We start from the raw sequence: 52,944 nt of genomic DNA on the forward strand, positions 1-52,944 counted from the left end.
TAGGACGCCGCCAAGCTTTTTTATTTTATCTACCATGTTTTTGTTTATGAAGCTTATAATATTCCGCAGTAGCTCAGTGGTAGAGCTATCGGCTGTTAACCGATCGGTCGTAGGTTCGAGTCCTACCTGCGGAGCCATTGCTTCCATAGCTCAGCAGGTAGAGCACTTCCATGGTAAGGAAGAGGTCAGCGGTTCGAGCCCGCTTGGAAGCTTATCTAAAATACGTTGATCTGAAACAGTTTCCGCATGTTATGGAACTGTTATTTTTTTTGTCTAAAAATGATTTGGGTGGCAGAGAGGTGGCAAATTAGCAATTACCTTTAAGATGTTCTTAATAATTTGTTGATTGCGTCTGCCACTAGCGTATCCGATTCTTGGCCGGCATGAGTATAGACATTCAATGTAGTCTGTACATTTGCGTGACCCAGACGTTGAGAAATTGCTTTGATGTTTAATCCCGGCACTTTTCCAATTTGATTTATCAGCATGGTCGCATGGGAATGACGCATGTCATGTAGCCGGCCAGGCTTAATTTTATGTCTTTGAACAAACCTTTGCCAATAGGTATTAGGTGATGTTGGGTATTGGGGTTTCCCTAAGTCTCCCCCAAACAATAAAAGTTTTTCTGTCCCTTGCCAGAGTTCCCCTAACATCAACCGATTTCTCTTTATTTCCCGTAATAAAATCGCTGCTTCTTTCATTACATCTGCAGGCATTGTGATTTTACGGAATGAGTTACTTTTGGGTTCTTTAAATCTGTATCCATTCTTTTTCGTATATTGTAATGACTCATCAATTCTAACTTCGTTTGTGTCAAAGAACAAATCCGATTCATCAATGGCTAACAGTTCACCTTTCCGAAAACCACCGGTAAAGGCGAACTTAATCATAACCCTGTTTCTCAGCGGTGCATGCTCATCGAGTAAATGGAAGATCTCCTTGATTTCTTCTTCAGTATAAATGTCATACTCTTTATATTTCTGTTTTGGACGTTTAACACTTTGAGCTGGATTCTCATCTATGATATGCCATTCTGCAGCTCTTCCTAATATATCTCTTATGATCCGATATCTAGCGTGAACACTTGATGTTGAAACGTTATTTTCTTCTTGGTATTCATCTAAGAAATTTAGAATATGAATTGGTTTAATCTCATCTAAGTACATATCACCAAAGTATGGCAAAATTTCTTTTCCCATAATATATTCATAAGTTTCAATCGTCTGATCATCTAAATGTTGAAGGGCATATTTTTTCTCCCAGTCTTTTATAAACATCCTAAAAGTTCTTTTTCCAGGTGTTATATATGCGCCGGCTTCAATTTCTGTTTTGAATTTATACCATTCGCTCTCAAGATATTGGCGAAGCTTCTTTTTAGTTTTCAATAAGGCTGGATCATCTATTTTTATAGTTTTTACTTTCCGTTTACGTTTGCTCTTAGTGCCAATATCAACGACTAAACGGAAAGATTTATCATTTCTTTTTTCAATAGTTGGCATATAAGATCTCCTCCTCCGTATATTTTTGAGTTAGGAAAGCATGATATTTAAAACTAAATAGCTTGCGGAGATACATATCTAGGCGTATCTCTGCGAATGGATACGTAACTTGAAATAAGTTGGATATGTAGGCTATTGCCTCTCGTTTGGAAGCCGGTAAAACGAGATTCCTCAACATAAAAGTGGGAACAGCGAAGTGATACATAAAAGCATTTGCCTGATTCTCCTGCAGCTCCCTAAATAGGGATGGGATCTTGTATTGAACACCGACATGATTAATGTGATGGCAGAGTTCATGGCAAAAATCTTCCCATTGCTTCTTTTTAGACATACGTGAATCAAGGATAATACAAGCCATCCCCAGTAATTTCACAGCTACACTCTTTTCATTTTTGTAGTAAATTAATATCTTTAATCGTTCTGCGATTTTTTCTAAGTCTCCAGTTCCTGGCTCAGTAATTCCTATACCGGAATAAATAGATCTAATTCTTTCTTCAAGTAATGATAGTTGAAACAAAATAAATCCTCCTGCAGTAACTACAAACCTATGTTCGGTTTTTTGTTTAAAAGAAAAGCCTGAAAAAGCAGGCTCATTTTAATGATCTAAGTTAATCTTTATATCTATTTTATCCCCTAGTGCTGTAGCATTCTCATCGCTTGGGGATGCAACCCTTAGACGAATTGAATCTAAATTTTCTATATCATCTTCATTTTGAAAGATATAAAAAACAGATCCACTGTCTTTCACTTTCCCAATATACTCTCCTAGAAGGTCGTCGCTTTCATCAAGAGAAGGTTCCTCAACTTGTACTCCGGTGCTTGTAGCAAGTTTTATACTATCTGGAGTGAAATTCACTACTCCATCAGATGTATTCTTCGCTTCCAGTTCAAGTTCAATAAAAGGCGTTTTCTCATTAGCCACCGCTGCAATTACTCTTTTCACAGTAAGTTGCATAGGGCCGGATTTAGCTGTGGTTTCTTTATTGCTTATGGCCGTTACTTTTGCTGTTCCACCATCAATTTCATATACATCTCCAACTTCATTGGGCCCGTTTTCGGAAATATCCTGACTCTCCGACGAGCTATTATCAGGAACACTGCTTTTGTTCCCGGAAGATGAAGAAGAAGACTCTTCACTATTTTTGCAGGCTGTGAGTAACACGAGCGAAGCAATCAATAGCAAAGTCCCCAACCTCTTAAACAATTTTTGTCCCCCTTTTGATTTTCTTTATATCTCAATCAATTTACTTATTCGTGAACAGTTTATTTTACAGTACACGCTTACCGCAAAGCCTTGGTAATTATATGTTTTCATGGGGCTGAAAATTTTTAATTTAACAGTTAATTTTCTTTTTGTTAAACAAATGCTAAACAAATGTTTTACCAAAAGAAGAATTAAGAAGTTAAGAATTAAGAAGTGGAGAATGATTGTCTGCTATTCATCGAACCCTTTTTTGAGAAGATACTCTAAAAGCTCTTTCGCTTGTTCCTTGGTGATTTTTCCGTCACGGCCAGCAATTAAAGTTTCAGGGTCATTTAAGAGTTCATCTATTTTTGAGTCATGGGAGTCACCTTTTAGAAGGTAGTCTGTAGAGACATCCAATACTTTAGATAAACTAATAATTTCTGAATCAGTAATAGGGCGAGTACCTTTTTCTATACGGTTCATAACAGCATAATTTAGGTTTACACGGCGAGCCAACTCCCTTTGGGACCAGCCTTTTCTTTCTCTTAATAAAACGATCCGATCACCTATATTCAATGTTTTCACCACTTTCCAAGTAAGACAAATGATATCACGTTTCCGATATGGAAACAAAAAAAGTTTCTAAATTGTAAACAAAAATCGTTGACATTTCTGTTTTAGAAATGTATTATGTGATTACAGTGTTTCTGAAACAGAAACGAAAGGAGTGAAGAAATGCAGCAGCTTAATTTAATTTTCATCAAGAATAGACGTAAAGAATTAAAAATCTCTCTGCAATATATGGCGACAAAATTAGGTTTCAAAACTGGCTCAAGTTATTTGAAATATGAGCAAGGCCTATACGCTTTTAAAGCTGAACAATTGCCGATCTTAGCACACCATTTACAATGCAAAATAACAGATTTTTTTGCAGAAAACGTTTCTGATTTAGAAACAAGTAGTGCTTAAGGGATTTCGTAATGAGAAATAAACCGTTAATCCCTAAAAATAATGATTAATGGTGAGGTGTGAAATTTTGCAACGAACAGCATTAAGCCCTCAAGAAACAGCTGCTTTTTTGGGGGTTCATAAAGAAACCATTTATAGCATGGTAAGAAACAACCAAATCCCTCATTTTAGGGTGGGGAGGAAGATTTTCTTTAGGGTTGATTCACTCAATGCATGGATAAAAGAACAGGAAGAAAACAGCGTGCTTACTATTGAAATGTAGATTTCTTCCACCTAAGAGTACAACATGCTCCGACACAAATCTGTTCTGTTTCAGAACATGTTCCATTTTGGAACATTGAGGGGGGGTGAACAAGTTGAAATTAGGGGCACTACTTCGAAGCACACGGGAGCGGGCGGGTCTTTCTCAAGAACATCTAGCTGAATTACTACACCGATCCCGCAGCTGTATATCAAAATTTGAAAACGACAAAAAATCTTTAGATGTTCCTACATACGTACGATGGATGGAAGCGACAAATGCAAAGGAGGCTATGATTGCAACGTTATGCGGCATTGATCCGAGTGCAGTCGCTCAAAGCATCCAAAACATCATGACTCTATTTGGAGGTTGAAATGAAAAACGAAATGGAAAAGCCAGTCTATACGGGCATTCATCATAGTGGAATAACACTGGAAATGATCTGTATTGAAACATTGCACACAAGAATCATGGAAGCGTTAAAAACGGGAGACACAGCTAAAGCGTTTGAGGCTCATAAAGATGTGTTGCGTTCGTTGATCCAGATCAAACGATATCAGACTGCCGAACGAGTGGAAAAGTTGAAGGCATCATCAAAAATAGTATCTGTCCAGTATCCGGAATCATTAAAAAAATTGAGAGGAATGGTTTGAAATGAAATTTGTCTTGTCTGTCAGCAAAGTCATGAAGGGGCGCCAAGTTAGAGAAAAGATTGAGGAGTCACGTGAAAATCCTGCGAAATTATACTTAGCAGACGCTGAAGCGAGAAAAGAATGTCAAATCAGAATGGAACAAATAAAAAAGCAGCAAGCCGGCACGCTCACTGCATAAAACAAATGTTCGTATCTATTATACCGCTCTTTTGAGAGCACGGCAAGTTTGTTCTTGTCGTCAGGCCAGGGGGAGAGGCGCTATCCCACAACCCCCTTGACTTTGTCTCTTTCTCTGGTCTGACGATGCGTGCAAGCATCAGAAAGGAGTGTGAGTAAATTGGGTAATACGTTTGACGCTGTGGAGGACTTAGTCGCGGCAACAAAAATTATCGGCGAGCTCCGTGCAGATATGTCGATTGTGAAGACAATGGCATCCTTATTGGCAGAGAGTAAAGATATTAACGTTCTGCAGAATACATTGAACAAAATATCTGATGACATTTCAGCATCACTGGCAAAACACAAATTTTAAGCATTAAAAAAGCTCACTGTGCAGAGTGAGCTTCGGAAGGTGTTGCAATCTTTGGTACTACCAAGTTTACTTTATCACCTTCCAAAAATCAAATATTGGAGGTCTTTGACAAATGAACGAAGTTTTTTACACTGAGCCATTTAGCGAGAATTATCGCGATCAGGTCAATCTGGCATCTGCCGGGGGATCTATCTCTTTTGATATTCAAGGGAATGCGGCTTTTCGTTTTCCTACTGCCGCCGCTCGTGAGGAATATCGCGCTCTTAAACAAAGAGCTGAAGGAGGCGGCAACAAATGAAAAAGGAAATGAAGCTATTGAAGTTGGAACTGCTGAATTTCAAGGGTGTTAAGCAATTCACCCTTGATACTCAAGGTGAGAATGCCAAGGTGTACGGAGATAATGCCACTGGTAAAACAACCCTATTTGATGCCTTCATCTGGCTGCTGTTTGACAAAGACAGTCAAAACAAAAAGGATTTTCAAATTAAGACACTGACAAAAGAAAATGAACCGGTATCCGGATTGAATCATGAGGTAACAGGAGTTTTCGTTGTTGACGGTAGTCATCTCACTCTTAAAAAAGTTTATTCCGAGAAATGGACGAGAAAGCGCGGCAGCAGTCAGGCTGTATTTTCTGGCCATACCACAGATTATTTTATTGATGGTGTGCCGGCAAAGAAAAAAGAGTTCAATGATCGTGTAAATGGGATCATTTCGGAAGATATTTTCCGCCTTGTCACTTCTCCATCATTTTTCAATGAACAAATGAAATGGCAGGACAGACGAAAGATTCTCCTTGAAATTTGCGGTGACATTACGCAAGAAGAAGTTTTTAAAGCGAATCCATCCGTAAAGGCTTTAGAGAGCATCTTAAACAAACGATCAATTGAGGATCACAGAAAAGTAATCTCGGCCAAACAAGCGAAGATAAATAAAGAGTTGAAGGCGATTCCTGTCAGGATTGATGAAGCGCTCCGGTCGGTCGAGGATATATCTGACCTAAATGAACAGGAATTAAACGACGAAATCAATTGTCTCCAAAATGATATCGATTTGTTGGATGATCAGCTGCAATCCGCTCGAAATGGAGAGGCGGTATCGGAAAAAAGAAATGCCATCCTGCATATAGAGAACGAGCTTCAGGAAATGAAAAATGCTCATCAGGAGAAAGAATACAGCAATATCAGGGCACTGAAAGAAAAACTGTTCTCAGTAAAAAATAAGCTGGAGGAAATTTCTCTGGAGATTAAATCGAATACCCGTCAGCTGTCGCTTGAAAAAGACAACCAGGAAAGATTAACTGCGGAAATCCAGTCGCTGCGCCAGAATTGGCTCGATAAGAATGAGGAAACGTTTGATCAGCATCAAACTGAATGCCCTACATGCGGCCAGGCATTACCGCCGGAACAGGTTGAACAAGCGAAAGAGAATTTCAATTCTCACAAAAGCAGTGAATTAGAAAAAATTAATGAGCGGGGTAAATCGCGTAGCGAAGAGCTGAAGAGATCAGAAGACATAATTGCAGAAATAGAGTCATCCGCTCAAAAACTGCAGAAGGATTATGAGAGCAAAAGTGAGGAATGGTCACAACTTGATACTGAAATCAAGGCGGCCGAGAGCAACATGTCAGATATCACCACGGATGATGCTTACAAAAACAAACAATCAGAAATTGATAGCATCCGTAAACAGATTGAGCAATTGGAGTCATCAAAGAACGAAGCAATTCAATTGATCAAAGATGATATTAACGGCAAAAAACAGGAGATGCTGCTGCTTCAAAAAGATTTGGCGAAAATTTCGCATTCTAAAAAAGTGAACAAGCGGATCATGCAGCTTGAAGAGGAACAGAAGGGCTTAGCCGAGGAGTATGAAGGGCTTCAGCATCAACTCTATTTGACTGAGGAATTTGTTCGTACAAAGGTAGATCTCCTGGAAGAAAAAATAAACAACAAATTCAAATTTGCCCGCTTTAAGCTCTTTAAGAGTCAGATCAATGGAGGTCTTGAAGAGACGTGCGAAACGCTATATGAAGGCATTCCGTACTCTTCCGGCTTGAACAACGCCGCCCGAATAAATGTTGGACTGGACATCATTAATACCCTTAATGAGCATTACGGCATTTCTGCTCCAATCTTCGTAGATAACTCTGAAGCGGTGACTAAATTGATCGATACAAATTCACAGATTCTCAGTCTGATTGTCTCTGAAAAAGACAAGCAGCTGCGGATTGAATTAGAAGATAGTACGCTCATTCCAGTGGATTGTGAGGTAAGTGCATGAGTGAAATTGTCACAGTAACAGTAGTTACGGGGAAAGGTTGGGAAGATCAACGCCGTGAAACCTTGCGTATAAATTCGGAAGAGATTATGCATGTGGGTCCGCTTTCTGAATGTCCAGAAGATGCGATTTTAGAAAGAGATTTAGTCGGACCCTCCGACTTTGCTGAACTGCTTAAAAATTTTCTAATTGAGCATAAGGGAAAACAGGTGAAATTTGTGTACGAGGATGAGGAGGATTCAAATGAGTAATCAACAAGTAGCAAATACAACGAAGAAGAGCACTGTGGTCGATCAAGTAGCTGCAAAAGTTCAGACGTTTCAGGAAAATGGGGAGATTCATTTCCCCCCTTCATATTCACCGGATAACGCCTTGAAATCGGCATATCTCATGCTACAGAACACGAAAACCGGTAAACAAGATGGGAACCGACCTGTACTCGATGTTTGTACAAAGGAGAGCGTTGCTAATGCACTGCTAGACATGGTTGTGCAGGGTCTTAACCCGATGAAGAAGCAAGGATACTTTATCGCTTATGGGAATACACTGACTTTTCAACGTTCGTATATGGGAACAATGGCTGTAACAAAAAGAGTGGCTAAGGTTAAAGAGATAAATGCTCAAGTCATCTATGAAGGTGATGACGTTGAGTATGAGATCGAAAAAGCGAAAATTACAAATTTCAAACATAAAACCAAATTTGGAAATATCAATAAAGATAAGATCATGGGTGCTTATTGTGTACTTGAATTTGAAAATGATACTGACTATATAGAACTCATGACAATTGATGAAATCAGAAAAGCATGGAGTAAAGCGCAATTTTGGGGAAAAGATCAAACCGCAGAGAAGAAAGGATCGACACATGATGACTATAAGCAGGAGATGGCAAAGAAGACCGTAATAAATCGGGCCTGCAAACGGTTTTTAAATAGCTCAGACGATGAAAGCCTTCTGATGAATACTATTCAAAAATCAGATGATACAGCAATTGAGGAAGCCACAAAGGCCGAGATTGAGGAGAACGCAAATTCTGAGGTTTTGGACATGCAATATGAAGAAGTTTCAGAGACTCAATCCGGGGACGAGCTTAGGGAAGAACCGGCGGTAGAAGCAAAGACTGAAGCTCCAGAGAACAAACCCTCTGCTTTTGAGAACGGACCAGACTTTTGATTGAAATTACAGCCCTGTCATCAAGCAGTAAGGGGAATTGCTATCGGGTTACCGATGGTAAGACCCCGCTTCTTTTGGAATGCGGCATCAGCTTTAAACAGATGCAAAAAGGCTTTCAGTTTAGAATGTCTCAATTCGCTGGCTGCCTTGTCTCTCATGAACATGGGGACCACTGCAAAGCTATTAAGGATGTTCTGAACGCCGGCATTGATTGTTATATGTCTCCTGGGACGGCCGGAGCAATTGGCCTCACTCATAACAGAATTAAGCCTGTGCCCGTAAAACAGCCGTTTAAGGTTGGTTCCTGGTCTATTATGCCCTTTGACGTGCAGCACGATGTAGCGGAGCCGTATGGCTTCCTATTGGCGAATGACGCCGGGGATAAACTGCTTTTCGCCACTGATACCTATTACATACGCTATAGGTTCCCTGGTCTCACTCATATCATGGTGGAATGCAATTACTCAGAGGAGATATTGAATGAAAATATTGAGAGCGGCATTACCGCTCCCGCCATGAAAAAGCGCCTTTTACAATCTCATTTTAGTTTAGAAAACGTCAAGAAATTTTTAATGGCCAATGATTTAAGCAAAGTACAGGAGATATGGCTGCTTCATCTTTCAGAATCAAACAGCGACGAAAAGATCTTTAAAGAAGACATCATGAAATTGACAGGAAAGGTTGTCTATATCCCGTGAGTGAACTGATTAAAACTACGTATCCTTATTGCTATGTGTTTTTGGCACAGACTTCTGCTCCGCATATGAGAAAAGCTGTGCTTGAGAATTATATTAAGACATTCATGAGCAAGTATGAGCCGAGCCTTGAATATGTGGCTATTAAAGGCACTTACGCTCTTTGTCGAAGAAAATAAACTCTTTGGAGAGGAGGAAGGCTCTTGTCAGGCTGGGTGAAATTATACAAGTCAGTCGTCGATCATGAGATCTTTACAGATAATGTGGGCTTTAGGCTATTTACCTTCTTAATGGCTAAAGCAGCTTATCAGGACGGTATGAAAATAAATGATTATGAATTGAAGAAAGGACAATATATCCGCTCGTATTCAAAACTATGTGATGATTTAGCAGTAAAAAAGGGACGAGGGTTAACCAGATTTACGAGAGCGGCAATTAAGGCTGCAGCTGAAAGGCTTCAAGCAAAAGGCATGATTGCTGCAGAGGAAACGGAATACGGAATGCTCTGGACCATTGTGAACTATTCGAAATTTCAAGGCTCTGAAAGAATCGTAAATGAAGAGAGCTTTTCAGAAAGGCGGCAAATATCCCAACCAATTGATGAGAAACTGTCTCCTTTCCAAAAAATCGAGGAAAAGTACCTGTCCCGAAAGGGCGGCATGTTTACAACCCCATATGATGTGGCTGCCATAAACAGAATCCTTGATCAACAAATTCCAATTGGGGACGTCCTGACTTGGATAGATGAAATATTTGATCGTTACGTTCCTAAGCATCGAGCGGATGGTATCAAATCCTTTACTTACTGTGAGCAAGGTATTTTAGACAGGTGGCACGCTAAACAGAATCCACCTCCAAAAACAAACGTTTCGGAGTTCCGGCCGCGCGGATCAAAACAAGAGGAGAGTTTTGCCGCACTTGAAGCATATGCCAAAGAAAACGGCATTTCGATGGGGTGATCATATTGAAAAAAGAAGAAGCAATGAAAATTCTAAGGCGGCTCTCCGCCGCGTATACCCGCTTTGATTTAACAGGGGATGTGGGTATGGAGCGGATTGGATTATGGATGGAGCATCTGACTGAAATGCCGTTCAAACCTGTTTATGACAAAGTCAATGAGCATATTTCTAATAAACCATTTCCTCCGACTATCTCAGAAATTAAAGTCAAACAACCAGAGAAAAATGAGTTTTTAGAGCAACAGAAAGAGTGGGAACGGAATGCAAAACATGCTAAAAAACCTTGAAGCAGAAGAGAGCCTGTTGGGCTGTATCCTTGTTGAAAATGAATTGATTAAGGAAACCACCTTGGAGCCGAAACACTTCGCAGATGAGCGGCATAAACGGATTTTTAAGGCTATGCGAGATGTAGATTCCTCTGGCCAGCCTGTTGAAATCGTGACGGTGGTTACAGAGTTAGGAGAAACTGTCGAAGCGATCGGCGGCACCGGCTATCTTGTCGATTTAGCCAGTGCTGTTCCATCTGTTATTAACTTCGAGACCTATCAGACATTAATCTACGAAGCTTTTAAACTGCGTGATATGCAAAAGGCCGCTCTTGATTTTGCAAATAATCCAAGCGATGAGGGAATTTTGCAGGTTTATCAGAAGACCGTGGAGCTGCAGGAGATCGGTGTTACAAATAAACGAACTAAGATGGATGTTTTAACCGAGATTTACGAAGACATGTATCAAGAAAAAGGAGAAATAACAGGTGTGGAATCCGGTTTGGCCGATTTAGATGCTATGACTGGCGGCTGGCAGGACAGTGATTTAATTATCGTAGCTGCCCGGCCTTCTATGGGAAAGACTGCTTTCGCTCTAAGTTTGGCGCAGAATGCAGCGCTAAAAGGTGGGGTTGTCGATGTTTTTTCTTTGGAGATGTCCGACCGTCAACTCGTTAACCGGATGCTCAGCAATTTAGGTTCAATCGAGGGTACAAAATGGAGAAACCCGCACAAGTATTTCAGTGAAAAAGACTATGAAAATGCAAATCGGGCCATTGGTGAATATGAAAAATTAGACATCTATATTCATGATAAACCGTCACAGTCAGTGGCTGATATTCGTTCTGCCATTCGGAAGACCAAAAAGGACCACCCGGACAAAAAACATTTGGTTGTGATTGATTATCTTCAATTAATCCGACCTATCGGCAAATTTGAAACGAAAAACTTAGAGGTCGCAAGCATAACGGGCGAATTGAAGAACATAGCCCGGACCTTCAATGTGCCAATCATTCTTCTTTCTCAACTTTCTCGCGGCGTTGAGCAGCGGCAAGATAAGCGGCCGATGATGTCTGACCTTCGAGATTCAGGCAGCATTGAGCAGGATGCCGATATCGTTAGTTTTCTCTACAGGGATGACTATTACGATAAACAAAGCGATCTGAAAAACGTAGTGGAAATCATTTTTGCAAAACAAAGAAACGGATCCGTCGGCACTGTCATGGCTGCCTTTATTAAAGAGTACGGACGATTCTTAAACCTTGATAGACAAATGGAAGCCCTTGTGGGTTAAAAAGGAGCGGTTTTATGCCAAATAATGAAGTGGAGAAGCGGAGAGAATTTCTAATCAATGAATTGATTCGGTATGGCTATTCCATTGAAAAAGGAGCGGACTTGAGCCATTTGACGCTATTCGATCTGGAGAACCTCACAATTCAAGTAAAATGCCAGTTTGGCCGCAAGCTATCCGAAGAGGAGGAATCCTGCTGATGTACACCGTCCTGGCACTCATTTACGTGGTAAAGGAAGGCGAACAGCAGGAAATGATCATACAGCAGTGGATTCAGGATGACGGGAGGTAACAGCATGATCCAATTTACTATTTATGGGGAGCCAGTTGCACAGGGGCGCCCCAGGGCAGCCACAAGAAACGGCATGACCAGGTTATATGATCCAAAGAAATCAAGGGATTTTAAGCAATACGTTAAACTTGCCGCCTCAGATCATCGGCCAAGTTCCTTGCTGACGGGCCCGCTTGAGTTAAGAGTCAAGGTCTATAAATCTACCTTGAAGAGTTTCAGTAAGAAAAAAGCGGCTGAAGCTGAACAAGGATTACTAAGACCCAGCAAAAAGCCTGATGTGGACAATTATATAAAGGGCATTAAAGACGGCTTAAATAAAGTCCTCTGGCATGATGACAGTCAAATTGTAGACCTCCATGTCAGTAAGTATTACAGCCAAAACCCAAGAATCGAAATTCTAGTAAAACCACTATCACAAGAGGAGGAACAATTATGTCTTTCGTTGACTTCAAAGGAATCGTAAAAAAGGTGAACCACAAACCCAAAGGAATTACCGAGGTCGTTCTGGAGGTCCCAACTAAAGAGGTAGGAAGCGGCATTCAAAATTTAGCCGAGATGATTGATAAGGACGTTCAGGCGCAACTGGAGAGCGAGGTTGTACAGTTTAATGTACAAGTCAACGCGCTCACCGATCGCCCGATTATTAATTACACAGTTGGCTCTGATGGAATTGTAAAGGTAGCAGATCCGGAACCAGAACAACTTGAGGCAAACCTCGGGCTTCCTAAAGAGAAGCCAAAAATCGAAGAAGTAACAGAGGAAATCGAGAGAAAGGTTGTTGACTCCTTCATTACTGAAGATATGGCCCCGATCCTTGATGGATTCCCTGTATACATTACTGAAATGGCTAAGCGGCGCATAGAGGGTGAATCATACCGGAAGATTGCGAATGATTATGTAATGTCTGCAGAGGGCCTTATAGACCTTATCAACGAGTACAGAAAAGAAGTTGCTCCGTATGCTCAAGCTTGGTGGGACTGGAAGCAGGATCAGGAAGCGGAGGCAGAGCCGATGGAAAAGCAGGCGCCGCGTGTTCCTCTTGATGAAGCTGATAAACCCGAGCCGTCAACCGAGGATGAAAAAGAGGATGAGAATAAGGACGAGGACGAACACGGAGCGGCATAAATGGGGAGAAGGAAAAAGCAGCCGCGTTGGTATCTGCTGTTTCGCATAGAGGATGGACAAGCTGTCCACCTCTATGAACCTTTAAAGAAATACGAGCTGGTGAGCCGGATCCGGAATGGATGGAGGGTAAGAAGATGACAGAGAAGAGAAAAAAGCTCTTAGAAAAATTGAGTGATTTCCGCATGGTTCCTGGCCATGGTCCTGATCTTTCCGCGATGACAGATGAGCAATTAGAAAAACAACTATGGTTTTTAGAAACTGCTTTCAAGACGGCTTGGGAAGAAGCAGATAATGAGGACGGTGATGATATATGAGCGTAAGACATCATCTGAAAATCTTACCGGAATATTTTAAAGCGCTGAAGGATGGCCGAAAAACTTTTGAAATAAGGCACGATGATAGAGGATTTAAGGAAGGGGATACCCTCTCTCTAAATGAATGGCAGGACGGATACACTGGCCGCTCAATTGAAGTAGAAGTGACATACGTTACAGATTTTGAACAGAAGTCAGGCAATGTCGTTCTCGGCATTAAAAAGAAAGTAGGAGAAGGCGATGATTGAGATATTTGAAGGTGATTGGGTAAGAGCAAAGGGGAACGGGATCGTCGTAACGGGATATGTAGAGGAAATCAGAAGGAACTCAGTTGTTATCCGCCTTGTAGATGGAGAAATAATAAATGCTTCAAGCCGGGTAGTGAAGAAGATGGATGACACGCTGCATGCCGAAGACCTTGATACAATGATTGATTTTTCCTTATTTATGGGGGATGAAGAATGGTTTCGGGAATTGTCTGAACTGAAATACAAACGCGGTGCCCGTATAACATAAAAAAACCGCAGCACAAGGCCCCGGTTTTAGTTAATCTCGACAATTAATTATAACACGGGGAGTGCTGCAATATGAACAGACCTGAAAAAATTGAAAATTTACATCAACTTTCCGTTAAGGACTTAATGGAAGATCAAAAAACGAAGCTGATCATCTTGGATGGCTCAAGCGGGTCAGCCTATCTTGTAGATACACCGGAATATGGAAAGACCATTGTACAGACAGCCAATAGCAAGCACACAAAGCTGAATTACGATTATGGCTTCTTGCCGTAACGCGGAGGGGAACTCCCCTCTTTTTTTGGAGGAATGTTTATGGCCATGAAGGGAGAATGTCTCAGCGCAGACATTACACCGCTTGAAAAAGGAAAAGAGTATTTCCTCTTTCCTTTAGGAGAAAGTCATTTCTACGTATCAAAATTTAACAATGTAAACGCCCATTGCGGAGCCTATCAAAAGAAACTATTCCGGATAACTGATGCCAGTCAGAGTGAAGTGCCTGAACCGAATGAATGGCATCAAATGAGTTTGTTTTGATTCCAAATCAAATAGCAGGGACATTCCCTGCGGGGAGGAAACGGAAATGAGTGAGAGAGTTGAACGGTTAAAACAGCTTACTTACATCCCACAAAAGGAAATAGGATGGCTTCTTGAACAAGCTGAACTGGCTGACAAACAGCGGGCTATCATTGAGGAACACCAGCGCCAGCAGGACATTGCGGTCAATCAATTTCGGCAGGCTCAAAAGGACATTCAGCATCTAAGCGGGGAAAGGAGCAGATACAAGAAGGCTTTACAGCAAACTATTAAGAATATGCAATTCACTATAACGGTTGCCCAAAATGAATTGGAGGGGGAAGCAAAATGAATGAATTGGGAGTGAGAAGACATGGACGGAAGATATAAGCGGTTTATCGTATTCGGCTATGATTTGTTTTACCCGAGCGGCGCCCTGTCTGATAGCATATTTGACTTTGATTCAATCGACGAACTGACAGAACAAACACGAAACACACCTGAAAGATTTTTATACGACACTTTGGAGATATTCGACTTGCAAGAACGAAAAATCATCTGGGAAGGCGGTTCGAGTATCTCTTACCGAGATTTAAAAAAGATTGAAGAGATGATGAAGGAGGATGCACAATCATGAAAAAACGATTCAAATCAATCATGCTATCAGCAGTATTACTTACGGGAGCCGCGGCCGTTGCGCCGTCTGCTTCCGCCGCATGGTCCGGTTGGCAAAATGAATCCGGGTACAGCGGCCGGGTGTTTACGGATGCCACGACTTACACGGCCGGCGCCTCAACGGTGGACTGGAAAGCCGAGAAGAAAGGCTCAAGGGCACTTTATTACACGGCTGGCGTGTACAAGAAGCGTAGCGGCGGCGGGCTGACTGATACAAATTTGGTTCAGCGGGGCAGCTTCAAAACGGCAACGCCTCTGAAATCATTCAATGTGAAATCGATCCGGAATAAGACCGGGAAAGGAACCTATGTCATTCAGCTGGACTGCTATTCTGATTCCGGCAAACGGAACTATATCGGAACATTTGAATCAGCGAAATTTTACGTCAAGTGATTCAATTTCGTTACCAAATAAAATGAGCAATTGCGGACATCAGACATTCGGCATAAGGCTGGGTGTTTGACGCCCGCTCTATTACTTTAAGGAGGGAACAGAGTGCAAGCAGTCAAACAATTGTCATTCATTCCAGAAGTAAATGAAAAAGAAGTACGTAACATCGTCATTAAAGAGCTCAAAACGTATAGATCATTAAAAACCCAAGCGGAAAATAGACAAGAGCAAAAGGAAAAGGGAATCATCGGGCTGTTTCCGCAGTTACGAAAAAACACTGATTATAATGAGCTGAAGGTCAAGCAGATGGATAGGGCGCTAGAGAACTGCCTTGACCAAGATGAGCGCAGTATTCTTGAAAAGAAATATTTGTCTCCAAGAAAAATAAAGGATTTAGAAATTATGACTGAGCTCGGCCTCAAAAGAGATAAGTTTTATCAGGTGAAAAGACAGGCCATCTACAATATCGCGACAGCGCTCGGAATAATCTGAGGGCTGTCTTTTTGTCCGTTAAATTAAATTCATCTTTAGAGTCTCAGCCAAGCGAGAAGGCTTTATAGTCAAGGCTTTTTTCACTGGTGCACTTATTGGTTGCACGATAAAATTGCAATAACTGAAAGGAGGGGTGCAAGTGATAAAAAGAAAAAGGACTCAGAGGAGTTTAGATAATGGATGATAAAAAGAAAGAGGTTCAAAGAAAATATAGAGAAGAGATTAAGAGAAAGAAACAGCAAAAAGAAGATGATAAAAACTTCACAAGAGAAGCCTTTATTGTTGTGACGATAATCGTGCTGTTTATTTTTTTGAATTTCATGTTCAAAAGTTTTTAACAAAAAATCCCTTATCCCCACTTGTACTTATTACCTATTAAGTTTATTATTGGAATAGGTAGAATATTACCAATAAGAAAAGAGGGAGAGATGATGAAAGACTTAAAAGTGTGGAAAATACTCTTACTAACGTTGGTTTGTTCAGTGATTTTTTCTGTCGTGTTTGTGACTGTTCAAAGGATTGACCTGTATTTTAATCCGTCAGAAGTACCTGTTAAATCGATTGAAAAAATAAAATAACTTGTGTGGGGGATAAGGGAAAGTGAAAAAAATATTCTTTGTAAGTGCTATTGTTGCAGGGTTTTTTATGTCTGGGATCGGTGTTAACACGGTTAAAGCGGAAGAGTATAAAATTGATCCTATTGGAGATGAAATTGGTTCGGAAGATGGACGATCTGATGTGATTGATCCAGTTGTAGCAAAAGATGGTCCAGAAGATGGGGTTAACGATGAATCTAGCGTGCAGCCTAAGATCAGAAAAATATCAGATGACATAAGCTTATTTTCTCTTCTAGGAGCCGGAGAGTGGGATTACTTAGGTTCTTCAACATTTAAAACTCGTTCAAAAACATTCTATTCTGGTGGAGGAGACCTTGGAATTCAGATTTCTCAGCCATATATTGGCCCTGGATTCGCATGGCAGTATAAGCTTGTAGAAGAAGATCCAGTTATCAATGATACAGTCTCTCGCTTTAATTTAGCTAACCAAAAAGGAACATACGAAGTAGTATTCAATGTACGTAGTTTTGTTGATGGAGATAATAAAAAAGCAGAATTACACCTGGAGAAACTAACAAACCCTGCAACAAGTGTCTCTACAAAATGGTGGGATTGATGTAAAAGAGCAAGCCTGAGTGGTTTGCTCTTTTTGTATGTCCAAAAAAACACCGATAAAAAGCCGAGAAAATGCCGACAAAAAGCCGACAAAACGGGGGATAAAATGGGTACTTTTTTTAGCTGCGGTTTGTCATACGATAGAGACAAGAAGAAAACGAACGTGAATATCTGTCCCAAAAGGAGAAACCTGCGGACGCTGATCTTTTGCATGAGTCTATTTGTGCATCTGATTAGTGGCCGCTTTTTTTATGGCAGATTGGGAGACGCACCTTTCCCGTATCAAGTGTGCACTCGGATGTATCGAATGACAATGAAGGCCGTTAGCTTCACAGGAGGAGCGGCTGGAGTCTATGCAGTATTGCGCGCGATAGTCACGGGGAACGCAAACGGTGAGATCCCGATTGCAAGGAAAGTCTTTTAAACCGGCTCTCCATTTTCTTTGCTTACCTCCTGGGGAAAATCGGCGGGCCACAAATAAATAAAAGCGAATAGCGTAAGGCGGTGCTTATTCGGCAAGGAGAAATGAAAGATGAAGATGAGAGACATTTTATCTGCAGAAACGAAACAGCAACTTGAAAAAGAGAAAAGCCCCTCAACAAAGGAAGCTGATCCTTTGACGAGAAGGGATTGGGAAGAAATCATGGGAGTCAGAAAAGACACCTATAAACGGACAGGCGGCCGTATTCGCCGTAAACAATAGTAATATGTTTTTCGTCCATGTCAATTACCGTTAATAAACCATATTTTATAGTGAGTTAAGCCTCCCATTGTTAAGCGAGGATCAACAAAGAGGGAGGCTTTCTCAGTGAATTCGGGCGGTTCTAACAGCAGCATAATATTTGCTTGCAAAATAATTATTCCCTGCAAAATATGGTTTTATTCAGATGATTTAGGCGCTTTCTTAAGTGGGAGGGCGTTTTTTATGTTCTCTGTAAACTGCTTCTAGTAAGTCTCAGAATAGACAATTGGCGGTTAACGGCTTGAATGTGGAGGCAGCAGGCATTCAAAACCGCTATGACCCACGCTTTGTTATACCGTTCTCCTTTAAAGCGTTGAAAATGAATCTTTTTGACCACGTTGAAAACAATTGTGATATTTTCTTACAAATTTTCTTGAAAAGGTTAAAAATTTACTAAAATTTTTATTAAATAAGACTCAATTGATTGACATGACCGATCGATTTGTCCCGTGGTCTAATTTCTTTTCTGCCCATTTATATGATTTATTACTTATCGGAAAATACTAAATTTTCATCATTTTTCTAAACGAGAAACTTTATATACTGGTTTCATAGAAAGGAGGGGGGCATAAAGCAGGAAACGAGTATTAAGTTGTCTGTTGTTAGCCTATGGATATCTTTAAAATCTAAAGGAGGAATTGAATTGAATAAAAAGATAATCACATCCGTCACCGCTCTGATGCTCGCTACTTCCAGTCTGCCTGCTTTTGCCCACGCTAAAGAAAAAGAGGCTGAACCCACTGTTTCCTCAGCACCAGCCGTTAAACAAACAATGAACCTTAATCAGCCTAAAGCCGGAACTGGTATCCCTGGTGTTAATTTCAATGTAAATCTTGACGTCCTCGGCATAGCAAATTCAATCCGAGATGCTGTTGTGCAAAACGCAAATCGACCGGGTTTTGTCAAAAATATGATGGAATCTACTTTTTACTCTGCGGGGCAGAAATATAATGTCATGGTATTTAATTTGGCCCAGAATTACGACGATCACTTCAGAGGCGTCAAATTCTATGGATCTGCCGTTCTAAATGGAGTGGTATACGGGATCTGGGTGTTTGAAGATGGGGAATTCACAAACCAAGGAGATGGCGGCTGGGATAACTGGGCGTTCAGAGGCTGGTTTGACAGAGATGGCAAATACGTAAAATTTTATAGACCGTAAAACATCAAAAAGGTATGCGGTTGAAAAGTGAAGTGACACACCTTTTTGATGTTTTGTAGAAAGCAAACGGAATATAACTTAAGCATCCTTCGGGGTGCTTTTTTATTTGTACCAGGAGGCGATACATCATGAATATTAGAACTATACCAGTAGAAAAGATTAACCCCGCTACATACAATCCTCGGATTGATCTTCAGCCAGGTAATCCCGATTATGAAAAATTAAAGTCTTCAATAAATAAATTTGGTACTGTAGAACCTCTTGTGTGGAACGAGAGAACAGGGAATTTAGTTGGTGGCCATCAACGATTTAAAATACTTATGGAGCGCCAGCCGGCAGAGTTAGAAGTATCAGTTGTAAACCTGAGTGAAACCGATGAGAAAATACTCAATCTTGCACTCAACAAAACCGGCGGCGACTGGGACGAGGATAAGCTCGAACAAATACTAAGAGAATTAAACGATCTTAATATAGACATTGATCCCACTGGATTTAGTACAGAGGAATTAGAAGGCATACTCGATTTAGATGTATCTGAAGATGTTGATTTTGATTTTAACGAGTCTGGGGAAACAAATACTAATGAGAGTTTAGTTGATAGGTTTATCATCCCTCCGTTTTCAATTTTCGATGCTCGCCAGGGGTATTGGCAGGAAAGAAAACGGGCATGGCACGCTATAGGAATTAGTTCAGATGAAGGAAGAGAAGAGAATCTTTTATACCCGGATTTTTCGAAGTACGCAAAAAAAATGAAAGGAACGTCAATTTTTGATCCTGTCTTATGTGAAATAATTTATAAATGGTTCAATATTGATGGCGGAAAAATTTATGATCCGTTCGCGGGTGGAAGTGTAAGAGGGATTGTGGCTTCTTTCTTAAATTATGAATATTACGGAATCGATATAAGGGAGGAGCAGGTTAAAGCAAATAAAATGAACGCAGCTACTATTGAAGGGCTAAAAATGCCTAACTGGATTTGTGATGACAGTTTAAATGTTAACAGTCACATTACTGAAAATGAAATAGATTTGATGTTTAGCTGCCCGCCTTATGGTGATCTTGAAGTTTATTCCGATAATCCAAATGATATTAGCACTATGGAGTATGATGATTTTGTTGCCGCTTATTCGGAAATAATAAAGAGGGGTGCCTCCAGGCTGAAAAATGATAGGTTTGCAGTTTTTGTGGTCGGTGATATAAGAGATAAAAAAGGCATATACAGAAATTTTGTTGACGATACCAAAAAGGCATTCCTGGAATCGGGCCTTCACTTTTATAACGAGATAGTTCTTATTAATGCATTTGGAACAGCTGGTGTAAGAGCAGCGAATACCTTTGTTAATAGAAAAGTAGTAAAGGTTCATCAAAATGTGTTGGTTTTTTATAAAGGAGATCCAAAGAACATAAAGGATAATTTTAAAGAAATTGATGTTTCCCACTTGGAAGAATTTATTGAGGAAGCATAAATAAAAAGACGCCCCATCAGGCGTCATCTTAAAAAAGAAGTTAATGAAACTTTACGAGGGCGTTGGTTATATTTCTTTGCGATAGCCACTGCTTTTTCATTTACTCTAATCAAGTAAGGTTCTATTTTAATTATCGCTTCCTCTCGGCTTAAGTGCCCCATTTTGTAGGCTGCACGAGCCGCTTCTGCCGTAGTTTTAAGATCTAAAATATCTTTATTCATATCTATCCTCTCCTTTGCTCTGACAGCATATATGAGTCCTACACAGAACTCGAGAGGTTTTTGGGAAAAAATCAAAAAAAGAGGGTGCTGCTAACACCCTCCAATCACAACAGAGATAGCTCCCTGTCGAGAGCGTGATCATGACGCGGCCGCGTTTGTGGGAAATCACGCTCTGATTCATATTGTAATGGAGGACGGGGAGCATGACAAGAGAAAAAACAAACGTATGTTCCTATTCTGATGAAGAGAAGGAAAAGCTTCTGCTTTTACATAAAGCCGATGTTCTTGAAAATATCAGTGAATCAAAAGAGAAGTATCGGAAAATCGTTAGTGCAGGCATTGCACAGTGGATCAGAGACTTTCAAAACGGTCGAATAGAGGTAAACACTGTGGACGACTTAAAAAAGCTCATAGAGCTTGATATACAGCTTCAGAAGGATGAAGAAATATAAGTTATCTCACATTTTTGTGTTTTTCTCTCCTCTTAGTATAATATTCATAAAGGGGAGGTAAAACATGGAAGTCATTCATTATAATAGTTCTTAGTAACTTGTCATAAGTCCTTAGAGAATATAAAAAATATAAGGAGCGAATTTAATGACATTAAATTTTACAAAAGAGCAGCGAGCTATATTAATCAACCAAATGGAAATCCTAAAAAGATTAGACCCTCAAAGCGAGGCTGAATATGAAAGAAACATAGAAGTGCTTTATAATGGCTATTCTCACTTTTATGAAGAGATTTTTGGGCACATTGAAGATGAGTTTTCTCCTGAAATTACCCGTAAGGTTTTTGATGTTTTAACTATGTATAGAGCTCTATATTTTGGCTTCAAGAATCTGACAAGTGAAGAACAAGAGGAAATTTCTGAAGAAGATGTTTTATTCCAAGGGTTTGATGGGAATGAAGAACCGGATCATTACTGTTTTGCAAACCATGTTGTGAAAGAAGCGGGACTTTATTCTGAAATGGAAGACCTGATCAAAGAAGGAAAGATAGAAATGAATTCTCATAGAAACAGAGTTCGTTATTATAATGAGTTGCTCTCACGTTGGACAAAAGTCAGAGAAGATGCTGGCGGAGAACATCTAACACTTCAACAAATAAAAAATGTATTAGGTAAATGATCAAAAGGCCTCGTAAGGCCTTTTTGATTTTCTAAAAACAAACTCAAACTCAATTAGATGGCTCGGGGGTGGGTGATGATGTAATGCCAAGAAAAAGAGATCCACGCAGAGACGAGGCTTTTCATTTGTGGAAAGAGAGCGGCGGAACCAAGAAATTAAAAGACATTGCCGATGAATTGGGCGTCACCAGCAGCACTGTCCGCAAATGGAAAGCGAATGATAAATGGGAAGAAAAAATCAATGGGAGCGCTCCTAAATCGAAAGGGAGCGCTCCTTTTCGTCCGGGCGCTCCAAAAGGTAACAAAAATGCCCGGGGTAATAAAGGAGGCAAGGCGCCGCCTGGCAACAAAAACGCCAAAGGGAACAGAGGCGGTGCCGCTCCCAAAGGAAATAAAAACTCTGTGCGTACAGGTGAGTATGAATCAATCTTGTTTGATTTCATGGATGATACAGAAAAAGAGCTGTTTGATCAGATTGAAACTGACCCGCTCTATCAAATTGAGTTAACGATCCGGGAGCTTTATTTAAAAGAGCGGCGTATGATGCAACGCATTATGAGAATTGAAAATGGATTAAATGAGAAGCAGCGCCGTGTTCTTCAACAAATGCGCAAGGTAAAAGACATCATCCCAACTAATGACAAGAAAACAGGACTTGTAAAGCATGTGCCGCTTATGAACGAGCGGCTGGTTGTCACGGAAGTGGAAGAAACAGCGATGCGGTCCATTGACGATATCTTAAATATTGAAGAAGCAATGACCCGTGTTACCGACAGGCGGCTGAAGGCTATTCGTCAAAAGCATGATATCACCCGCTCTATGGATGAACACGATCTGAAGCTACGCGCCATGTATCTGACAAACGAGACAAAACAAGCTGAGCTTGAACGCTTGACCGCAAGACCTGTGGATAACTCTGTGAATATCATAATAGAGCGTAAGCGCAAGGATAAGGATGACAGCTGATGACTGTTAAAAAAGTAAACCCACATTTCGAGGATTTCCTTTTTGACTGGAACCAAAAGTTTCAGTTTTTGGTTGGCGGCTATGGGTCATCGAAAAGCTATCATGCTGCGCTGAAGATCATTCTGAAATTACTCACAGAGAAGCGGACAGCGCTTGTTATCCGGGAAGTTTATGACACACACAGAGACTCAACCTTTTCTCTCTTCGAAGAGATTGTCAACGAATTAGAGATTGATCACGTTGTTAGGTGTGTTTCGTCACCGATGCAAATACGGTTTCCGAATGGCAGCCGAATTATTTTTAAAGGGCTGGATAAGCCGGCCAAGCTGAAATCAATTAATAACATTTCGATCATATGGATTGAGGAATGTTCTGAGGTGAAGTATGAAGGCTTTAAGGAATTGCTTGGGCGCCTACGTCACCCGACATTGCCGCTCCACATGATTCTTTCTACAAACCCGGTCGGAGAGGATAACTGGACATTCCGGCATTTCTTCAAAGATGACCGCCAAAAACGGTTTGTGCTTGATGATAAAGAGCTTTATGAAAAGCGGACGATCGTTGTGAATGACACCTATTATCATCATTCAACTGCGGAAGATAATCTGTTTCTGCCCGAAAGCTATGTGAAGCAGCTCGATGAACTGAAAGATTATGATCCAGACCTTTACCGTATTGCGCGGAAGGGGCGCTTTGGCGTTAATGGTGTGCGGGTTCTTCCTCAATTTGAAGAGCGTCCGCACGAAGAAGTCATGGAGGCTATCGAAAACATTCACCGCCCACTTAAACGAGTCGGCATGGACTTTGGTTTTGAGGGATCGTATAACGCTATTGTCCGGCTCGCTGTGGACACGGAGAAGAAGTACCTCTATATCTATTGGGAGTATTACAAAAATCAAATGACGGACGATAGGACGGCCGAAGAGATAAAGGAATTTGCGGAGACAAAGGAATTGATCAAAGCGGATGCCGCCGAGCCGAAAACAATCCGTTATTATCAGCAGCAAGGGTTCAATATGGTGGGGGCTCGGAAGTTCCAGGGTTCACGTCTTCAATACATTAAGAAGATCAAGCGGTTTAAAAAGATCATTTGCTCTGACCGTTGTGAAAATACGGTGTATGAGCTGAAGCCGCTCACCTATGCTACCGATAAGCTGGGTCACATCATTGAAGACAAGTTCACGATTGACCCACATACTTTTTCAGCGATATGGTACGCGCTGGATGATTACGAGGTTTCCGATCTTAAAGAAAAACCAAAAGGACGCCCGCAGCGGGCCAGACCGGTTAGGGAAGAAAGGGGGTTATCAGATGACGAAGCAATCAGTCAAAGCACGAGTGATTAAAGCCGCTCCGCCTGCCGAAACGACAAAACAAATATATGCTGATGAATTTGCAGGCCATTACACGGAAAACATGATCATGGAGCCGCCATACAACCTGAAGGAATTAAAAATGATAGCTGAGTATTCAACAATGCTCCAGCAATGTGTGGATGCCTATAGGACAAATATTCTTGGTTTTGGCTTTGACATGCGATACACAAAGGATATCAATTCACATGAAGTAGATCCTGCAGAAAAAGCGGATGCGGATAAAGAATGGCAACAGCTCGAGGAGTTCATAAAGCATCTTCATTTTGATGAATCAGCAGAAACACTGCTCGGCTTCTGTTTAGAAGATCGGGAAAAGACAGGAAACGGATATATAGAGGTTATCCGTAACGGTAAAAATCAGCCTGCCGGCATTGAATACATGGCTGCGGAATATGTCCGGGTGTGCAAGCTATCTGATCCTATAGAAGTTCCTTTCAAATACTTTGAATCAGGTCAACTAAAGACTATGAAAAGGCAGAAGCGGTTTCGGAAATATGCTCAGATGATTGATGGGCGAGTCATTTATTTTAAGGAGTACGGCGACCCGCGCACCCTTAACCTTGAGACAGGGCAGTATGAAGAAAACACTCCTATAGAAAAGCAGGCCAACGAGGTTGTGCATTTTAAGATAGGAAGCGGCGCTTATGGGAAGCCGCGGTGGATCGGTCATATTGTCAATCTATACGGCGCCCGCAAAGCAGAAGAGCTGAATTTCATGTACTTTAAACAAGGCCGGCATATTCCCGCTGCTATTACGATCGAGAACGGAATGCTCTCGGAGGATTCGTATAAACAGCTGCAGGACTATATGAACGGCCTTGAAGGCGTGGAAAACTCACATAAATTTCTTTTGCTCGAAGCTGAAGGGATAGCCAAAGGGAAGAATATTCATGGTGATGAAGAAATCGTACCGGTCAAAGTGGACATCAAGTCACTGGCCGAGATTCTTCAGGAAGATGCTTTGTTCCTGGAATATGACCAAAAGAGCCGGGATAAAATCCGCTCTGCTTTCCGGTTACCGCCGATTTATACCGGGGAAGCGCAGGATTACAACAGGGCGACAGCTGACACAGCCAGAAAGATTACTGAAGAGCAAGTCTTTCAGCCGGAACGAAATGTACTTACCGGCAGACTGAACGCGTTATTTTTAAATGATCTTGAAATTCATAAAGTAGAGCTGCAGTTGAAAGGCCCGGACTTTCAGGATCCGCTTGAAATTGCAAAAGTGCTGACTCCTTTCATTACGGCTGGTGCTGTATCACCTAACGATCTGAGGGATCTGGCCGGGCGCGTACTCGGCAAAACGCTTGAGGAATGGCCGGAGGAAGAATACAATCGGCCAATTGGTAAGAACGAATCAACGCCTGCAGCGGATCCATTTACGGCTCTGTTTAAATCCGAGAGCGGCACTCCTGATGTGATCGGGCTGTTGAAAGATATGCGGGATGTGTTGGAGGATTTGAAAAATGAACAAAACCGATAAGCTGCTGGTCAGTCTTAACTCATTCATTCAAAAAGCCGAGGAAAGCGAAGGTCAGAAGCTTGTGGAGACGATTCCTGACTTCCCCGGCCGCTCTAGGATACCTCGTTACGTGGAAGATTATGAAAAAGGCATCGCCAGATTGTTCAGGAGCCAGCGTAAGAGGTTTTTAAAAGGATTGAACGGCTTTGTAAGCAAAGCTGATTCAGAGACGCTACAGGAGCTTCTGGTGTTTTTTACGCAGAACCTTTTTGCAGAGGATGATTTTCAGGAAGAGTTCCAGGAACTGACCGAGGATTTTCTGCAGCAGACGCTTGAAGAGCTGGCCGCTGTCATAATGGATTCAATCGATCCTGAAGTTCCGTTCAAAGTTCTTTCCGCTCGCTCGATCGACTGGATTAAGGGGTGGTCAAAGAGACTGGCCGAGATTATGCAGCTCAACACACATGAGGCGGTGGAAACGGTGCTGACGGAAGCTATTGACTCAGGCTCGTCTATCCAGGAGATTGAACTGACTCTGAAGGATATGCCGCATTTCGATAGACCGAGAGCCCGGACAACGGCCATAACCGAGGTGCTTGCCGCTTCCTCTGCCGCTCAGCATGAATCTTATACGCAGTCCCCGGCGGTATCTAAAAAGAAATGGCGGCACAGCGGAGGAAAGAAAAACAACCCGCGTGAGAATCATATAGACCTCGACGGCACCATTGTTGGTGTTGATGAAGAATTCAAGATACCAGGAAGCAGCGAAACCTGTATGTATCCGCGAGACACAAAGCTTTCCGCTGCTGAGCGGGTTCATTGTCATTGTGTATTATCTCCTGTAGTAGATAACAAGATTTTAGGTTTGTCAGCTGACGAAAAAGAAGAGATTCGCAGAGAAGCCTTAGCAAACATGGAATAAAATAGTATAATCTCCATATCAAACTAGGAATGGAGAATTAGCTATGGAATGGAGCAAGGTTTTTGATCTTCTAAAAACAATCTTAACTTCATGGCCGTTGGCTGCAGTAGTAATAGTATTTGCTATTCGTAAAAGTCTAAAGACGGTTATAGAAAATAGGCTATTTAGCTTTAAAGTAGGGAACGTAGAGATTATTTTCGATAGACTCTTGGAAAAAGTGGATCAAAGTTTACAAGAGGCGAGTCAACGATCTGAAGAAGAAAAGGTAGATTCTGAGACAATGAAAGAAGCTGAGAATACTAAAACAGAAAAATTTGAATACAAGCTACCAGAGACCCCGCCTTCAATCGTAAAAGAGTCGAATGATTATTCTTACATTGTAGCAACAAAGCCAAGGCTATTAGTGAAAGAATCCTGGAGGGAAGTTGAACGTAAAATTAGAAGTTTAGTGATCGAAAGTGGAGGTAACGATTTTCGTTTCAAGCACCCTAAAAATAGCATGATTTATTTAACTAAAGAATACCCACAGTTAGGGAAAGCACTTAAGTCTCTTTTAGAGCTACGAAACTTCTTATTAAATGAAAACTACGAGCTAAAAAGTGTCGATGCGACTATTTTTCGTTCTCGGTGTCTAAGCGCAATTGACGAATTAAATAAATACATGGAAAAGTCTAATGTTGCAAATTAGTTTCTTGAAAGGAGGTGAACAAAATGCCAAGAGAATTGGTGAACGCAAAAATCACACATGTTTCTTATGTAGACAAGGCTGCTAATCAAAAGCAGTTCTTTTTTATGAAATCAGAAAAACAGCCGGACTTTCAAAAGGAAGTCAAGGTCCTTGCAAAAGAAGCGGACGAGCAAAAACTTGTTTACGGTATCGTTTATGAACCGGACACAGTGGATGCTCACGGGGATTTCATGACAGCTGCAGAAATTGAGAAGGCCGCTCACGGCTTCCTGAAAGATGCCCGTGAAATTGATAAGCAGCATGACTTTCAAGGCGGTGTCGGTGAAGTTGTTGAATCTTATGTCGCCCCTGCTGATTTTGAAATGAACGGTGAAACCATCAAAAAAGGATCCTGGGTGCTTGTGACAAAGGCTTCCGAGGCAGTTTGGGATGAAATCAAAAAGGGCGAGATTACCGGTTATTCAATGGCCGGCATCGCGGATATCGCAAAACAAAAAGAAAAGCCTGTTTCTCCAGAGGACAACCACGAGAAAGGGCTTTTTAATTTGGTCAAAAACTTTTTTAATGCCAGTGTGGCCAAGGGCGCGGTTCGGGACAAATATGACGAGGGGCGCCAACGCCGTGAGTTTTGGGCCGCACAAGATGCGTTAAACTCAGCTTTATTCAAATGGGACTATCCCGGAGAGATGGAAAATGACCCTGCAAAAATCAAAGAAGCTCTGCAAGACTTCGTGGATATCGCTCAGGATGTATTGATTTCCGATGACATTCTAAAAGCGATCGGGCCGAAGCCGGAAGAGCTGCAAAAGGCCGGCCGGAAATTCTCGGCTTCAAGCTTACAAGAAATTAAAAGCGCTCATACCGCTCTCGGCAACTTGCTGAGTCAGGTGGAGACGGAAGGAGAGGAAGAAGAAATGAACTCAGAGGATGTAGCAAAATCCATCGAAGCAGCGTTAGAGCCAATTCAGAAGCGGCTCGCGGAATTGGAAAAAGAGGAAGAACCTAAAAAGAAGAAAGACGAGGAAAAAGCATCTGAGGAAGAAGAGGCTGAGAAGTTGAAAAAAGCCATCACAGACGCTGTTCAACCGCTCGCTGATCGTATTGATGCCATTGAAAAAAGCCGCGGCTTTTCTAAACAAGAAGAGACCACGCAGGAAACCGCAGATGTTAAAAAATCAATCTGGGCCGGGCTTCTTTAAGTAGAAGCGGCAAACACAAGGAGGATCACATGAGAAATCACGAGGTAATTGAAAAGGCAGAGATGACGCTTGCCAGCTTAAAGAGCGGCGGCATGATGAACCCAACACAGGCAAATGCTTTTATTCGAATGGTTCAAGATGCGCCGACTATCTTAAATGAGGCGCGTGTCATTCCTATGGATCACGATACGCAAAAAATTGAGAAGATCGGGTTTGGGCAGCGGATTCTCAGAGCTGCCCAGGAAGGTGTTTCGCTGACAAAAGATCAAAAGGTTGTTCCGTCAACAAGCACTGTCAGCTTGAGCACAAAAGAAGTCATTGCAGAAGTAAATATCACCTATGACACACTTGAAAACAACATTGAAAAAGAGGGATTGCAAAATACAATTATGCAGATGCTCGCTGAACGTGCGGCCGTTGATATTGAAGAGCTGTTAGTAAACGGTGATACAGCATCTTCAGACTCATATCTTGCGCAAATAGACGGAATTCGAAAGCAAGCCACATCTCATATTGTGGATGTAGCGGGCGAAGAGCTGACTCGCCAGGTCTTCAAGCGTGGATATAAAGCAGTTCCTTCAAAATATCTCCGGATTCCGCAGGAGTACCGTTTTTATACCTCTCCTGGCATGGAAGTTGAATGGAAAGACCGAGTGGCTGACCGTCAGACTTCTTTAGGAGACACTGCGGTACAGGGCGGACTTTCTTCAGCGTTTGGTGTTCCGGTCAAAGGCATTGCCAACTTGCAGCCGTACACCACAGGTGAAGGGGATAGCGCGTCAGATGTGTCAGATATTATCCTGACTCACCCGAAAAATATCATTCTCGGTTTTTCGCGCAACATTCGTATTGAAGTAGATAAGGATATCCGCCGCCGTATGTTCGTGATCGTCCTGACGGCTAAGCTGGACAGTAAATTCGAAGAAGAAGACGCTGTGGCTAAAATCATCAAAGTGAAAGAGTAGGTGAATAAAATATGGCCGACACATATACAGCGAAGTTGATAGCAGGTCAGACATACGATGTTATGGGGTATGTCTTCCTGCTTAATCAAAAGCGTGAAGTGGAGAAGCCCGTCTATTCTTATTTGAAGAATAATGAGCAGTTTGAGTGTCATTTAATTAAAGAAGAGCCGAAGGAAACGGAAAAACCTAAAAGCGATGATGACACGGCAACAAAGAAGAAGTACACAGAAACAGATTTGAAGGGCATGAATAAAACTGAACAAGAAGCCATTGTTACTGATCTTGGCGGCAATCCGTCTGACTTCAAGAATGCAGATGAAAGAATTGCCTTCATCCTTGAACAACAAGGAAAAGAAGAGTGAGCGGCATGTTAATTACCCCCGCTGACTTAAAGGCTTACTCGGTTTTTGATTCAGTCAAAGATCGGCCGGACGTGCTGCTTACCCAGGACATCATAGAAGCCGTTGCTGAAATTTCGTTAGAAGTTGGCCATGATTTTTCAGGGGAGGAATATGATCCTCTTCCTGAAAGGGTCAGGCTTGCCGTTTTAAAGATGGCGCAGTTTTATGCACTGATCAATTCGGATGAGTCAATCACAAAAGGATACACGTCCGAGAAGATAGGCGATTATTCGTACACTCTCGGGAATGGAAGCACCATTCAAAAACCCAATATCTATTCACTGATTAAGGATTACGTGGTGCCGGCTGATTCAGATCTTGAAGGCACAGAAGTAAAAATGAGGATGAGGTCTATATGAGTTACCGCTCCTTATTGACTCACCGGTGCGATGTTTATCATCTGCAGGAGAAACACGAAGATCAAAAAATGAGATACGGCGTGCCTGTTCCCGATGCACCGCCTGCTTACTCTTATCCCGATGAGCCTGATATAAAGAGTCAGCCCTGCTATTTTACTGAGAAGAGCCAATCAATTGTTCAGCAGGAGCCGAACGCGGCCATCTATCAGTCATTTATGATTCATTTCCCTGCTTCTGCAGATATTCGAATCAATGACAGAGTGAAATGGGAAGGCACTGCCTACAAACTGCAGCAGCCGCGTTTGATTAAAAATCACCATTGGGAAGTGACGGCGGTCAGGGAGGTTAATTACCTATGAGAATTAAGGGGCTCGATCAATTCGTTCAAGCGCTGCACCAGGCAACCCACGGAGGACTGCGGCAAGAATATGAGATTTGGCTTGAAGGAATGGGGTATCAATTCCTTGATATTGTCCAGGATGAAGTGATCCAGACTCAGACGGTAGACACGCGCCGCCTGCTTAACTCATTTCATAAGGGCGATCAGGAGAACATCTTTTCTATGACAGCCGGTAAATTAAAGCTGGATGTTGGAACGAATCTGGATTATGCCTCTTACGTCAATGACGGGCATTTTACCATTGATCCGTCCAAGAATCAGGACCGTCGCTGGGTGCCGGGCCGGTGGAAAGGTGATCGCTTTGAATATGATCCTGCTGAAAAAAACTCCGGAATGCTGCTGAAGTTCAAATGGGTTGACGGTTCAGGGTATTGGGATAATGCAATGGCCATCTTTGAAATGATGTTTGAGCGCAGTCTTGAGCGGAAGCTCCAGCAATGGATTGAAAATAAATTTTAGGCGGTGGCAGCAGCATGAATAGTGAAGTTGGCTCAATCATGGGCTATCTATACAATTTGTATCCTGTCCAGGTATATGAGGAAGAGATACCGCAAGACTTCGCGGTCCCATCTCTTTACTTCCCGCCGGCTTCTACCGCCGACGGTCCAGACACAGTTTCAACATTTCAGAAAGTCTATGTGCTAAACGTGAAGCTTTTTCATAAAAATGCACAGAAGGCTCATACAGAAGCGGAAAGGATAGCGGATGTCCTTAGAAGTAAGAGAGGATTAATCCCACTCCTGAAGGAATCTGGTGAAGGTACGGGTGATTTTATTCGTCTGTCACGGATTGAAACCCGAGTAACGGATGATTATGCAAGTATTGTCCTGAATTGGACAGGCCGCTATTGGTACGAGCGAGAAGAAAAGCCAGCTCTGAATGATTTTGATTTTACAAGCGGGGTGAAATGATGGCCACTAAGTCAGAAAAAGCAGAAACTGCTTTCTATATCAAGGATTTGAGGGGGCACAGTCGTGAGCTCTTTGGGGTAAAGCCCGAAGTATTTGACGGTGCTCTTTTTCATGTAGACAAAGAAAGAATTACAAAAACAGAAGCGAAGAAGCTCATAACTCAGTTTCTTCAAAAGGAGGTTAAATAGATGAACGGCGGAACATTTACACCAGGCAAGGAAAAAGAGCGTGCGGGTATCTACTTTAATTTTAAAACGACCGCCGAGGATCGTGTGTCTGTCGGTGAAAGGGGAACCGTGGCGCTCCCGATCGCATCTAGTTGGGGAGAGCTGAAAAAATTCATTTCTATCTCTTCCATTGAGGATTTGAATAAGAAGATCGGATTAAACATTGATAATCCTTCGCTCCTTCTGCTGCGTGAAGCAATGAAGAAGGCAAAAACAGTATTGCTTTATCGGTTGACTGAGGGTCTTCGCGCATCTGCAGAAATCAGTGAAGGCGTTAAGGCAACCGCTCTTTATGGCGGGACCAAAGGGAATGACATCATTATCCGTATCACTGAGAATGTCATTGATTCAAAAAAGGTTGATGTCATTACGTATCTCGATGAGTCAGAAGTTGATAAGCAGACCGTAGCGGCCGCGGAGGAATTGAAGGCAAACAGCTATGTATCCTTTACTGGAAAAGGAGATTTGACCGTATCCATCCCGCTTACCGGTACATCACCTGCCGATGCAAGCGGAGACCTACCGGCATCCGCCGGCACCCGTCTTTCCGGCGGCACAGATAAGATCCCAACGAACGCCGACTATATGGATTTCTTAGATGCAGCTGAAACGGAATACTTCGACACCATTGCTCTGCCAGTAGAAGACAATGACCAGCTGAAAGCCACGTTCGTGGCATTTGTGAAGCGGCTAAGAGATAACCAAGGTCAGAAGATTCAAGGCGTCCTCTCGAATTATAAAGGGGATCATGAAGGCATTATCAATGTGACAGGCGGGGTCCTGCTGGAAGACGGTACTGAGATTACGCCTGAAAAAGCTACTGCCTGGGTGGCCGGGGCCAGCGCGGGGGCTACCTTTAACCAATCCCTTACGTTTGTTGAATATGAAGGGGCTGTGGACGTTTTAAACCGCATTGATAATGATGAAATTGTTGAACGACTCGCTAAAGGTGAATTTTTGTTCACTTTCGATCCCCGCGATAAGGCGGTGGCTGTTGAAAAGGATATTAACTCCCTGACCAGCTTAACGGCTGAGAAAAACAAGGTGTTCCAGAAGAACAAAATTGTTAGGGTCCTTGATGCAATTAATAACGATCTGACATCTCAGCTGAAAGCATTAATTAAGTCCAGAAAAGCGAGCGGTAGCGATGTCCCGGCTTCGGATGACGGCCTACAGTTCGTGAAAACCCTGATCACTCAATACATGGGAATCCTTCAAGATGGGGGCGGCATTACGGGGTTTGACTCTGAGTCTGATATCGCGATTGTTCTAAATGAGGATCGGGATGGATTCATCATTGACTTGGCCGTGCAACCTGTTGATGCAGCAGAGAAATTCTACTTTAACGTGGAGGTGAAGTAAGGTGGCTTTTAAAGCGCAGAATACGATATCTGGTAAAGAGGGGCGCCTCTTCTTGGATGGTGAGGAATTGGCTTTTATCAAAACGTTTGAAGCAAACGTGGAGAAAAACAAATCAGAAGTCAATGTCATGGGCCGCCGTATGACCGGCCACAAAACAACTGGTGCGAATGGAACGGGAACAGCGACATTTTATAAAGTCACATCCCGCTTTGTGCAGCTGATGCTGAACTATGTGAAAAAAGGTGAAGATCCGTATTTCACTCTGCAAGCGGTGCTTGATGATAAATCATCTGGCCGGGGGACTGAGCGGGTTACTCTCTATGATGTGAACTTTGATTCTGCGAAGATCGCGGGGCTGGATGTGGATTCCGAAGCATTGGAAGAGGAAGTGCCGTTTACCTTTGAGGACTTTGATCTTCCTGAAAAGCTGAAGGATTCGTTTTAATTAAAATGGTGCCACATTCAGAAACGCCATTTTAGTTACTTTTTGTAATAATTTTTTGTTTGCAATTGCTAATTTATTATTAACTTTGCTATACTAAATGTATATAAAAATGTCAAATAGACGTTTTTAAAAGGTTAACGTCTTGGTTTTTTGCATAAAATAAAAATGACCCGGCTGCAACCGGGTCGGTATAAATGTTGGCCCATCAAGAGGGCTGGCTTAACAACTTCATGAAAGATTTACGGATAGACTTCACCCTTTAACTTTTCCACGAGCTCAAGGGTGGGTCTATTTCTTTTTTATATAAGTCAACAGGGCAATTATAAAAGAGCCGAAAGCAAGCATAAGCATTAATGCTTGAAACGTTGACATGAGCATCACCCCCCTTCATGAGGGAGTGAGCCAGACCGCCCTTGAGGTGTTGAAAGCCAATTCATTTATACTAAACCATATTGTACCATAACACTCTCAAAAGCCGAGAGTGTTTTTTATTGTCTGAAGACAAACAAAACAAAAGGAGCTAATTAACATGAGCGAAAAACAAAACGAAAAAGTATATGATCTTTCATTCTTTATGCCAGGACAAACAATCGAAGCGGAAGAGGTAAAAGTGCCGATTTCAAAGCGGTTTAAAGACAAGGCGGGGAACGTGGTTCCGTTCGTTTTCAAAGCAATTACGACTGAGCGCATCGATGAGTTAGAGAAAGAAAACACAACATACAAAAATGTCAAAGGCCGCGGCCGTGTGAAAGAACTGGACAGCCAGCGCTTCTATGCACGAATTGCTGTTGAAACGACTGTTTACCCGAACTTTAAATCAAAAGAGCTGCGTGAAGCTTACAAGACAGAAGATCCGGTGGAAGTGGCAAAGCGCATCCTTTCTGTCGGCGGGGAATACGCTAACTGGCTGAACAAGGCAATCGAGATCAACGGTTTTGAAGATGATCTGGAAGACCTTGAAGAAGAAGCAAAAAACTAATACGGGGCGGGGATAAGGAGGCTGTGTATTTCTATTTCGCAATGCACGAGCTGAAATATTCCCCGTCTGAATTGAGAGAGCTCTATGAAGCTCCGCGTGAATACAAGGCGCTGCTGTACGGCGCAATTGCTTATAAACTTGATTTGCTTGAAAAAGAAGCGAAAAAATCATAGGTAGCTGTTAGAAAAAGAAGCAGAGAAAGGAGGAAAATAACCATGGCGAAACTAACAGCCACATTTGATCTACACGATAAGATGACCAAAAAGCTCCGCAAAATACAAGGAAATGCTGAAAGACTTCAGAGGGCCGCTAATGGCCCTCTTGTTTTTGAAGCTGATGACCGGACACAACGGACCATACGGAGGATAGACCGCTCAGCTACCCAATTGACGCGGCGCCCCCGCTCTCTCGATGTCCGTCTCGATGATCAAGCTTCAGGAGGGTTAACTCGCATCAGGCGGCAGACTGAGGACATCACAGAAGGGGAACATGAGGTCAGGGTATCGGTGGATGACCGGGCGACCCCGCGTCTGCGTTTAATCAGGGGAAGTCTGTCTGATTTACAACGATCAGACGCAACGCCGACTGTCTCCGTCAGAGACCGCGCATCTGGGGATTTAAATTCTCTCCGACATCGCGTTTCAGATTTAGATGGATCTGAGGCAACGCCGACTGTGTCTATTAAAGACAAAGCTTCCGCTGCTCTCGATGCTATCGAGAAGAGGTTGGACAGCTTAAAGACTGTCACGATTACATTAGCGGCAGCGGGTGGATTATCAGGCGGCGCAATTATGAACTCCGGAAAAAATGCAATGGCTCAGGACGCCTATGTCTCAGCAACCTCAAACGTGAGCAAAAAAGATGCAGGACGGATGACTGACGACATTTTCTACAAAAACAAAGTCGGTGGATCCCGGGAGGAAGTAAGCTCAGCATTAAGGGGACTCTCGCAACTGACGGGGGCATCCGGCCGGGCGCTGGCGGAACTCACCGAGTCTTCAAGCAAAATCGCTCAATTGATGAATGCTGACCAAGCTGAAGTAGACCGGGCGTTCAGTGCTATGTATAACAACTTGAAAATGACTGGTAAAGAGAGCGGGGACACCATCGCTTACATTTACCGGAATGCTGGTGACCAGGCTGACGATTTGCTGGACACAATGAATGAATACAGTTCCACTTTCAAAGACATGAAGCTTACGGGCGGTCAAATCGCAAACGCCATGATAAAAGGGACCAAGGGCGGCGCCCGGAACTTCGACAACCTTGCCGACAGTATGCGTGAATTTAACATCCGTCGCACGGAGATGTCAGATAACCAAGTCGCCGCGTTTGAACAATTATTTGGCGGCAAAGAAACGCAAAAAATGTTCAAAGGCTTCAAAGACGGTTCTATCAGTGGACAGGAAAGCCTCTTTAAAGTGGCTGATGCGCTATCCAAGGTCAAAGACAAGACCAAGCGTGCTGCCATTGCAACTGAGCTTATCGGGACGCAGTACGAGGACTTAAAGCAGCCAATCCTTGATATGGCTGAGGGAATCGGCACAAGTGCGAAAACAACCGGCGAGCTAAACCGCAGCTTTACTCAGCTTCGGAATAACAATCCGATGACGCCTGTAAATGATGCTATTAGGGATTTTGAGAGTATATCAAAGGATATGGGAACCTCATTGTTAACCGGTCTTGGCCCTGCTTTTGATAAGATTAGTGACTTCCTGAACAGTAAAGAAGGCAAAGAAAAGCTGAAAGAGATTAAGAACGACATAACCGATCTTGGAGAAGCTGTCGGTGACAAGCTGAATAAGGCTATCGAATTTACAGTTAATCACTGGGATGAACTGAAAACAGGGTTTAAGGTTGTGGTCCCGCCTCTGATCGGTTTAATAGCTTATCTGAAGATTCTCCGTCCGATCCTGAAAGGAATAGGCACAGCCGGCGGCGATGCTGCCCGCGTCATAAAAAAACTGATTCCTTCACGAGCGGGTTCAGCATCCGCAGATCCCAATACGAGAAACGGTAGAAGAAACGGAAGGGCCGGCAGAGCAAGCCCAACGAGTATAGCAAGGAGCGGCAGTCTGACAGGCTGCTGTTGTGCTGGCGGTTTCGGCGGGGAAGGCCGGGGAAAAGGCAGATCATCTGGCCGACAAGGAGGCGCTGCCCGCAGGAATCCCGCTCGTGGGACAATCAGCGTGCCTGCTGATCGCTTAGGAAGAGAACGGGGGCGTACAGGGGCGGGCTCCGCTGCCGGTAGGGATGGAATTTCAACCACAAGAACAGAACTCCGGTCTGCCGGCCAGGCTTCGTCCAAAATGGGGAAAATCCTTAAACCGCTTTCCGGAGTTGGAAAGTTTGCGAAAGGAATCCCGGTACTTGGTACAGCGTTGGCGGCAACGGGGCTTATCGGTATGAATAAAGATAATGCCGGTGAAAAGCTCGGCTCTTTCGGGGGCAACATGGCAGGGGCGGCTGCAGGCGGGGCAACCGGCGCGGCAATAGGCTCTGTCGTTCCAGTTGTGGGAACAGCTGTCGGTGGATTAGTCGGCAGTGCTGTTGGCGGCATTGCGGGATCAGATGTAGGTTCGTCAGTGGGGCAGTGGTTTGATAAGGGCGGCATGTCAAAGACATGGGATAGCATCAAGACTGGCGGCGGAGATGCCTTTGCCTGGGTATCCGAAAAAGGGCAGGACGCCTTAGACTGGATCACCGACACCTGGGACGATCTATCATCTTGGTTTACGGACAACGTCTGGGACCCAATTGGTGATTGGGTCGGTGATACCCTTGACGACATAAAAAAGAAATTTGAAGACGGAAAAAAGTGGGTTACTGATACCTGGAATACAGTATCAAATTGGTTTGATAAGAATGTGTGGACGCCCATCTACAATACAGCTGTCCCGATTATCAATTTCGTAGTCGGCATTTTTGCTTTTGCTTGGGATGGCATCAAAAAGATATGGTCTATCGCCTCAACTTGGTTCATGGATAATGTTTGGAATCCAATGAGTAAGGCGGTAACCAGCGTGGCAAAATGGATCTGGACAAAGATCACTGATGCGTGGAATTGGATCTCCGATACATGGTCTACAGTCTCAACTTGGTTTATGGATAACGTTTGGAATCCAATAAGTGACGCTGTTGCGACTGTGGCCGGCTGGATACAAACACATATTGATTATGCTCGAATCTGGATCCAATTAAAGTGGCTTCAAGTGGCGACATGGTTCTATGACAACGTCTGGAATCCAATCAGTACAGCAGTTAGTGATGTAGCAAACTGGATTTGGACGAAGCTTAATGATGCGTGGACTTTTATTTCGGACTTATGGTCAACTGTGTCAACTTGGTTCATGGACAATGTCTGGAATCCAGTAAGTGATGCGGTGACAACGGCAGCAAAGTGGATCTGGACGAAGCTTAACGATGCGTGGAATTGGATCTCCGATACATGGAATACGGTTTCCACTTGGTTCACTGAAAATGTATGGAACCCCATTGTCACAAAAGTGGAAAATGCTAAAAAATCAATCACGAAAAAGTTTGAGGATGCCAAAAACGCAGTTACCGGCGCTTGGGGAGGAATTGAGGCTTGGTTCAAAACAAATGTCGGTGATCCCCTGGGGAAAGTGGCCGACGGAATTAAAAAGAAGTTTGAGAAAACGTTTTGGTGGGTCATTAAACTTAAAGAGTTAGCCGACGCCGGTGGGGAGTTTATCGGTTCCATTATACATCGTGGTGAACAAGTCACTGGACTGCACCAAAAGGGGAAAACTTCAACAAACAACAATTCGGCAGGAACAGGAATTGGCTTAGCTCGTACGCAACAACAGCCTGCAAATAGTGTTTTTCCGCCAAAACAAAAAAGCGTACTGCAAAAGAATGCCACAGGCGGCTTCATCACAAAGCCTACTATTTCATGGATCGGTGAAGCCGGTAAGGAGTTTGTTATCCCCGTCGATAATAATCGTGGTCGCGGTAAGATGCTTCTTTCACAGGCGGCTTCTAAGCTCGGCATGAGTGTTGTGGACGATATGGCTGCAGCTTCAAGCGGCGGTGGTGAATCTTCTGTTTCTCCATTATCCAGTGGTGCGGCAGTTTCCGCTTCTGTCTCTCCAACAGTAGACACGTCCAGCCTGAATGACCAGGCAGCTACATTTGGTCAACAGTTCTCACAAGGCTTTGATCAAGGTATAAGCGACAATGTTGTGTCTATGGATGCTTGGAAACAGAAAAACGTTGGTCAGCCTATGAACAGCTTAATTTCCTACTCGCCGAATTATGGGAAACAGGTTATCAATGGGTTTGCCAGTGGCCAGAACAGCACTGCGACAGGTACGGATGGATTTCTGCAAACCAAAGTCAAAACCCCTTTCCAAAATACTGTTAACAAATCAGGGTCATGGGGAAGCGGGACGGTGAAGGGATTCGCTTCCGGCCAGAACAGTACGGATCCCGGCACTGCCCAGTATGTCAGCTCTCGTATAGAAAAGCCTTTTCTCCGTTCTAAAGAGTCCTCCAACGGATGGGGGAGCGGAATGATCGGCAACTTTATTACTGGGATGGCATCCAAGGGCAGCGAAGTATCTGAAGCCGCGAAGGAACTTGCTAAAAAAGTAGAAAAAGCATTCCGTGAGGAGCTTGATATCCATTCGCCTTCCCGTGTCATGATGAGTCTTGGCCGCTTTGCATCAGTAGGGGTTGTTAAAGGTCTCGGCTCAGTCGATGTGAAAAAGTTTGCCGAAAAACAAGCGGGTTCACTTGCGGCTGCCTATTCCGGAATGGGGGCAGTCAGCGGCAACGTGAAGGAATGGCTAATGTCTGCAATGATCGCAACTAAAACTCCATTCAGCTGGCTTCCGGGCTTGATGACAATTGCACAGAATGAATCAGGCGGCAACCCTAATTCCATTAACTTATGGGACAGCAATGCCAAAGCCGGCCACCCGTCACAAGGGTTAATGCAGACGATCCCAAGCACCTTTGAATCTCATAAGGCGCCGGGAATGAATGATATCAGCAACCCAATTCACAACGCTGCTGCCGCTATCGGCTATATTAAAAGCAGATACGGATCGATAAACAATGTGCCCGGGATTAAGAGCCTGGCGCGCGGCGGCCCATACGTCGGTTATGCCAATGGTGGTTTGATCACTAAGGAGCAGATCGCCCGTGTTGGTGAAGGGAATAAACGGGAGTGGATCATTCCTGAAGAGCGGGGCATCCGCGGCCGTTATTTGCTTGGTCGTGCCGCTCAAGCGCTTGGAATGGAGGTAACTGATCCTGCGCAGACGGGAACAACTGAACTCTCTTCCGGGAAAGTATCTGCGGCCACCTCGGGCGGCACGCAGACAGCGGTTGCCGCTTCCGGCAGCAAAGAAATTGTAATTCAACTTAACGGCGATCAACATTTTTATAACAATCAAGACGCCGATAGCCTCGTGGCCAAAATCAAACAAGCTCTGATAGATGAATTAGAGAAGGATATCAATACCGGAACGAAAGGAGTCGTAGCTTTTGACTAAGTCTGTTTATGAGTTTTGGATATCACAGGGTAAGGACAGGCTGCGGCTGCCCGTCCTTCCGGAACAGATCGACATATCTGATACGATTCAAAATGACTCTGTAAAGGTTGCCCGCTTCGGTGAGATTACCTTTATAGATAATCCTGGAGCGAAAGAAATTTCGTTCTCTTCCTTTTTTCCAAAGAAGCATAGTCCGCTCTCCGAATATAAAGGGTTTCCTTCCCCAGAAAACGCAATTGCAAGAATAGACAAATGGTTGAAATCGAAAAAGCCTGTTCAGTTTTTGATTACCGGAACAAAAATAAACTTAACCTGCAGCATTGAGGCTTTTTCGCACAGTGAGGGACAAAAGGACATAGGGGATCGAGATTTTGAAATCAAGCTGAAGGAATACAGGACCGCTTCACCCCGGAAGATAAAACAAAAGAAGAAAACAAAGAAAAAACGGCCGTCAAAATCTGCTCCCAAAACATATACCGTGAAAAAAGGGGATACTCTTTGGGATCTGGCGGGCAAATTCTATGGGAACAGCATGCAATTGCGGAAAATATGGAATGCCAATAAAACGGCAATGATTAAACGCAGCAGAAGAAACATCAGGCAGCCGGGCCACTGGATATTCCCCGGACAAAAATTAAAGATTCCGCAATAGCAGGTGATGACACATGATTGAGCTTTTTGTCATTAAAGAAACAGAATGGCTTGAGCTGGTAACAGAGACAGTCTCTCTTGAAGGACAGCGATATCAAGCGCCGCGTTCAATCACGGCCACGATCATAACAAAGCAAGGAAATCACTCTTATTACAGCGTAACTGAAGGCGATACCGTTCTATTCAAGTGGAAAGGTAAAGAGTTATTCCGCGGCATTGTGTTTTCCCGTAATCCGGATGATCATAAATTGACTTTTACGGCTTATGACATGCTTCAATATCTGGTAAAGAACAAAGATGTTTACGTCTTCTCAAATCAGCGTGCTGATCAAATAGTAAAGCGGCTGGCTCGAGATTTTCAGATTCCCGCCGGGTCTATCACAAAAACAGCCTATACTATTAAATCATTGGTCTTTAAAGATGATACAAGCCTTTATGACATGATATTAAAGGCATTGAAGCAAACAAAAAAACAGACCGGTCATAATTATCAGTTATATGCCTCAAAGGGTAAGCTTTGTCTCAGGGCTTGGCCTGACCCGTCGGAAGTTTGGGTGTTAGAGACAGGCGTAAACATCACAGGATACCAGTATAGCACCTCAATTAATGAGACAGCTACGAAGGTCAAACTCCGGCGCCAGAAAGACAATAAGACGTATACTGCCACTGCAAAAGATAATTCAGGAATTAATAAATACGGGGTTCTGCAGTATGTGGAAACTGTCTCGGATAATATTAATCAGGCGCAGCTTCAGCAGCGAGCGAACGTACTCCAATCACAGAAAAAAGGTGTGAAAAAGGAATTAAAGAGTATTCAAGCTATTGGTATTCCTGACTTGCAGAGCGGGCTTCCGGTGTATATTTCTATTCCGGAAGTGGGGGTCAAGAAAACATATTGGATTGATTCTGACAAGCACGAATTTAAAGGCAGCTCCCACACGATGACAATTGATGTGGTTGAGAAAAACACAATCCCGGACGGGGCTTCATCATGAGGTTAAGTGAAGCAATTAAACATCTGGCTATCGGTGCTGTTGGTTCTGAGTCGCCGGTGGATATGCTGCCGGCTGAAGTCGTTTCTGTTTCCCCTGTTGAAATTAAGCTCAATGAAAACGAAAAATTGATCATTCCTTCTGACTTAATTATTATCCCTAAACGCCTGCGCGCCGGGGGAGAAGATGAGCTTAAAAACGGTGAGAATGTAATGGTTGTCTCCTTAAAAGGCGGACAATCATTTTTTATTCTCGACAAAATATAGGGGGTGCGTGGGTTGGCCCTTTCACCAGAAATAGTATTTGATGATTTTGAAGATGACAGCGAAGCAATAGAGACATCGCGCACATATAGAATTGACTTTGAAAATGGGCGAATTACTAATGAGCTGATCGCAGGACTTGAGGCAATTAAACAATTTGTTTATATGGCCCTGCATACAGAGCGGTATTCCTATTCTGTTTTCAGTCATGACATTGGTAATGAGCTTCAAGAGGTTCTTTCTGATAACGAGACAACAGATGCATATAAAAAAATGGAGATCCCGAGGCTGATCGAAGAAGCTTTAATTTATGATGATCGAATTTCTTCTGTCACTGATTTTGAGATTGATAAATCAGGTGATAGGTTCATAGTTTCTTTTATCGTAGAGACAGACGAGGGCACGCTGGAGATCGAGGAGGTGCTTGGCGAGGATGTTTGAAGATCAAACGTTTGAGGAGATTATGGATCGTATGCTGTCCCGTATCTCTGCGGATATTGATACAAGAGAAGGCAGCGTCATTTACAATGCGCTCGCGCCTGCGGCAGCTGAGCTCGCAAAGTCTTATATTTGGCTTGATACCGTGCTGGAGCTCGTGTTTTCCGATACGGCTCAGGGCGAATTTCTGGACAGGCGGGCTGCTGAAGCGGGGATTGAAAGAACGGCGGCCACAAAAGCTGTAAGGGCGGGCGAATTCACATCAGGGGTGAAAATTCCTGCGGGTTCCCGCTTCTTTGTTGATAATCTCTATTTTCAATATACAGCGGATGGAACATTAGAATGTGAAACGGCCGGTGAAGCTGGTAATGCAAATATCTCCGGACAAAATCTTTTGTCGCTCGATACGATACCAGGACTTCAAAAGGCGATAGTGAAAGAGATCCTGATTCCTGGCCGCGAAGAGGAAGACGACAATAATTTGAGAGAACGCTATTTTACCCGCGTGCGCCGAGAAGCCGTAAGTGCTAATAAAGAGCATTATAAGCAGTGGGCGGAAGAAGTGGACGGAGTGGGTAAAGCGAAGGTCTTCCCGCTTTGGAAGGGAGACGGCACTGTCAAGATTGTGGTGACGGATGCTAAGCTGGAACCGGCTTCGGATATTCTGATAACAAAGGTCAGTGACTATATTGATCCGGAGCCCGGACAAGGAGAAGGCCAGGCGCCAATCGGTGCGTTTGTGACTGTAGAAAGTGCAGAATGGAAAGAGATTGAGATTTCCGCCTCTGTGCTGCCTGAAATCAATAGTTCGATTGACCAAGTTAAAGATGAAATAGAAGCGGGGGTCCTGAATCTTTTCAAGAAGATGGCCTTTGAAGATAATGTGATCCGGCTCTCTCAAATTAACAACATCGTGTATAATTCGCCATCCGTGAGCGATTACTCTGATATTAAAATTAACGGATTGGCTGAAAATTTGGTTCTGGATGATATTGAAATCCCTAAGCTCAGGCAGGTGACGATCGTTGAGCAAACTCGATGAAATGACGGCTTACCTGCCACCGTTCTTAACAAAGTTGAAAGAAATGACTCAAATCCTTCAGACAGAAGCACCGGAATTTGAAAAGCAAAATGAGGGCATCTTTGATCTGACAGATCAGCTGTTTGTCACAACAGCTACCTGGGGGCTTGAACGCTGGGAAAAAATATTAAATGTGCCGCGCGAGTCGGGTGATACGTATGAGATTCGCAGGCTGCGCCTGATTTCCAAAATGTCCAATATTCCTCCGACAACATATTTGGCCATCGAGCGGGCGCTTAACAGGTTCTTGAAAAATCCGTCTGCCTGCGTCCGTCTGATTCCTGGAGAGTATCACTTTAACGTTGATATTGATATAGATGATCTGCAGCACATGACTGAGCTTATTGAGACGTTAGAGAACATGAAGCCGGCACATTTGGCTTACACACTCAGGCCGGCCTTTAATGAGAGTCTGCAAATAAAGGATACAGTGATATTGAATCACAGGAGATACCGTAAAGTGAGTGAGCTTCGCGTAGGTTATTCCGTAACTCTTAATAACAATGAGGTGATCTTGACATGATTTCAGAAGCATATAGAGAGCGAACTGCTGCAGATTTAAAAGATCGAATCAGCAAAGTGCTGCTGAATGGAAAAGAGACTGAAATCGTGGAGCTTTCGATCAGTGGCGCGGTGGTTACGGTGCTCACACATCGTGAAGAGGATATTAAGCACATTGAATCAGTGCAGATCATTGATGACTTGGGAAATGTGATTACTGAACGAAAGACTGATTTAAATGTCAGTGATAACAGAACGTTAGATTTTAGGTTTACTTTTGAGGTGGTATAAGAATGGCTTACGAAGCAAAAACAAATTGGCTTCCAGACGACCCGATTAACGAAGGTGATGTTAACCGCTGGGAAAAAGGAATAAAAGACGCCCATACGGACCTTGCATCTCATAAAAACGACATGAATAACCCGCATAAAACGACAAAGGGACAAGTCGGCCTCGGGAACGTGGACAACGTGCAGCAGGCTCCGAAACGAGACTTTGATATTCATGTGAATGATGCTGAACTTCATATCAATAAAGAAGAGCGGGAAAACTGGAACAACAAAGAAACCCCTGAAGGAGCAAAAGAAAAAGCTAAGCAGGCATTGACTGATGCTATCAATTATGTGGATTCCAATTTCAAAAACGAGAACCTAATTTGCATTCGTGATGGAGATGAAAGAGCGATCGTCGATGCAAGAACACCAGGCACTGATTACCCTGAAGGAATAACTTTTATGGGTATCTATGAGGGCAATGACACAGGCTACCCTCTTGGCTATGGCTTAATTAAAAATGAAAATTTAAACAAATGGCGCTTTGCTCAGTATTTCTATGGTAATGGCGATGGAACAAAGAGGAAGAATATCGGGACATGGATCCGCCATTGGTGGGATAGTACAGGCTGGACAAAATGGGAAAAGATATCAGGTTTTGCTCACGCAAGTGTGGGAGTATCCGATGTTCAATATTTAAAGCAGATTGATCACACCAAGATAGCTTTTAATCGAAAAATAAAAGACAGTCATGATGCTTTTGATATTAAAAATAATAGATTTGTCGCGCCGAATGATGGAATGTACTTGGTGAATGTTGGGCTTTATATGATCAATTACGCTATGTATATCAACTTTCATTTGAAGGTGTATCTGAACGGAAAAGAGTATAAAACCCTTGACCACTATAGAGGATATTTTGATAACGGCAAAGAAATGAATTTAGGGTTAAACGGAACAGCCACTATTCCAATGAACAAGGGCGATTATGTGGAAATCTTCTGCTACTGTAATTATGGCGGAGATGAAACCGTCAAGAGAGGCATTACTGATAAGAATGATGTTTACAACTTCTTTGATATTCAAGAAGTTGGAGGATTAAATTATGCCAATGTGTGAGGAGGTAAAAAATGAATATAGGTGAAGCAATCCTTTATAAATATCCCGATGCCGATCCGACTAAAGATTTTATCATTCAGAATAATGGCGATGGTACCCCCTCTTACATTGCACGATGGAATATCCGGGCTCCTATCCCTACAGAAGCGGATTTACAAGCTTGGTGGGACGAATTAAAACAAAATCCGCCATTTGAACTGCCTGATCAAATTCAATTACTGGCACAGAAGCTTTCGGAAGAAAAACTGGCCCGTAAACAGCTTGAAGAATTAAATCAAACACTTGGACGGCAGCTATCGGAACTAAAGCTCGCCATTATGTCATGGATAGAGAGGGATGAATCAAAATGAATTATTGGGTATTGGCACTATATTATAAATGGGCCACTCCGGAGATGGTGAAAAAGGCAATGTATTACGACGATTGTTCTGCAGCCGATTTACAGCAGGGCGTTGAAAAGAAGCTCGTTACCCCGGAACAGTATATAGAGATCACTGGTAAAGCCTTATAGGCTTTTTTATTTTGCCTTGAAGGGGGTGAGACGTTGTCATAAGTTTGAAAAAAATCTGCTCAAATAAATAAAAACTTTTATGAAGGAGGACAATTATGTCATCTTTAGGATTTACCTTTCCAACGGATGCCGCGGGAAAGCCGGGCGCAGTAAAACCATTTAGAGAAGGGAAAAGCGACTTTGTTGAGCCAGTTGCAGATATTTCAGGAACAGCAGAACTTCTGACTAATGCAACGTTAAAGGCCACAGATTCTTATAGCCAATACGGCCAGGATAGATTGGGACCGATCTTAATTTCTAAAATCAAAGGCGCTGCATATTCAGATCGTGAAGGGACTTTATTTATCGAGCAAAGTAACGATAATGTTTCATGGTCCACCATCACATCATTAGAAGTGAAAGCCAATACTCTATCAGAGACTGATTGGGTCGATTTATCACAGAGATACTACCGCTTCAGATATGCGAATGGTAACCTGCAACAATCAGAATTTTTACTGTATCAGTCGCTCGGGGCAGGCCAGGGAGATGTGAAGATTCGGGATTCAGTCTCAATTGAATCTGATAAACCGCTCCCGCTTGAATTTACATCAAGCAATGTAACCAAAGACGGCCGCTTAAAGGTAGAAACCCAAGGAATCGCGATTAATCCGGCTGATTTTGAAAGTGTACAGGCTAAAACAGCCGATATCGTTTTTCATGACAAAGTGGAGACCCCAGGTGAGGGGAATATTTTGAAAGTCGGTTCCTTTAAAACATTATTGATTGAAGTCTATGGCACGGCTGATACAAGTGAATTGAAGTTCTGGGGGAAATCTCTTTCAGGAACAAAACGCCCGCTGCGCGGCCAAAAAGTTGACGACGGCACTCTGGCTATAAGCACAGTCGGGAAGTCAGAAGCTTGGACTTTTGATATTACAGGATTCAAAGAGATCGTGATGGAGATTACCGCTTTAAATAATGGGAACTTTTCCGTAAAAGGGACAGCCGTCTCATAAAATAGCGGCTGTCCTTTTTAATTGCCTCATACAGGAGGTGAAAACGATGTAATAAAAGGGGGGCGTACTAATGTCAGAAGTGACGGAGGTACCAGATGTGCATGTATTACAAAAAGAGATAATGGAAATGAAGACAGGTCAGAAAGCAATCGAACAGCGCGTAAATGTTCTTGAACGCGTTTCCGATAGGCAAGACCAGCAGATCATGACATTAAACGAAAAACTCAACAAGATCGAAGAGAACACAACTTGGATCAAGCGCACAATCACTGGCGCTATCATTACAGCGGTATGCACTGGCATTATTGGCGGCGCAATCGCTATTTTTTATACTGTTTTGCAGAAATAAGGAGGAAAATACATGAAAAAATTTGAAAAAGGCACGGTCGTCCGGACGGTGCTTCTTTTAATTGCGCTTATTAACCAAACAATGTTGATGTTTGGCAAATCACCTTTGGATATCACAGACGCACAAGTGAATCAGCTTGCTGATGCGCTGTACACTGCCGGCTCTGTAATATTTACTATCAGCACTACGCTTGTAGCATGGTTCAAAAACAACTATGTGACTGAAAAAGGCCAAAAGCAAAGAGCCGTTTTAAAACAGCACGATTTGACCAAGTAAGGGCTACCGTTCGGCGGCCTTTTTATATTTCAAAACAGAATAGGAGAGATTTTTATGTCAGCATACAGAAACCAATATATTGATATTAATAAATGGACGCGGCCGGGAATCAAAAATAACGGCGTGAAGAAACTGGTGGTGCATTACACGGCAAACCCCGGCGCGCCCGCTGCCAATCATTATAGATACTTTGGTCAAACGCTCCCCGCACAGAACAGAAATCTGTCTGAGAAGAAACAGACGTTTGCATCTGCACATATCTTTGTCGATCGTACAGAGGCTATTTGTATCATTCCGTTGAATGAGGTGGCCTATCATGCGAATGACGTTCAGCAATTCGTCAACGGGCAGCCTTACCGAGGTGTCGCGGCGCTGAAGCCGAATGCGAATTTCTTATCTATCGGCGTGGAGCTTTGCATTGAAAAGAACGGCACTTTCCATCCGGATACCATTGCTCGTGCAGAACAAGTTTGTGCCGAGCTGTGCAAAATGTATAAACTCGATCCAATCAGTGACATTGTTCGACATTACGACATTACACATAAAATCTGCCCGGAGCCGTGGGTAAGCAACTCTAAAGGGTTTGCCGATTTTAAGACCCGTGTTGAAAAGCGAATGGATGGTGTGGTTGTAACGGCGCCTGTATCAAATCCGGATGTCACCCATACAGACACAGGAAGATTCATCAAAAACACGGTGGTTTCAAGCGATGGCCTTGTTTTACGTACACAACGGAGCGCCTCTTCTTCCATGGTGCTTAACCTGCCGAATGGCACGGTTGTAAAATATCAGCTTGGATCAACTGTCAACGGATGGGGATATGTTGAATACACCAATTCAAAAGGCCAGACATTCCACGGATATGTGAATGTCTCCTATATCAAAAGCGATAATGAGCTGAAAAGCGGCGGCAAGAAGAAAGTAACAGCCTCAAAGCCAAAAAAACAAAAATCAAAATTCAGCCTACCTGCTGGCATTTTTAAAGTGACAAGCCCCTTAACAAAGGGACCCGCCGTGAAACAGATTCAGACAGCACTGGCGGCTCTCTATTACTATCCGGACAAAGGGGCGAAGAATAACGGAATAGATGGTGCATACGGACCGAAGACAGCAAATGCAGTCAAACGGTTCCAGTCCATGTATGGATTGACTGCGGATGGTATTTACGGACCGAATACGAAAACGAAGCTTGAGTCCCTTCTTAAATAAAAAATGCCCTTCCAATTGGAAGGGTCCCATTTTTGATCTTCTTTATTACAATACGTTAGATGCCTCATTTTATATTGGAAATCCCCAGTACAAACACCCTCAAGATATTAGGATAAGAGAATCGTATCAATTTAGAAAAATATCGCTAAGGAAATCCAAAGGTTAAAAGAGAAATAGAGAGTTCGACAATGAAAATTTGTAAAATATGGTTGTTTGTTGTGGTTGGAAATGATATAACAATAATAGGTAATTCAAATCATTTCCAAAGGAGGAGTTGTTAAACTTGGGTACTTTAAAGAAAAATTGGAAGTCTGTTGTTGCTTTGCTTTGTGCTTTAGCTGTATCTCTAGCGGTATTTACGCCTTTTGCAAATGCTAAAACTTTATCTGAAGAGGATCAATTAGCACAAGATATGCAGTTCATTTTTGATGAAGCATCCCTTCTTAAAGATGGGAAGTACATCGTGAATGAGCAATTAGTCTCTGAAAAATTCGGTCCTGAGAACGTTGCGTCTATTGTTGCCTTTGTTAAAATGGTTAATGGGGATAAACTTACTGAAGAAGATTTAAAAGGTGTTCCGAACCCAGACGGTGACTTCTCAACAGCATCTTATATGGGTTGCTTAAAACAAAAAATCATCGACTTCACTGGGATTGGCTTTATTTCCGGAGGCCTGCAAAAATTACTTGAAAAAAAAATGTGGAAAGAAGCGGCTATTCAAATCATAAAAATTGTAGGGAAAAATGCAGTTAGAGGTGGAGTTGTTGGTTTAGCCGCGAGTCTCGCGTGGTTCAGTGTACGCTGTATAGGACAATAAGGATAATTGAAGGGATGGATTGACATGAATAGTATTAGGTACATATTGTATTTTGTGATTTCTTTCGTTTTACAACTTCTCTGGTTCTTCTTAGTAAAAGAAAATTCTAATGTAACTATACTAGACATGTTGATTATGTCTCTGTTATTCACATTATTTATGTTCATCTTAGATAAATTTCTCAAAAAAAAGCAGGCTGCATAAGGCCTGCTTTTTTTGTTGTAGACTTAAAACTCAAAACTAAGATTTATGATCAAGCCGAATGGAATTTTGCGGTTTTTTTTCGTTTAAACATAATTTGGAAATGTTAGAATATTATATAAAAGGAGGAGTGGCCTTGTGAGTTCTGTTTTACCATCATCAGAGGTAGGCGTTAAGATTAATGAATGGTACAAAATGATACGTCAGTTCAGTGTTCCGGATGCGGAGATTTTGAAAGCGGAAGTGGAACAAGAAATCAATGAGATGGAAGAAGACGAGTATCTACTGATTTACTACACCCTCATGAAATTCCGCCATCAGCTCATGCTGGATTATTTAGAACCGGTGACTACCCGTGTGAGACCGACAATTGACGAGCTGCTGGAAAAAATCGAAGCGTCAAATAAAGGAATTTCCGGCCTGCTGTGCTATTATTCTTTATTTTTCCGCGGCATGTATGAATTTGATCAAAAGCAGTATGTAAAGGCGATCGGCTTTTATAGAGAGGCTGAAAAACAACTCGTTCATGTGCATGATGAAATTGAGAGAGCGGAGTTTCATTTTAAACTGGCTGAAGCATATTACGGTATGAAACAAAGCCACGTCTCTATGCATCACGTAAAGCAAGCGCTCGATATTTACGATCAGTATGAGTTGTATAAGGTCCGGAAAATTCAATGTCTATTTGTCATATCAGGGAATTATATTGATTTTAAGCGTTATGAGAAGAGTCAGCCGCATCTTGAAAAGGCTCTTGAATTATCAAAAGAGTTAGATAACAAGAGATTGATTAGTTCTGCCCTTTATAATTTGGGTACAAATTTCGGAGATAGGGGCGACTATGAAAAGGCTGAGATATTTTTAAGGCAAGCAGTTGAGATAACCGAAAAAGCAAAACTGAGCAACTTGCCGCACTCTTTATTTTCTTATGCAAAATTCCTTTTTAAACAGGGGAAAATGGCTGAGGGTATCCAAGCAAGCAAAAAAGGTTTGTCGGCCGCGGTATATCAAGGCGATAAGCTTTTTGAAAATCTTCAGGGGTATCTGAAGGCACTTTATGTGGATGCAGTGGATCAACAGGGAGTTAATGAAACAATTGAGTATCTGGAGAAGAATAAGAATTACTCATATGTTGAAGATATTGCCTGCGAAACTGCATCTGTTTACGCAGATTCAAGGGAGTTTGAGAATTCTTATTTTTATCATAAAAAAATGGTTGATACGCAAACACAAATTCAAAGGGGAGAGTGCCTGTATGAATTTTAAAAAGAGTATCTTCATCGTCCTAGGTCTGTCATTGACTTTAGTATGTGGATTGGGTATGAACTCAGTAGAAAAACAAGCACAAGATACAATCAAAGTAGCTTCAGATCGCCTTCAAACTTGAATAGCTTACGCCTTTTCTTCGGAAAAGGCTTTTTTAGTTTCCTCATTATAATGTATTCAAAACATCCATCTGTTTTTTTTCTTATTCCATTTCAACATCCGCTGCCGCATAAGGTTCTTGACCGCTTCACGTATAGTCTGTTCATCTTTACCGGTTTTCCTCTTCAACTCATCCAAGGAGGGATCTTTCCCGAATTGGGTCATGTTAAAGATTATCCGGTACACTTTCCGCTCGAAATCATTCATTCGAAATACCTCCTCGAGTAAATAATACCAGAACAAACATTCCCTTTTCAACTTGATGTAGAACAAAGGTTCGTATAAAATAATAGTAAAGAAGGAGGGGGCGCAGCTTGCATTCATTGTTAAACCGCTCATTAAATGAAAAATCAACGCTGGACATGATCTACATAAAGAATGATGGGACAATATCGAAGAGAGCAATCATAGTACATCAAATCAAGAATCAATACATTCGTGCGTTCTGTTTTAAAAGTAGACAGACAAAAACTTTCAGGATGGATAATATTCTCGCTGTGGCCCCCTCTAATTATAGAAGGGGAATCAGCAATCATGCGTAATCTTACAAAAAGGCAAGAAGATGCTTTAAACGCGATATCGAATTTCTTAAATCAGTATGGAGTGGCCCCAACACATCGGGAGTTAATGGAGGAACTTGGTTTGCGGTCCACCAGTTCGGTAAAGGGGCTGCTGGATAGGTTAAGAGAAAAGAATTACGTAACATGGCAAGAAGGATTACCGCGGACAATTAAATTATTATAAGGAAGAGCCCTGGATAAGTAAGGGCTCTTTTTTATTGCGGCGAAACCTGGATGTAGGTGGCTAGGGTGGCAAAGAGGTGGCAAATACGATTAGTCGCCTTCTTTTTAAATTGGTCTAAATCATTTTAACGTTTATCAAAACCTTGTTATAACAGTGATTATCCGACTAAACATTTCTAAGACTTTAACTGAACACTTCCATGGTAAGGAAGAGGTCAGCGGTTCGAGCCCGCTTGGAAGCTTATCTAAATACGTTGATCTGAAGCAGTTTCCGCGCGTTATGGAACTGTTATTTTTTGTTTAGTTCAGTAAATATCTGTTGCTGATTGTACCAGTTAAGGTATAGGTATTTAGCGCGTCTTCTGATGAAGCCTTTCTTCAAGGATGCAAAAGAGATTAACATAATTAATTGTTAAACGGTATTGACTTTTATCAAAACCTTGATATAATTACTTTTGTCATAATGAACAGTATGCTTTAGATTAGTCTGCGGGTTATACCGTTTGGAGTTTTACTGAATAAATAACAATACAGTTTTTGGTTATCTGATGCTGTATTCTGGCTGTACATTACATTTTTACTTGCGGAAGTAGTTCAGTGGTAGAACATCACCTTGCCAAGGTGGGGGTCGCGGGTTCGAATCCCGTCTTCCGCTCCATTTTATCCCAACGGGATATTGTGAAATTGATTGCGCCCGTAGCTCAATTGGATAGAGCGTTTGACTACGGATCAAAAGGTTAGGGGTTCGACTCCTCTCGGGCGCGCCATAATATATTTAAAAATCGGGAAGTAGCTCAGCTTGGTAGAGCACATGGTTTGGGACCATGGGGTCGCAGGTTCGAATCCTGTCTTCCCGACCATTCTCAAACTATAAAGATAATATACTGGTTTTCTTTTTTTCTCTTTTTTTTAAAAAATGCTTGATTTATAGAGAGGCACCGTGGTATATTATTAAACGTCG

At 42.6% G+C, this 52,944-nt stretch carries 76 protein-coding genes and 5 tRNA genes; 74 read left to right on the forward strand and 7 right to left on the reverse strand.

The genetic code is table 11. The features are described 5' to 3' along the window. Positions 1–62 precede the first annotated feature (62 nt). Positions 63–137 (forward strand) — tRNA-Asn (locus AR442_RS00780). A gap of 2 nt (positions 138–139) precedes the next feature. Continuing rightward, positions 140–212, forward strand: a tRNA-Thr gene (locus tag AR442_RS00785). A gap of 108 nt (positions 213–320) precedes the next feature. Here AR442_RS00785 and AR442_RS00790 read toward each other — a convergent pair. The 4 genes from AR442_RS00790 to AR442_RS00805 all read right to left on the reverse strand — a co-directional run bounded on the left by AR442_RS00790 (position 321) and on the right by AR442_RS00805 (position 3,270). Continuing rightward, positions 321–1,499, reverse strand: coding sequence for a tyrosine-type recombinase/integrase (locus AR442_RS00790; RefSeq protein ID WP_053285436.1), 1,179 nt, complete (start codon positions 1,497–1,499; stop codon positions 321–323). After that, positions 1,486–2,016, reverse strand: coding sequence for an ImmA/IrrE family metallo-endopeptidase (locus tag AR442_RS00795; RefSeq protein ID WP_053285435.1), 531 nt, complete (start codon positions 2,014–2,016; stop codon positions 1,486–1,488). Before AR442_RS00795 ends, AR442_RS00790 begins: the two co-directional genes overlap by 14 nt. Before the next feature lie 78 nt (positions 2,017–2,094). Further along, entirely contained in the window at positions 2,095–2,703 is a 609-nt protein-coding gene (locus AR442_RS00800) for a hypothetical protein (protein ID WP_053285434.1), read from the reverse strand. Positions 2,704–2,934: 231 nt separating this feature from the next. Continuing rightward, positions 2,935–3,270 (reverse strand): helix-turn-helix domain-containing protein, encoded by a 336-nt coding sequence (locus tag AR442_RS00805; RefSeq protein ID WP_224994200.1) that lies wholly within the window; start codon positions 3,268–3,270, stop codon positions 2,935–2,937. 150 nt (positions 3,271–3,420) lie between these two features. Here AR442_RS00805 and AR442_RS00810 point away from each other — a divergent pair, with 150 nt between their 5' ends. The 31 genes from AR442_RS00810 to AR442_RS00955 all read left to right on the forward strand — a co-directional run bounded on the left by AR442_RS00810 (position 3,421) and on the right by AR442_RS00955 (position 20,605). Next, positions 3,421–3,654: a helix-turn-helix domain-containing protein gene (locus AR442_RS00810; protein WP_053285433.1), complete on the forward strand. Its 234-nt coding sequence runs from the start codon at positions 3,421–3,423 to the stop codon at positions 3,652–3,654. 67 nt (positions 3,655–3,721) lie between these two features. Next, positions 3,722–3,916 carry a helix-turn-helix domain-containing protein gene (locus tag AR442_RS00815; protein ID WP_053285432.1) on the forward strand — a complete coding sequence of 65 codons (195 nt, stop codon included), beginning with the start codon at positions 3,722–3,724 and terminating at the stop codon, positions 3,914–3,916. A gap of 85 nt (positions 3,917–4,001) precedes the next feature. Continuing rightward, positions 4,002–4,268, forward strand: coding sequence for a helix-turn-helix domain-containing protein (locus tag AR442_RS00820; RefSeq protein ID WP_038455948.1), 267 nt, complete (start codon positions 4,002–4,004; stop codon positions 4,266–4,268). Between the two features lies 1 nt (position 4,269). Next, positions 4,270–4,548 carry a hypothetical protein gene (locus AR442_RS00825; protein ID WP_053285431.1) on the forward strand — a complete coding sequence of 93 codons (279 nt, stop codon included), beginning with the start codon at positions 4,270–4,272 and terminating at the stop codon, positions 4,546–4,548. A gap of 1 nt (position 4,549) precedes the next feature. Beyond that, positions 4,550–4,726 carry a hypothetical protein gene (locus tag AR442_RS20555; RefSeq protein ID WP_162838276.1) on the forward strand — a complete coding sequence of 59 codons (177 nt, stop codon included), beginning with the start codon at positions 4,550–4,552 and terminating at the stop codon, positions 4,724–4,726. Positions 4,727–4,885: 159 nt separating this feature from the next. Beyond that, positions 4,886–5,080, forward strand: a complete 195-nt coding sequence (locus tag AR442_RS00830) for a hypothetical protein (RefSeq protein ID WP_053285430.1) — start codon at positions 4,886–4,888, stop codon at positions 5,078–5,080. Positions 5,081–5,192: 112 nt separating this feature from the next. Next, a complete protein-coding gene (locus tag AR442_RS00835; protein ID WP_053285429.1) occupies positions 5,193–5,378 on the forward strand; it encodes a hypothetical protein in 186 nt (61 codons plus the stop codon). Beyond that, positions 5,375–7,363, forward strand: a complete 1,989-nt coding sequence (locus AR442_RS00840) for an AAA family ATPase (RefSeq protein ID WP_053285428.1) — start codon at positions 5,375–5,377, stop codon at positions 7,361–7,363. The genes AR442_RS00835 and AR442_RS00840 overlap by 4 nt, the downstream gene beginning before the upstream one ends. After that, positions 7,360–7,611, forward strand: coding sequence for a hypothetical protein (locus AR442_RS00845; protein WP_053285427.1), 252 nt, complete (start codon positions 7,360–7,362; stop codon positions 7,609–7,611). Before AR442_RS00840 ends, AR442_RS00845 begins: the two co-directional genes overlap by 4 nt. Further along, a complete protein-coding gene (locus tag AR442_RS00850) occupies positions 7,604–8,533 on the forward strand; it encodes a recombinase RecT (protein WP_053285426.1) in 930 nt (309 codons plus the stop codon). Before AR442_RS00845 ends, AR442_RS00850 begins: the two co-directional genes overlap by 8 nt. After that, positions 8,530–9,231 (forward strand): MBL fold metallo-hydrolase, encoded by a 702-nt coding sequence (locus tag AR442_RS00855; RefSeq protein WP_053285425.1) that lies wholly within the window; start codon positions 8,530–8,532, stop codon positions 9,229–9,231. Before AR442_RS00850 ends, AR442_RS00855 begins: the two co-directional genes overlap by 4 nt. Before the next feature lie 200 nt (positions 9,232–9,431). After that, complete coding sequence (locus tag AR442_RS00860; RefSeq protein WP_053285424.1) at positions 9,432–10,187, forward strand: hypothetical protein; 756 nt, start codon at positions 9,432–9,434, stop codon at positions 10,185–10,187. A 5-nt stretch (positions 10,188–10,192) separates the two neighbouring features. Next, the gene (locus tag AR442_RS00865; RefSeq protein ID WP_053285423.1) at positions 10,193–10,474 is read left to right on the forward strand and encodes a replicative helicase loader/inhibitor; all 282 of its coding nucleotides are present in this window, start codon (positions 10,193–10,195) and stop codon (positions 10,472–10,474) included. Next, positions 10,449–11,747 (forward strand): replicative DNA helicase, encoded by a 1,299-nt coding sequence (gene dnaB, locus AR442_RS00870; protein ID WP_053285422.1) that lies wholly within the window; start codon positions 10,449–10,451, stop codon positions 11,745–11,747. Before AR442_RS00865 ends, dnaB begins: the two co-directional genes overlap by 26 nt. A gap of 14 nt (positions 11,748–11,761) precedes the next feature. Beyond that, positions 11,762–11,944, forward strand: coding sequence for a hypothetical protein (locus AR442_RS00875; RefSeq protein WP_053285421.1), 183 nt, complete (start codon positions 11,762–11,764; stop codon positions 11,942–11,944). Between the two features lie 96 nt (positions 11,945–12,040). After that, complete coding sequence (locus AR442_RS00880; RefSeq protein ID WP_053285420.1) at positions 12,041–12,499, forward strand: RusA family crossover junction endodeoxyribonuclease; 459 nt, start codon at positions 12,041–12,043, stop codon at positions 12,497–12,499. Further along, on the forward strand, positions 12,469–13,161 hold the full coding sequence (locus AR442_RS00885; protein ID WP_053285419.1) for a hypothetical protein: 693 nt from the start codon (positions 12,469–12,471) through the stop codon (positions 13,159–13,161). The genes AR442_RS00880 and AR442_RS00885 overlap by 31 nt, the downstream gene beginning before the upstream one ends. A 134-nt stretch (positions 13,162–13,295) precedes the next feature. Beyond that, positions 13,296–13,475, forward strand: a complete 180-nt coding sequence (locus tag AR442_RS00890) for a hypothetical protein (protein ID WP_053285418.1) — start codon at positions 13,296–13,298, stop codon at positions 13,473–13,475. Further along, on the forward strand, positions 13,472–13,723 hold the full coding sequence (locus AR442_RS00895) for a DUF3850 domain-containing protein (RefSeq protein ID WP_053285417.1): 252 nt from the start codon (positions 13,472–13,474) through the stop codon (positions 13,721–13,723). Before AR442_RS00890 ends, AR442_RS00895 begins: the two co-directional genes overlap by 4 nt. Continuing rightward, positions 13,716–13,991 carry a hypothetical protein gene (locus AR442_RS00900; protein ID WP_053285416.1) on the forward strand — a complete coding sequence of 92 codons (276 nt, stop codon included), beginning with the start codon at positions 13,716–13,718 and terminating at the stop codon, positions 13,989–13,991. The genes AR442_RS00895 and AR442_RS00900 overlap by 8 nt, the downstream gene beginning before the upstream one ends. 71 nt (positions 13,992–14,062) lie before the next feature. Then, entirely contained in the window at positions 14,063–14,266 is a 204-nt protein-coding gene (locus AR442_RS00905) for an XtrA/YqaO family protein (RefSeq protein WP_053285415.1), read from the forward strand. 39 nt (positions 14,267–14,305) lie between these two features. After that, complete coding sequence (locus AR442_RS00910) at positions 14,306–14,527, forward strand: hypothetical protein (RefSeq protein WP_053285414.1); 222 nt, start codon at positions 14,306–14,308, stop codon at positions 14,525–14,527. A gap of 46 nt (positions 14,528–14,573) precedes the next feature. Further along, on the forward strand, positions 14,574–14,858 hold the full coding sequence (locus tag AR442_RS00915; RefSeq protein ID WP_053285413.1) for a hypothetical protein: 285 nt from the start codon (positions 14,574–14,576) through the stop codon (positions 14,856–14,858). Between the two features lie 21 nt (positions 14,859–14,879). Then, positions 14,880–15,143, forward strand: a complete 264-nt coding sequence (locus AR442_RS00920) for a hypothetical protein (protein ID WP_053285412.1) — start codon at positions 14,880–14,882, stop codon at positions 15,141–15,143. Next, positions 15,140–15,574, forward strand: coding sequence for a hypothetical protein (locus AR442_RS00925; RefSeq protein WP_053285411.1), 435 nt, complete (start codon positions 15,140–15,142; stop codon positions 15,572–15,574). The genes AR442_RS00920 and AR442_RS00925 overlap by 4 nt, the downstream gene beginning before the upstream one ends. A gap of 102 nt (positions 15,575–15,676) precedes the next feature. Next, positions 15,677–16,063: an ArpU family phage packaging/lysis transcriptional regulator gene (locus AR442_RS00930; protein WP_053285410.1), complete on the forward strand. Its 387-nt coding sequence runs from the start codon at positions 15,677–15,679 to the stop codon at positions 16,061–16,063. A 176-nt stretch (positions 16,064–16,239) separates the two neighbouring features. Beyond that, positions 16,240–16,401 carry a hypothetical protein gene (locus AR442_RS20215; RefSeq protein ID WP_014304372.1) on the forward strand — a complete coding sequence of 54 codons (162 nt, stop codon included), beginning with the start codon at positions 16,240–16,242 and terminating at the stop codon, positions 16,399–16,401. Between the two features lie 262 nt (positions 16,402–16,663). Then, positions 16,664–17,236 carry a hypothetical protein gene (locus AR442_RS00935; RefSeq protein WP_053285409.1) on the forward strand — a complete coding sequence of 191 codons (573 nt, stop codon included), beginning with the start codon at positions 16,664–16,666 and terminating at the stop codon, positions 17,234–17,236. 531 nt (positions 17,237–17,767) lie between these two features. After that, entirely contained in the window at positions 17,768–17,938 is a 171-nt protein-coding gene (locus tag AR442_RS20560; RefSeq protein WP_053285408.1) for a hypothetical protein, read from the forward strand. Positions 17,939–18,656: 718 nt separating this feature from the next. Further along, positions 18,657–19,139 (forward strand): hypothetical protein, encoded by a 483-nt coding sequence (locus AR442_RS00950; protein ID WP_053285438.1) that lies wholly within the window; start codon positions 18,657–18,659, stop codon positions 19,137–19,139. Positions 19,140–19,267: 128 nt separating this feature from the next. Next, positions 19,268–20,605: a ParB N-terminal domain-containing protein gene (locus tag AR442_RS00955; RefSeq protein ID WP_053285407.1), complete on the forward strand. Its 1,338-nt coding sequence runs from the start codon at positions 19,268–19,270 to the stop codon at positions 20,603–20,605. 23 nt (positions 20,606–20,628) lie between these two features. Here the strand turns inward: AR442_RS00955 and AR442_RS00960 are convergent, their stop codons facing one another. Then, on the reverse strand, positions 20,629–20,826 hold the full coding sequence (locus AR442_RS00960) for a hypothetical protein (RefSeq protein WP_053285406.1): 198 nt from the start codon (positions 20,824–20,826) through the stop codon (positions 20,629–20,631). A 203-nt stretch (positions 20,827–21,029) separates the two neighbouring features. Here AR442_RS00960 and AR442_RS00965 point away from each other — a divergent pair, with 203 nt between their 5' ends. The 17 genes from AR442_RS00965 to AR442_RS01045 all read left to right on the forward strand — a co-directional run bounded on the left by AR442_RS00965 (position 21,030) and on the right by AR442_RS01045 (position 33,636). Beyond that, positions 21,030–21,278 (forward strand): hypothetical protein, encoded by a 249-nt coding sequence (locus tag AR442_RS00965; RefSeq protein ID WP_053285405.1) that lies wholly within the window; start codon positions 21,030–21,032, stop codon positions 21,276–21,278. A 145-nt stretch (positions 21,279–21,423) separates the two neighbouring features. Further along, positions 21,424–21,954, forward strand: a complete 531-nt coding sequence (locus tag AR442_RS00970; protein WP_053285404.1) for a YfbU family protein — start codon at positions 21,424–21,426, stop codon at positions 21,952–21,954. 83 nt (positions 21,955–22,037) lie between these two features. Next, a complete protein-coding gene (terS, locus tag AR442_RS00975) occupies positions 22,038–22,919 on the forward strand; it encodes a phage terminase small subunit (protein WP_053285403.1) in 882 nt (293 codons plus the stop codon). Next, positions 22,919–24,265, forward strand: a complete 1,347-nt coding sequence (locus AR442_RS00980; protein ID WP_053285402.1) for a PBSX family phage terminase large subunit — start codon at positions 22,919–22,921, stop codon at positions 24,263–24,265. Before terS ends, AR442_RS00980 begins: the two co-directional genes overlap by 1 nt. Continuing rightward, entirely contained in the window at positions 24,231–25,778 is a 1,548-nt protein-coding gene (locus tag AR442_RS00985; RefSeq protein WP_053285401.1) for a phage portal protein, read from the forward strand. Before AR442_RS00980 ends, AR442_RS00985 begins: the two co-directional genes overlap by 35 nt. Next, positions 25,762–26,679 (forward strand): phage head morphogenesis protein, encoded by a 918-nt coding sequence (locus tag AR442_RS00990; protein ID WP_053285400.1) that lies wholly within the window; start codon positions 25,762–25,764, stop codon positions 26,677–26,679. The genes AR442_RS00985 and AR442_RS00990 overlap by 17 nt, the downstream gene beginning before the upstream one ends. A 43-nt stretch (positions 26,680–26,722) precedes the next feature. After that, positions 26,723–27,367: a hypothetical protein gene (locus AR442_RS00995; RefSeq protein ID WP_053285399.1), complete on the forward strand. Its 645-nt coding sequence runs from the start codon at positions 26,723–26,725 to the stop codon at positions 27,365–27,367. Between the two features lie 23 nt (positions 27,368–27,390). After that, a complete protein-coding gene (locus AR442_RS01000) occupies positions 27,391–28,566 on the forward strand; it encodes an XkdF-like putative serine protease domain-containing protein (protein ID WP_053285398.1) in 1,176 nt (391 codons plus the stop codon). Positions 28,567–28,595: 29 nt separating this feature from the next. Then, positions 28,596–29,531 (forward strand): phage major capsid protein, encoded by a 936-nt coding sequence (locus tag AR442_RS01005; protein WP_053285397.1) that lies wholly within the window; start codon positions 28,596–28,598, stop codon positions 29,529–29,531. 11 nt (positions 29,532–29,542) lie between these two features. Then, on the forward strand, positions 29,543–29,893 hold the full coding sequence (locus tag AR442_RS01010; protein WP_053285396.1) for a YqbF domain-containing protein: 351 nt from the start codon (positions 29,543–29,545) through the stop codon (positions 29,891–29,893). 5 nt (positions 29,894–29,898) lie between these two features. Further along, positions 29,899–30,291, forward strand: a complete 393-nt coding sequence (gene yqbG, locus AR442_RS01015; RefSeq protein ID WP_053285437.1) for a protein YqbG — start codon at positions 29,899–29,901, stop codon at positions 30,289–30,291. After that, positions 30,288–30,650, forward strand: coding sequence for a DUF3599 family protein (locus tag AR442_RS01020; RefSeq protein ID WP_053285395.1), 363 nt, complete (start codon positions 30,288–30,290; stop codon positions 30,648–30,650). The genes yqbG and AR442_RS01020 overlap by 4 nt, the downstream gene beginning before the upstream one ends. Beyond that, entirely contained in the window at positions 30,647–31,150 is a 504-nt protein-coding gene (locus tag AR442_RS01025; protein WP_053285394.1) for an HK97 gp10 family phage protein, read from the forward strand. Before AR442_RS01020 ends, AR442_RS01025 begins: the two co-directional genes overlap by 4 nt. A gap of 14 nt (positions 31,151–31,164) precedes the next feature. After that, on the forward strand, positions 31,165–31,602 hold the full coding sequence (locus AR442_RS01030) for a phage tail terminator family protein (protein WP_053285393.1): 438 nt from the start codon (positions 31,165–31,167) through the stop codon (positions 31,600–31,602). Next, a complete protein-coding gene (locus AR442_RS01035) occupies positions 31,599–31,790 on the forward strand; it encodes a YqzN/YkzM domain-containing protein (RefSeq protein WP_088461988.1) in 192 nt (63 codons plus the stop codon). Before AR442_RS01030 ends, AR442_RS01035 begins: the two co-directional genes overlap by 4 nt. Next, a complete protein-coding gene (locus AR442_RS01040) occupies positions 31,791–33,191 on the forward strand; it encodes a phage tail sheath family protein (RefSeq protein WP_053285391.1) in 1,401 nt (466 codons plus the stop codon). Position 33,192: 1 nt separating this feature from the next. Further along, on the forward strand, positions 33,193–33,636 hold the full coding sequence (locus AR442_RS01045) for a phage tail tube protein (protein WP_053285390.1): 444 nt from the start codon (positions 33,193–33,195) through the stop codon (positions 33,634–33,636). A 288-nt stretch (positions 33,637–33,924) separates the two neighbouring features. Here AR442_RS01045 and AR442_RS19680 read toward each other — a convergent pair whose 3' ends face one another. Beyond that, on the reverse strand, positions 33,925–34,014 hold the full coding sequence (locus tag AR442_RS19680; RefSeq protein WP_073982158.1) for a putative holin-like toxin: 90 nt from the start codon (positions 34,012–34,014) through the stop codon (positions 33,925–33,927). 151 nt (positions 34,015–34,165) lie between these two features. On the opposite strand from AR442_RS19680, the gene AR442_RS01050 reads away from it, so the two are divergent. The 20 genes from AR442_RS01050 to AR442_RS01140 all read left to right on the forward strand — a co-directional run bounded on the left by AR442_RS01050 (position 34,166) and on the right by AR442_RS01140 (position 51,081). After that, a complete protein-coding gene (locus AR442_RS01050; RefSeq protein WP_053285389.1) occupies positions 34,166–34,615 on the forward strand; it encodes a phage tail assembly chaperone in 450 nt (149 codons plus the stop codon). A gap of 41 nt (positions 34,616–34,656) precedes the next feature. Continuing rightward, positions 34,657–34,788, forward strand: a complete 132-nt coding sequence (locus AR442_RS20565) for a hypothetical protein (RefSeq protein ID WP_223198305.1) — start codon at positions 34,657–34,659, stop codon at positions 34,786–34,788. Between the two features lie 42 nt (positions 34,789–34,830). After that, positions 34,831–40,137 (forward strand): phage tail tape measure protein, encoded by a 5,307-nt coding sequence (locus AR442_RS01055; protein ID WP_053285388.1) that lies wholly within the window; start codon positions 34,831–34,833, stop codon positions 40,135–40,137. Further along, positions 40,130–40,789 carry a LysM peptidoglycan-binding domain-containing protein gene (locus AR442_RS01060; RefSeq protein ID WP_053285387.1) on the forward strand — a complete coding sequence of 220 codons (660 nt, stop codon included), beginning with the start codon at positions 40,130–40,132 and terminating at the stop codon, positions 40,787–40,789. Before AR442_RS01055 ends, AR442_RS01060 begins: the two co-directional genes overlap by 8 nt. A 13-nt stretch (positions 40,790–40,802) precedes the next feature. Next, positions 40,803–41,783: an XkdQ/YqbQ family protein gene (locus AR442_RS01065; RefSeq protein WP_053285386.1), complete on the forward strand. Its 981-nt coding sequence runs from the start codon at positions 40,803–40,805 to the stop codon at positions 41,781–41,783. Beyond that, complete coding sequence (locus AR442_RS01070; RefSeq protein ID WP_053285385.1) at positions 41,780–42,046, forward strand: DUF2577 family protein; 267 nt, start codon at positions 41,780–41,782, stop codon at positions 42,044–42,046. Before AR442_RS01065 ends, AR442_RS01070 begins: the two co-directional genes overlap by 4 nt. 12 nt (positions 42,047–42,058) lie before the next feature. Then, positions 42,059–42,484 (forward strand): DUF2634 domain-containing protein, encoded by a 426-nt coding sequence (locus AR442_RS01075; protein ID WP_053285384.1) that lies wholly within the window; start codon positions 42,059–42,061, stop codon positions 42,482–42,484. Next, positions 42,477–43,523 carry a baseplate J/gp47 family protein gene (locus AR442_RS01080; protein ID WP_053285383.1) on the forward strand — a complete coding sequence of 349 codons (1,047 nt, stop codon included), beginning with the start codon at positions 42,477–42,479 and terminating at the stop codon, positions 43,521–43,523. Before AR442_RS01075 ends, AR442_RS01080 begins: the two co-directional genes overlap by 8 nt. Further along, positions 43,507–44,085: a YmfQ family protein gene (locus AR442_RS01085; RefSeq protein ID WP_053285382.1), complete on the forward strand. Its 579-nt coding sequence runs from the start codon at positions 43,507–43,509 to the stop codon at positions 44,083–44,085. Before AR442_RS01080 ends, AR442_RS01085 begins: the two co-directional genes overlap by 17 nt. Then, entirely contained in the window at positions 44,082–44,354 is a 273-nt protein-coding gene (locus AR442_RS01090; protein ID WP_053285381.1) for a hypothetical protein, read from the forward strand. Before AR442_RS01085 ends, AR442_RS01090 begins: the two co-directional genes overlap by 4 nt. A 2-nt stretch (positions 44,355–44,356) precedes the next feature. Then, positions 44,357–45,454, forward strand: a complete 1,098-nt coding sequence (locus AR442_RS01095; RefSeq protein ID WP_053285380.1) for a hypothetical protein — start codon at positions 44,357–44,359, stop codon at positions 45,452–45,454. Positions 45,455–45,465: 11 nt separating this feature from the next. After that, positions 45,466–45,804, forward strand: a complete 339-nt coding sequence (locus tag AR442_RS01100) for an XkdW family protein (RefSeq protein WP_053285379.1) — start codon at positions 45,466–45,468, stop codon at positions 45,802–45,804. Next, positions 45,801–45,965, forward strand: a complete 165-nt coding sequence (locus tag AR442_RS01105) for an XkdX family protein (RefSeq protein WP_053285378.1) — start codon at positions 45,801–45,803, stop codon at positions 45,963–45,965. Before AR442_RS01100 ends, AR442_RS01105 begins: the two co-directional genes overlap by 4 nt. A gap of 95 nt (positions 45,966–46,060) precedes the next feature. Next, the gene (xepA, locus tag AR442_RS01110) at positions 46,061–46,963 is read left to right on the forward strand and encodes a phage-like element PBSX protein XepA (protein WP_053285377.1); all 903 of its coding nucleotides are present in this window, start codon (positions 46,061–46,063) and stop codon (positions 46,961–46,963) included. 70 nt (positions 46,964–47,033) lie between these two features. Then, on the forward strand, positions 47,034–47,312 hold the full coding sequence (locus tag AR442_RS01115) for a hemolysin XhlA family protein (RefSeq protein ID WP_025284124.1): 279 nt from the start codon (positions 47,034–47,036) through the stop codon (positions 47,310–47,312). A gap of 12 nt (positions 47,313–47,324) precedes the next feature. Further along, positions 47,325–47,588: a phage holin gene (locus tag AR442_RS01120; RefSeq protein WP_053285376.1), complete on the forward strand. Its 264-nt coding sequence runs from the start codon at positions 47,325–47,327 to the stop codon at positions 47,586–47,588. Positions 47,589–47,642: 54 nt separating this feature from the next. After that, the gene (locus AR442_RS01125; RefSeq protein WP_053285375.1) at positions 47,643–48,797 is read left to right on the forward strand and encodes an N-acetylmuramoyl-L-alanine amidase; all 1,155 of its coding nucleotides are present in this window, start codon (positions 47,643–47,645) and stop codon (positions 48,795–48,797) included. A gap of 283 nt (positions 48,798–49,080) precedes the next feature. Then, a complete protein-coding gene (locus AR442_RS01130; RefSeq protein WP_053285374.1) occupies positions 49,081–49,614 on the forward strand; it encodes a hypothetical protein in 534 nt (177 codons plus the stop codon). A 24-nt stretch (positions 49,615–49,638) separates the two neighbouring features. Beyond that, complete coding sequence (locus AR442_RS20765; protein WP_007410112.1) at positions 49,639–49,818, forward strand: hypothetical protein; 180 nt, start codon at positions 49,639–49,641, stop codon at positions 49,816–49,818. A 135-nt stretch (positions 49,819–49,953) separates the two neighbouring features. Continuing rightward, complete coding sequence (locus AR442_RS01140) at positions 49,954–51,081, forward strand: Rap family tetratricopeptide repeat protein (protein ID WP_021494571.1); 1,128 nt, start codon at positions 49,954–49,956, stop codon at positions 51,079–51,081. 177 nt (positions 51,082–51,258) lie between these two features. On the opposite strand, the gene AR442_RS20770 is transcribed toward AR442_RS01140, so the two are convergent. Continuing rightward, positions 51,259–51,447, reverse strand: coding sequence for a hypothetical protein (locus AR442_RS20770; RefSeq protein ID WP_053285373.1), 189 nt, complete (start codon positions 51,445–51,447; stop codon positions 51,259–51,261). Positions 51,448–51,774: 327 nt separating this feature from the next. Between AR442_RS20770 and AR442_RS01155 the strand changes: the two genes are divergently transcribed. The 4 genes from AR442_RS01155 to AR442_RS01170 all read left to right on the forward strand — a co-directional run bounded on the left by AR442_RS01155 (position 51,775) and on the right by AR442_RS01170 (position 52,843). Continuing rightward, a complete protein-coding gene (locus tag AR442_RS01155; protein ID WP_021494575.1) occupies positions 51,775–51,984 on the forward strand; it encodes a LexA family protein in 210 nt (69 codons plus the stop codon). A 582-nt stretch (positions 51,985–52,566) separates the two neighbouring features. Then, positions 52,567–52,641 (forward strand) — tRNA-Gly (locus tag AR442_RS01160). Between the two features lie 32 nt (positions 52,642–52,673). After that, a tRNA-Arg gene (locus AR442_RS01165) sits at positions 52,674–52,750 on the forward strand. A gap of 16 nt (positions 52,751–52,766) precedes the next feature. Then, a tRNA-Pro gene (locus AR442_RS01170) sits at positions 52,767–52,843 on the forward strand. Positions 52,844–52,944 lie beyond the last annotated feature (101 nt).

Source organism: Bacillus velezensis (assembly GCF_001461825.1).
Lineage (GTDB): Bacteria > Bacillota > Bacilli > Bacillales > Bacillaceae > Bacillus > Bacillus velezensis.

Bases quoted from the DNA above. Each gene is read 5' to 3' on its own strand.
- AR442_RS00790 (WP_053285436.1), bottom strand. From the start codon at position 1,499: ATGCCAACTATTGAAAAAAGAAATGATAAATCTTTCCGTTTAGTCGTT.
- AR442_RS00810 (WP_053285433.1), top strand. From the start codon at position 3,421: ATGCAGCAGCTTAATTTAATTTTCATCAAGAATAGACGTAAAGAATTA.
- AR442_RS00825 (WP_053285431.1), top strand. From the start codon at position 4,270: ATGAAAAACGAAATGGAAAAGCCAGTCTATACGGGCATTCATCATAGT.
- AR442_RS20555 (WP_162838276.1), top strand. From the start codon at position 4,550: ATGAAATTTGTCTTGTCTGTCAGCAAAGTCATGAAGGGGCGCCAAGTT.
- AR442_RS00835 (WP_053285429.1), top strand. From the start codon at position 5,193: ATGAACGAAGTTTTTTACACTGAGCCATTTAGCGAGAATTATCGCGAT.
- AR442_RS00840 (WP_053285428.1), top strand. From the start codon at position 5,375: ATGAAAAAGGAAATGAAGCTATTGAAGTTGGAACTGCTGAATTTCAAG.
- AR442_RS00845 (WP_053285427.1), top strand. From the start codon at position 7,360: ATGAGTGAAATTGTCACAGTAACAGTAGTTACGGGGAAAGGTTGGGAA.
- AR442_RS00850 (WP_053285426.1), top strand. From the start codon at position 7,604: ATGAGTAATCAACAAGTAGCAAATACAACGAAGAAGAGCACTGTGGTC.
- dnaB (WP_053285422.1), top strand. From the start codon at position 10,449: ATGCAAAACATGCTAAAAAACCTTGAAGCAGAAGAGAGCCTGTTGGGC.
- AR442_RS00875 (WP_053285421.1), top strand. From the start codon at position 11,762: ATGCCAAATAATGAAGTGGAGAAGCGGAGAGAATTTCTAATCAATGAA.
- AR442_RS00880 (WP_053285420.1), top strand. From the start codon at position 12,041: ATGATCCAATTTACTATTTATGGGGAGCCAGTTGCACAGGGGCGCCCC.
- AR442_RS00885 (WP_053285419.1), top strand. From the start codon at position 12,469: ATGTCTTTCGTTGACTTCAAAGGAATCGTAAAAAAGGTGAACCACAAA.
- AR442_RS00890 (WP_053285418.1), top strand. From the start codon at position 13,296: ATGACAGAGAAGAGAAAAAAGCTCTTAGAAAAATTGAGTGATTTCCGC.
- AR442_RS00895 (WP_053285417.1), top strand. From the start codon at position 13,472: ATGAGCGTAAGACATCATCTGAAAATCTTACCGGAATATTTTAAAGCG.
- AR442_RS00900 (WP_053285416.1), top strand. From the start codon at position 13,716: ATGATTGAGATATTTGAAGGTGATTGGGTAAGAGCAAAGGGGAACGGG.
- AR442_RS00905 (WP_053285415.1), top strand. From the start codon at position 14,063: ATGAACAGACCTGAAAAAATTGAAAATTTACATCAACTTTCCGTTAAG.
- AR442_RS00910 (WP_053285414.1), top strand. From the start codon at position 14,306: ATGGCCATGAAGGGAGAATGTCTCAGCGCAGACATTACACCGCTTGAA.
- AR442_RS00915 (WP_053285413.1), top strand. From the start codon at position 14,574: ATGAGTGAGAGAGTTGAACGGTTAAAACAGCTTACTTACATCCCACAA.
- AR442_RS00920 (WP_053285412.1), top strand. From the start codon at position 14,880: ATGGACGGAAGATATAAGCGGTTTATCGTATTCGGCTATGATTTGTTT.
- AR442_RS00925 (WP_053285411.1), top strand. From the start codon at position 15,140: ATGAAAAAACGATTCAAATCAATCATGCTATCAGCAGTATTACTTACG.
- AR442_RS20215 (WP_014304372.1), top strand. From the start codon at position 16,240: ATGGATGATAAAAAGAAAGAGGTTCAAAGAAAATATAGAGAAGAGATT.
- AR442_RS20560 (WP_053285408.1), top strand. From the start codon at position 17,768: ATGAAGATGAGAGACATTTTATCTGCAGAAACGAAACAGCAACTTGAA.
- AR442_RS00950 (WP_053285438.1), top strand. From the start codon at position 18,657: ATGCTCGCTACTTCCAGTCTGCCTGCTTTTGCCCACGCTAAAGAAAAA.
- AR442_RS00955 (WP_053285407.1), top strand. From the start codon at position 19,268: ATGAATATTAGAACTATACCAGTAGAAAAGATTAACCCCGCTACATAC.
- AR442_RS00960 (WP_053285406.1), bottom strand. From the start codon at position 20,826: ATGAATAAAGATATTTTAGATCTTAAAACTACGGCAGAAGCGGCTCGT.
- AR442_RS00965 (WP_053285405.1), top strand. From the start codon at position 21,030: ATGACAAGAGAAAAAACAAACGTATGTTCCTATTCTGATGAAGAGAAG.
- AR442_RS00970 (WP_053285404.1), top strand. From the start codon at position 21,424: ATGACATTAAATTTTACAAAAGAGCAGCGAGCTATATTAATCAACCAA.
- terS (WP_053285403.1), top strand. From the start codon at position 22,038: ATGCCAAGAAAAAGAGATCCACGCAGAGACGAGGCTTTTCATTTGTGG.
- AR442_RS00980 (WP_053285402.1), top strand. From the start codon at position 22,919: ATGACTGTTAAAAAAGTAAACCCACATTTCGAGGATTTCCTTTTTGAC.
- AR442_RS00985 (WP_053285401.1), top strand. From the start codon at position 24,231: ATGACGAAGCAATCAGTCAAAGCACGAGTGATTAAAGCCGCTCCGCCT.
- AR442_RS00990 (WP_053285400.1), top strand. From the start codon at position 25,762: ATGAACAAAACCGATAAGCTGCTGGTCAGTCTTAACTCATTCATTCAA.
- AR442_RS00995 (WP_053285399.1), top strand. From the start codon at position 26,723: ATGGAATGGAGCAAGGTTTTTGATCTTCTAAAAACAATCTTAACTTCA.
- AR442_RS01000 (WP_053285398.1), top strand. From the start codon at position 27,391: ATGCCAAGAGAATTGGTGAACGCAAAAATCACACATGTTTCTTATGTA.
- AR442_RS01005 (WP_053285397.1), top strand. From the start codon at position 28,596: ATGAGAAATCACGAGGTAATTGAAAAGGCAGAGATGACGCTTGCCAGC.
- AR442_RS01010 (WP_053285396.1), top strand. From the start codon at position 29,543: ATGGCCGACACATATACAGCGAAGTTGATAGCAGGTCAGACATACGAT.
- yqbG (WP_053285437.1), top strand. From the start codon at position 29,899: ATGTTAATTACCCCCGCTGACTTAAAGGCTTACTCGGTTTTTGATTCA.
- AR442_RS01020 (WP_053285395.1), top strand. From the start codon at position 30,288: ATGAGTTACCGCTCCTTATTGACTCACCGGTGCGATGTTTATCATCTG.
- AR442_RS01025 (WP_053285394.1), top strand. From the start codon at position 30,647: ATGAGAATTAAGGGGCTCGATCAATTCGTTCAAGCGCTGCACCAGGCA.
- AR442_RS01030 (WP_053285393.1), top strand. From the start codon at position 31,165: ATGAATAGTGAAGTTGGCTCAATCATGGGCTATCTATACAATTTGTAT.
- AR442_RS01035 (WP_088461988.1), top strand. From the start codon at position 31,599: ATGATGGCCACTAAGTCAGAAAAAGCAGAAACTGCTTTCTATATCAAG.
- AR442_RS01040 (WP_053285391.1), top strand. From the start codon at position 31,791: ATGAACGGCGGAACATTTACACCAGGCAAGGAAAAAGAGCGTGCGGGT.
- AR442_RS19680 (WP_073982158.1), bottom strand. From the start codon at position 34,014: ATGCTCATGTCAACGTTTCAAGCATTAATGCTTATGCTTGCTTTCGGC.
- AR442_RS01050 (WP_053285389.1), top strand. From the start codon at position 34,166: ATGAGCGAAAAACAAAACGAAAAAGTATATGATCTTTCATTCTTTATG.
- AR442_RS20565 (WP_223198305.1), top strand. From the start codon at position 34,657: ATGCACGAGCTGAAATATTCCCCGTCTGAATTGAGAGAGCTCTATGAA.
- AR442_RS01055 (WP_053285388.1), top strand. From the start codon at position 34,831: ATGGCGAAACTAACAGCCACATTTGATCTACACGATAAGATGACCAAA.
- AR442_RS01065 (WP_053285386.1), top strand. From the start codon at position 40,803: ATGATTGAGCTTTTTGTCATTAAAGAAACAGAATGGCTTGAGCTGGTA.
- AR442_RS01070 (WP_053285385.1), top strand. From the start codon at position 41,780: ATGAGGTTAAGTGAAGCAATTAAACATCTGGCTATCGGTGCTGTTGGT.
- AR442_RS01080 (WP_053285383.1), top strand. From the start codon at position 42,477: ATGTTTGAAGATCAAACGTTTGAGGAGATTATGGATCGTATGCTGTCC.
- AR442_RS01090 (WP_053285381.1), top strand. From the start codon at position 44,082: ATGATTTCAGAAGCATATAGAGAGCGAACTGCTGCAGATTTAAAAGAT.
- AR442_RS01095 (WP_053285380.1), top strand. From the start codon at position 44,357: ATGGCTTACGAAGCAAAAACAAATTGGCTTCCAGACGACCCGATTAAC.
- AR442_RS01100 (WP_053285379.1), top strand. From the start codon at position 45,466: ATGAATATAGGTGAAGCAATCCTTTATAAATATCCCGATGCCGATCCG.
- AR442_RS01105 (WP_053285378.1), top strand. From the start codon at position 45,801: ATGAATTATTGGGTATTGGCACTATATTATAAATGGGCCACTCCGGAG.
- xepA (WP_053285377.1), top strand. From the start codon at position 46,061: ATGTCATCTTTAGGATTTACCTTTCCAACGGATGCCGCGGGAAAGCCG.
- AR442_RS01115 (WP_025284124.1), top strand. From the start codon at position 47,034: ATGTCAGAAGTGACGGAGGTACCAGATGTGCATGTATTACAAAAAGAG.
- AR442_RS01120 (WP_053285376.1), top strand. From the start codon at position 47,325: ATGAAAAAATTTGAAAAAGGCACGGTCGTCCGGACGGTGCTTCTTTTA.
- AR442_RS01125 (WP_053285375.1), top strand. From the start codon at position 47,643: ATGTCAGCATACAGAAACCAATATATTGATATTAATAAATGGACGCGG.
- AR442_RS20765 (WP_007410112.1), top strand. From the start codon at position 49,639: ATGAATAGTATTAGGTACATATTGTATTTTGTGATTTCTTTCGTTTTA.
- AR442_RS20770 (WP_053285373.1), bottom strand. From the start codon at position 51,447: ATGAATGATTTCGAGCGGAAAGTGTACCGGATAATCTTTAACATGACC.
- AR442_RS01155 (WP_021494575.1), top strand. From the start codon at position 51,775: ATGCGTAATCTTACAAAAAGGCAAGAAGATGCTTTAAACGCGATATCG.